Genomic DNA, 57,671 nt, shown 5'->3' with positions numbered 1-57,671 from the left:
CCTTCCACTTTTGCAGAGAAGTCTTTTTTATCATCTTTTGCTCCTTTTCCGGATAACTCTACTTTCATCACCATATCCTTTGATGGAACAATTTCCACACGAGCATTATCAGAATCCACTTCGATTGCTGTTATATTTTTTTGATCGAACGTTCTTTTCTCTTGAATGCTTCCCCCTTTATCGACAAGGCGAAATGTCAATAGGCTGCCCACTGCTCCTATCACAATAAGAAAAGTTGCAATCATTAATATTTTTTTAAAATTAATCATGCTTCAGACCGCCCTTCACAAGTGCTACATTGTATTTTAAATATCGGATAAATCCTTTTATGAAATACTTTGTTACATACAACATGCCTATAGAGATAAAAATGCCTAACCCACAAAGTAAAATGGAGATAAACAGGTTAAAGAATTCAAATGCTCCTGGCTGCAATACTAAATCAATAAGGATTAACAGTGGAGATAAAACAAAAGAAATGCCGACTGCCCATCCTGAAAAAATTAGCCCAATTAATGCAATAAAAGGGCCTAAGACAATAACCAGATTAAAAAATCCCAATCCAATAGCTGCCCAAATTGCTCGAAACATATTCCCAGTTGTTGCTTTTGCATCCACTTTTTTAATATGATAAGATGCCAATAATTCTTTAGAAATTTGGTTTGGCGATCCTAATGCTTCCGCTATATCTTGTTCTGTTTTGCCTTCTTCTACTCCGATGAGAAAATGCTCCTCATAGTCTTGAATAATATCCTGACGCTCCGCTTGTGACAGTGGTTTTAAAGCAGAATCTAAATTTTTAAGAAATTGGTCTTTAGTCATTTTTTACACCTTCTTTAATTAGTTGATTAACACCATTTGAGAATTCATTCCATTCTGCAATCAATTCATGAAGAGAAATTCTTCCTTTATCCGTTAATTTATAATATTTGCGAGAAGGACCTTCTGTTGACTCTTGCAAGTAGGTTGTAAAATATTCTTCTTTCGTTAATCGTCTAAGCAATGGATAAACCGATCCTTCCGAAATTTCAATCTGATCAGAAATTTTTTGGACCAGCTCATAGCCATACCGGTCTTTCTTATCCAAAAGCACCAGCACACACAACTCTAAAACTCCTTTTTTAAATTGGACATTCAATATAACGTCACCCTATTCTTTGTATTATTCAGTACTATTCATTGTATAGTACTGTAATATAAAAGTACTTCATGGATATAGAATATCATCTAGTATTGTTTATTGCAAGGTACTGTTTTAAAAATAGGCACTAACTTTTCAAAAAAGGCTGTTTTTGCAAACTCTGCTGCTTTTAAAGAAGTAGGTTAATTTCCGTTGCAGGATGCTCGCTTTCCGTGGGGTCTCACCTGCCCCGCTAATCCCACAGGAGTCTCGCACCTGCCCTTCCAATCAACCTGTTTTAACAATGGATTTACTCATTAAAACTATCCGAAAAACAACAATCTTTTAGAAAACACCCTAAAAAAAGAAAGAGGCATCTATCAGTTGAAAATTCAACAAATAGACGCCCGCCTCTTAATATGTCTAACCCTATTCTCCTTGCTTTACTACTACTCTCTTAAGGAAAAAAGATAATCCTAATCCGATAACACCTAAAATAATCGCAAATACAAAGGCATTTTTTACCCCTTCTGTAAAAGCAAGCAATTGATTGATTGGATTCTCTGGGTCTGTAACACCGCTCATATACTTCTTAGAGCTAGATGATAAAATAGAAATCGCCACAGCAGTTCCAATTGCCCCTGACACTTGCTGCAAAGTATTCATAATAGCAGTTCCATCAGGATATAGTTCTCTAGGCAGCTGATTTAAACCATTCGTTTGTGCTGGCATCATCACCATAGAAACCCCGATCATCATAAAAATATGCATTCCTACAATAAAAGCAGAAGATGTTTCCATTGTAATGCTAGTAAAACCAAACATCGTTCCAGTAATAATAACAAAACCAATAATAACAAGCCACTTCGGTCCAAATCGATCAAATAAACCGCCCATTACAGGAGAAAGCAACCCATTTATCACTCCACCTGGAAGCAATAACAGCCCTGCTGCAAATGTACTTAATGCTAAAGATGTCTGCAAATATAATGGCAATAAAATCATCGAAGACAAAATTGTCATCATTGCGATAATAATCATCACTAGCCCTAATGTAAACATCGGATATTTAAACACACTCAAATTCAACATTGGTTTTTCCATCTTTATTTGGCGCAAGGAGAATAAAATCAAAGAAACAATTCCAACTGCTATAGAAACTATAACGATTGGATTGCTCCATCCGTCCCCTTCTCCTGCACTACTAAATCCATAAACAATCCCACCAAAACCAAGCGTTGATAATATAATAGAAACTATATCAATTTTAGGTTTTGTTGGCGTTGTTACATTTTGCATAAAGTACATGCCGTAAATAAGGGCTCCAATTAAAAGTGGCAAAGAAATCCAAAATATCCAATGCCAAGAAAGACTTTTTAAAATAAGACCAGATAATGTGGGACCTACAGCAGGTGCAAACATAATAACCAATCCAATAACACCCATTATTTTCCCCCGATTTTGCGGCGGCACAATCATTAAAATTGTGTTAAACATAAGAGGAAGCAGCAATGCTGTTCCAATCGCCTGCACAACACGAGCAATTAAAAGCACACTAAATGTTGGTGCAATAGCTGCAAGAAATGTTCCAATAATAGAGACAATCAAGGAAGTAATAAATAGCTGCCTTGTCGTAAACCATTGCAATATCAATCCAGATATCGGAACCAAAATTCCTAATGTAAGCAAATAACCCGTTGTAAGCCATTGCGCTGTTGTTTCATGAATCCCAAAACTAGTAATCAGATTATTTAATGCCATATTTAAAGCTGTCTCACTGAACAAACCAATAAAACCAGCAATGACAAAGGAGACAATAACAGGAATCGTTCTGATATGTTCTAAATTATTTTCCTTATCCATTGCGGCACTTGTTTCTACCTGCATATTTCATTTCCCCCTTTATTCTTCCTTTTTAAGCAGCAAAGGCAGCTGTTTTGCAATAATGCGGAGCGGTTCTCCACTTTCACTTGTTAATGCTAGAATGCATCCTCCCTCAATCATTGCATTAATGGCAATGCTTAATTCTTCTGCTTTCTCTTTCGCATACCCAAATTGCTGCAATTTATCTACATAAAAAAATTGCCATTCCTTAAAGGCTGATTGGCAGGCACAACGAATATTTTCATTTGTTGATGCTGTTTCGGAAGCGATTAATCCAATCGGCAGCCCTTCCATATGCTCCTTTTTATCAAACTCTACTGCAATCTTCTCTATATGAAACTGAAACGCCTCTACAGCAGAATCCTTTTTATTTAAATCTGCTTGCGCCTCCTCCAATACCTGCTTCTTCATTAACAGAATTGCTTCTAATGCAATTTCTTCTTTCCCATTAGGAAAATGATAATAAAGAGAACCTTTTGGAGCTCCACTTTCTTCAATTATTTGATTAAGACCTGTTCCATGATAGCCTTGACATTGAAATAACTGAGACGCAGTCTTTATAATCAATTCCCGTTTCCCTTCTTTTTTTTGCTTCATTTCTACACCCCTAAAACTATAACAATCGGTCTACATAATATTAAAGGTGTTTTTTCCGAATGTCAATCTTTTCATTTTAGAAAAAACGGAGCAAAAAAATCCCCTTCTTTTCTAATTGGAGAAAAATAAATTTTGTTTTAATTAAGATATTTTCACAAAAAAGACAATAACACTTTTCAAAAGATATGTAAAAAAGTAAGGTTAACCATTATGCTGAATCTTCTTGTTTCTAAAAAGCGAAGGAAATATATAGTGTAAACAGCTTTTAGAGGGGAAATGATCCTATAGGCAAATATTATAGAGAGGCAAAACTTTATCCCGCATTAACGGGCAGTAGGACCCCCACCTCAAAATTATGAAAAGAAAGGAGAAATTTAGATGGGGGACAACTGCCCGTAAAGGCCCGATTGGTTCAACTAAGTACTTCCATATACTTTAATGTTGTTTTGAAGGCTTATTTCATGTATTTGATCTAAACAAAATGGATAGGTTCTATAATGTCAGCACCAAAAGGAACACTTGTTCTTATTTTACATAATAAGTGCCTTTTTGTCTAGCAGCAACCGAAATTTATTTCCCTCCTGCTTATTCAGCTTCCTTCTTTATTAGTAAAAAAACTCTTTCTCCCTCAAACAAAAATTGTTAACAAAAGTACTATCTAGCTGCTGCAGCATTGGAAGTTAATAGAGAATTAATACATACAGGCAGTATATCTAACAGTGTTACAAATGCATAATCTAGATCTAGACGTTCTGTCCACTGGTGCGCATCCAATCCAACTGGCCCCATATTTAAAACGGGAACATTAAATAATTCCAATTCTTTAAGAGGAATAGAGTATCCTTTATCCCATAATGGCATATTGGCAGTTAGAGATTTCATAGATTCCGCTGGATATTGTAAGCCTACATAACTAAGATCAGAAATACCGTTAAAGTAGTTTATTTTTTCAAACGCAATACCATGAAAATCATTTGCATATTTCTCTATTTTTCCTACAACATCTTTTATTAAGGGATGCTTTGATGAACTAATAGCCGGGTAATATGGAGGTGCAAAGAAAATAACGACCATTGGTGCTAATTCCTTGCAAAGAATCGTCAATTTATCAGCTATTTCGATAGTTACCTCTCTATCATCCTTTTTCCCCCTATTATTCAAGACAGAAGATTGAAGGTTGGCTACTTCTTCCATGCCGTAGTTTGTAGCAGCATAATTCATTAATTCCTCATAGGTTAGTACAGATACCTCTAATTCAGGTACATTAAACGGTATATATTGAGAAAACTCGGATGCGTGTTTCTTGTAGGAATCTATTATTTTGTTTGCAACTTTTTCTGCCTTCTCCCTTAATAGGGAAACAATATCATCCATTGTTTTATCTAAAATAAATAAATTGCACAATGTCACGGCGCGATGGGGGATTTGAACAGAATATTCTTCTTTGATGCCATGTTGAATCAAATTTGTTGGCGGCGGTGTAATTTCTCCCTGCACTATATCACAAAGGCTAGTATTCAATTCATATTCATCCGTTAATAAGGAAGCCATATAATTCGCATTTAGCCCTGCAAATGGTTCTCCAACATGTGTTTCTTTTCCATAACAAAGGAAGCCTGGCAATGCTTTTCCAATAGAGCCTGTGTAAATGTATTTTTTTTGATCACCCGGATAACGCATAAACATGGGTTCACCGTTAAGAACCGTTGTATATTCAAGATTATATTTTTCTGCCATTTCTAATAAAACTGGAACTGCAGCTCTCATGCCAACGGAATTCACTTCTTCATCAGGTACTGTCAATAAAAGAATATTTCCATCAAATACTCCTTCACAAGCCTGTTCTATCATTGCCATATGCAAAGTAATTCCACATTTCATATCCATAATGCCTCTTCCAAATAACCAGTTCCCAGTTTCTATATCCTTTTGCACTTGCTTTGGAAGCTCATCTTTTTGCTTATAGAATAATTGTGTTAATTTTTCAGGATTAAAAGCATTCTCTTTCCACTTTCCATAGTCCTGTACATCAACTACATCAAAATGACTAATAAGAATGACTGTTTTTTTCACATCTGGATTTTTTTTCACAAGCCCCGTAACAAAGAATCTGCCATCTTCAGTAGGATTTTTCTTCAGGTGTTCTGGGTATTGTTGAAAATATTCTAAGCTAGATAACTCCCCTACAACAAAATCCGGTAAATAAACTTCTGCCTCTGTTCCTGTAATACTAGGTATTTGAACAAGATTGCATAATAGTTCAGTTAATTGTTCTTTTGTTTTCCATTTAGACATATCTATCCCCCTTATCTTTCCTTATTATGAAACTATTTTCTACTATAGTACAAAAGAAATCTACGTGTATCCCCATTCATCAGGCTTTTTCTCAACAAATTTCTGCCATCTTGATTTCTCATTTTCTCTTCTACTCTCTTATGTGAGGAACAAAACGTGATAAAATCCATATTTAAGCAAGTGCAAATCCAAAAATAAGATTACCTTTTCATAAAGAGCAGGTATATGGCATACCGGACAGTTCATGTATTTATACTATCAAAAAAAATTAAAGCAGTACCATAATAAAAAAAGAGGTTGGGACACAACTAATTAGATAATCTGTAAAGACGAATAATCTCTAATTTAGCTTTAAAATAAAGGCTGGTTTCGCAATCTTGGTTACTTGTGTTTTTAAATATAGTCAAGTGTAAAAACTAATTCGTTCCATTGCGCTACAGACACTCCCTTTCCGCGGGGAGGAAGCTGAGGAGGAAGCTGAGCCTCCTCGGCACACCTGCGGGGTCTCAGCCTTTCCTCTACTTCCCGCAGGAGTGGAGTGTCCTCCGCTCCATTTCACTTCGTTTTTAAAGGTTGTTATCTAAAAAAAAATTTAAAAAATTAATTATTTGGAAAAACTGAGCAGCCTGAATACACGTAGACTCCTGTGGAATTAGCGAGACAGCTTAGACCCTGCAGGCGAAGCCGAAGCGGCTCAGCGCGAGCCCCACGGAAAGCGAAGTGTATTCAGGCTGCGGGTAATAACAACAAACTTTGCTGAACTCGTCCTTTTAAAAACTTAAAAACCGAACAATTATACGTAATTTACGTATAATTGTTCGGTTTTTTCTTCAACTGGAATACTTATGTCCTAGCCTCTTTTTGGGTTTATAAGCTATTAATCTTTATATCGTTATACCCTTAAAAAGAACAACAAACGTTTTTCTTTTCCCAGAGCATCACTCGTATACTATTCCGAATCCAAATGAGCCTTCAACAAGACAACTATTTGCTGCAAAGAAAGCAGCTTCTTTCATGGATAACATAATATTTTTATCTTTTAAATACTGCAGCAAAAATGCCGTGATAAATGAGTCGCCTGCCCCCATTGTGTCCTTGGCCTCCACATATTCAGGACTTTGGTAATAAAATTGAGTACCGTCATATGCTATAGTTCTTTCACTTCCACGTGTTGCTATTAGTATTTGTCCTTTTTTCTTAAAATTAGATTGGATAAACGTATGTGTTTCCTCATCTGACATATGGCTGCAGGAAAAGAAAGCAAAGTCTATATAAGAAATATATTGATCAATGTCCGATTGTGCAAAGTCATCAGAAAAGTCAAAAGACAATGGTCTGCCTAACTCTTTAATTTCTGGCAGCAACTGAGCTGTATGACTATATAATCCCGTATGAATAATGGAAAACTCTCGAATGTACACCTTATCTTCTTCTGTTAACTTCAATGGATTCTCCCGTGTAACTCCACCATCATTACTGCCAAGAAAAACTCTTTCACCATTCTCCAATGTGACACGGGCACATCCATTTTCACCAATAGCATGCCTGCATCTTGAAATATCAATTTGCAGTTCCTGTAAAACACTCTCTACGTATTCTGCTTCTTTATTATTTCCAAATGTACCAATAAAAGCAGACTCCACGCCTCTTTTTTGAGCAAAAACACTAAAATTCAAAGCGTTCCCACCAGGATACATCGTTTTTATATGAACATATTTATCTACTACATTATCACCTATACCCAAAACTTTCATCATGCTTCACCTCTGCTTAATATGCAACCTTTCCCATATACCTGCGAGTTTCTAATGGGTGTTCGCGCACTTCTGCTAACGCTTCACGATATACACATAAAATACTATAGAATAATACTGGATTAAAGAACTCAACCACTTCATCCTGAATTTTGCTAATACCTAATTCTTTTGCATCTACTACTTCTACTTTTTCCGCATATTGATTCAGGAATTTCAGTGCCCGTTCGTCTAGTGTTCGTGTACGTCCCTCATTCATCATTAAGATAAAAGGTGTTTCTTTATCCGTTACTTCAAATGGACCATGGAAGTATTCTCCAGAATGGATAGGAGCAGCATTCAGCCATTGCATTTCCATTAACGAACAAATAGAAAAACCATAAGCATGACCATAAGATGCACCACTTGATAAAACATAAAATAAATCTTCATTCTGATATTTATCAGCAAAGACCTTTGCTCTTCCTTCTACTAGCTTCTCGCCCTTTTTTATAATTCCATTAATTTTTTCCATACCATCTTTAAACGCTTTATAATATTCATATCCTTCTGTCACGTTTAAGATCTCCACAGTAATTCCTAAAATAATAGCCATTGGGTTGTTCTTCACATCACTGTCAGCACCCCATTCATATAAAAAGGCATGATCTGAATATTTTAGCAATGCAGCATCCTGATTGTGGGTTAATCCAATTGTATGAGCTCCACCTTCCTTGGCTACTTTAGCGGCTTCCACTGATTCTGGTGTATTGCCGCCATGTGAGCAAACAATAACAACAGAATCTTTATTTAATCGTTTTGGTGTAGCATGCACAAATTCATTAGCTGTATATAGCCCTGTAACAACCTTCTTTGCTTCACTTTCAAGAAAATATTTAGATGCATACATATCTACCAAAGAACCGCCACATGCCACCAGATATAATTCTGAAATACCTTTTTCCGTTGCTTTATTAATAGCACTAACTACTTTTGATACTTCCATCCCTATCGCTCCTTATTATACATTCTATCGAACAATACGTATTAATACGTATTAAATATGTAAATTTACTATAACTTCTTTGATTCACACCGTCAAGAATATATTTTGTTTTTTAATCACCTTAGGGCTAAATATAAAAGCAATTGTTCAACATGTTATAAAACAGCCAAAAGTATAAATGTTCTCTCTCCATAAGTGCGAATCTATACAGAATTATTGCCGATAGCAGGGGAATAAGTTCTTTGTAATAATCAAAAAAAACATTACTTGGTAAAGGGGCAAATTCTATATCCCAAGTGCTTCGGCGACTCTATCATGATGAAGGTTATCTACCTAATCGTTCTTAACAAAGAATTTTGTCGAATCATTTATACGTTTTATAGAATGAGTTATAGTATACTTAATATGAAATAATTAGCAGTTTACAGCGGCTTTTTCAACAGAACGACACAAACGCAACAATTAACTAAAAATGATTTTAGTCATTAAAGTATGGTAGTTCTATAGGGAGGCGAATCAAAAATGTCAAAGATTAAATCTCTATTTTGTTTATTCAAACGAAGACATAAGTACAGCTATTATAGTGATTATTGTGTTAGATGCGGAAAAAAGAAATCAATCCACTAACTAGCAATTTGTACTAGGTATTCATTCTATCCATCCTTAGAACAACTATATGACAATACTTTCTGTACTTAATCATTTTATCCAAATATCAAACATCTACATTTTAAATCTGACAACAAAAGCAGGAATGACAGATAAAAACTACTCTGTCATTCCTGCTTTTTTCGTAGCTTTTGTTATCCTGCAAAAGCCTCTTGAATAGGAGTTAAACTAAAGAGAATTTTTTTATTACAAACTAGCTGTAACTTATTATTAGTCATTTTCCATATCACTTTATTTACCTTCCATTTATGTTCTTCATTCCTTGGTACAAAAATTTAATCTGCCTCAAGAATATTTACATAGATTTTTCTCTTTTTAGTTTTCGATAGATTACTTTGGTTATCTTACAAACTTCATCATAAGCTAAACCACCCCCACTTCCTAAACCTTGTGTATGTATAACGATTGTTTTTTGATTATTATAAGAAAATTCTCCATATAGACCTTTCAACTTTCCATTAAATCCAAATGGGTTCAAATCAGCTTGAAACTCTCTTTCAAAGAACTCTTTTAATGAATCTGAATCATTATCTTTTTGAAAGTTGCCTGTACAAAATATTACTTTTTTCGGATATTCTTTTAATAAATTAGCCAATATTTCTTCTCGCTTTTTTCTCCATGCAGCAAAACGAGGGTTTTCAAGCTGCACAGTCTTTTCGAAAATATTTGTATAATCAGATTTTTTCAGTTCCGTATAAGGCCAACTCTGTGCTGCTCTTAAAAGTGGCTGATAATGTGATAAAGCTGTTTTCCAGTTGGCAATCTTTGTATAACTATACATATCATCATAAGAAGCGTTTAATTTATTTTTGACATCTTTAGAAATTTCATTTGCTCCTTTAAACCATTTATCAATACTTGCCATACTGTTTATATGGAGAGCCTCTTCCAAAGCAAACAGCATTCGAGCAGGATATTTTACGACGTCCGGAAATCTATTCGTATATTTTTCTTCTTCTCCAAAAAGTTCCCTCTTAATTTCCCCCGATTTTTTTGCAGATGGATGCCAATACCCATTTAACCGCTTCTCCCTATCCAGCCAATATTCTTTCTCTAATCCAAAATAATTGGTTCTTGCATCCAGCTCCTGTTCAAGTTTCTCATTATTCGCTCCTTCATGTTTACTTATCACCAAAAAATCCGCATTGCGAAAATCGCCATATCCTAAAAAAGAATGTAATGGATTTAAATCCAAATCGCTCACTCCTAATCTATTAAAATGCTAACTCACAAATTAACTTCATTATCCTAGAAAATCCAATTTATTCCTATCCAAAGAAATTTTCAGGTAATTCACGTCATCTCCCCTATAACTACCTATGAAGTTGTTTCAATTTCTTCTATTTTGTTGCGCTTTTTTAATAGTTTGCTCCGTTTTTTTTAATAGCTATTTTTTAAAAAAATTCGTCATCTCTCAACCTAAATTAAAAAGCCGCAAACAATGACCGGTCACTGCTTGCAGCTTGCTCCATTTTATCCTAAAAACCGATTTACATGATATCTGCTATAGTCTATAGCTGTTTTTTTATAAAGAATCAAATCAGAAATGATATTCCCAATCAACGGAGATAAGGTCATTCCACTGTGCATACAGGCGACATATAAGTTTGCTTTCCCTTTAACTTCTCCAAGTATTGGAAAATCATCCTCAGGAATGGCTCTTAAACCTGAAAAACTGCGAATAATCATGGCGTCTTTTAAAGCTGGAATAATTTTTACTGCTCTTTTTGCAGTCTCTTCCATTTTATCAAAAGTGGACCGCTTATCAAAACCAGCTTCCTGTTCTGTAAAATCACTTAATACTTCTCCATTCTTTAATTGGCGCATCCCCATAATAACATGCTTAAATAATGGCTGCATTTGCTCTGTTATCAATACTTGACCTCTTACTGGCTTTACTGGAATATGAACCTCAAACAGCTCTCCCACTTCTTTCGACCATGTTCCAGATGCAATAACAACATGTTTCGCAAATAGCTCCTTCCCTTTATTTGTTGTAAGAAGATAGCCATCTTTTTGCCTTTTCGCCTTTATTACCTTGTTATAGAAATAATAATGAACGTCATTTTTTCTTGCTGCATTCATATACCTTTCTACTAAGCGAAAAGGGTGAACACTTCCATCTATCGGACTATACGTAGCACCCACTACTTCTGATGATATTTCTGGTTCAATCTCCAGCACTTCCTCTCGGGTCAGCACCTGAACAGGAATTCCAGCTTGCTGCTGCTCTTCTGCCAGACAAACAGCATCAGCAAGTGCGTCTTCCTCAAAAATTGGCACAATTCCCCCTTGCTGCATATATTCAAAATCGCCAATCTCCTTTTGAAGATTTGGATACAAGTCCGAACTTTGTTTATTAAAAAGAGCATAACTGACAGGCTCTTTGGAATGCACCCATACCCAAGCCTGCGTAGCGCCTGATGTTCCACTTAAAGGAAAATCTCTTTCCATAACGGCTATTTCCTTTTCCCCTTTTTTCGATAAATGATACGCAATGCTGTTCCCGATGACACCCCCACCAATAATCACTGTATTATATGTTTTCACCTGCATCTCCCCCAGTTAACAACGTACTTAATACAACCGGTCTAATCGGCATCCTTGGACGATGTATGCCAATATCTCTATAAGGTTTCCCCGTTTTTTCATGAATGATTTCTACCATTAAATCCGAGCAGATTTTTGCCTGGCAGACTCCTGAACCACATCTTGTTAGCCTTTTAATATCATTGGGAGTATGGGCGCCTTTTACAATAGCAGCCTTCACATCCTTTGCTGTCACATCTTCACATCTGCATACAATAACCGAATCCTTCACTCGTTACCTCCCCCACCGTTAGCTTTAGACTTTTCAGCGATAGATGTCGCCGCAATTTCTGCAGATGCTAATATAGCATCATAAGATGTTAAACCGGCAGATGCTCCTGCAACAAATACATTTTCAATAGAAGTTTCCATCTTTTCGTCATAGCTTGGCACAAATGATTTTAGCTTCGCACTATACTGTATATCACAATCAAAGATGGACAATGTTTCTAGAACAGGATTTCTTCCTCCATCTGTACAAACAAAATCCACCTCTATTTCAAATAGTTGGCCATTGCAAAGTGCAACAGCTAATGAATTCACTTTATTCTCTTTAGACAAAGCCGTTACCTCTTGTACAGTGAAAACAGGTATAGAACCAAATGAAAGATTTTCACTGCTGTCATCCCCAGAAATCAGGATTGCCTCCACTTTAATGCCTGTTTTATCAAATAACTCTACTAATCCAGATGTAAAAGAACTAACTCCATAAATTACTGCACGTTTTCCAGGCCGCACAAAATCTCGATTAATAAACTGCTGTACTGCTTCTAGCGTCATGACGCCTGGCAAAGTCCACCCATTAAATACAACTGGCTTTTCTGATGCACCGGTCGCAATAACGATATTTTCCGCTTTTATTCTCGTAATTTTTTCCTTATGCACAACACTGACATCACGATTCTCATATAATCCAATGACAGTATGATCCAACATCACTTCTACACTATACTGATTAAATTTTTGCAGCCATTTATCCACCAGCTCAAATCCTCTTAATTCCTCTCCATTTGATAAGGAAGAAATGGGCTGTGTTTGATAAGCTACCTTTCCTCCTATATATGGGGACTCTTCTACTAATATAACCTGAATCTGCTGTTTTGCTAGCTCCGTTGCTGTGACTATTCCCGCAATTCCACCGCCTATTACTAATACTTGCGTTTCTTTACACATATTCTTTGCTCCCAATCTTTGGTTTTGCCGCACATCGTTCGATCATCATTCCATTAGCAATTAATGTCTTTGATGCTAGCACTCTTTCTTTTTTATTGACCAATACATAACATGTTTCACTTCGAGGCTCATAAGAATAAACGCCTCTAGGATTGCCTGCTTTGCTATCTGCCAGATGATATATCCCGTTCATCAACAACGCCCCAGCAATTGTTTGATGAGCATATCCCGTTAATTTTTTATTGTCAAAAATGAACTCTACCTCTTTTTTTTGTATAGAGAAAAAAGGATGTTTCACTAAATCCAATACAATCACCTCGAATTAATTTTTTAGTAGAATACTAAATCTTGAAATAGGGACAGTACATTGATTCTGGAAAGTATGAATCTTCTAGGAGCTATGAATGAAGAAGGAAAAATATAAAGGAAATTAGAATAATGATTTACTACTTTTTTTAGATATTCTTATTCTAATAGCTATATATCTGAATTGTCTAATAATTAAACTTGATAATTATTCCATTCTTTTCTACCTTGCATGCTAAAGTAAAAAAACTTCCTTAATAAAAACAGACAAGAACTCTCCCCCTTTATTTGCTAGAAAAATAAATATAGTGGATATAGCTTTCTATAAAAGCATTATAAGGAAGCGCAATCATCCTATAGATAAGCAGCTTTTCCCTGCTTCTACCCAATAACTTTAGCGTATCTATTTTTTTTATTCTATTTATCTAGTAAATTCATTTTTTCATCATTTTTTTCTTATTTTGACGTATAATTTAATAGAAAGAGAATATATTTTATTAAACTATACTTTAAAAGGTGGTTGGATTATTATGAACTATAAATATTTATTGTTTTGTACTTCTTGTGGCTGTCCTACAGAAATACCGACACATGTATTAAATCAGTATATCTCCAATCAAGCCGTTAAAGTAATCTATTGTCATACATGCCAGGGAGCAAATAAAATCCCTGATTATTTGCAGAAAATAGCAAGTGAATTGAAGTAAAACCGAATAATAAGGAGCGTAAATGAAAATCAATCTAAAAATGCCTTTTTTCCACTAAAACAGCCCCATTTTCTTATACAGAAAAGGGGCTGTTGACATGTGGATAGACCTTGGCAGAATTTCTTGAGGTGAAAATTTTCTGCTGATAAATGGTATAGCAGAATGATAGACTTATCTATAGTACCTTTTTATTTCAGTAATATAAAAAAGACCCTTTATAAGGAATCTAATTTTTTTTAAGAAATGCCAAAACTTCTTCTATAGAAATGCCTAAATCCCGAGCCTCTAAAATCAACTCTAGCCATTCTTTGTCTAGTTCTTCTGACAGAGACGTTATCATTGTGTATCCTCCTAAAATAGGTATTATTTTAGGTAGCTCAGCTGTCTTATTCGTTACTATCACTATAGTCAAGTAACTTAGCGTCCCATCTTCAAGAAAATACCTTACATCCAATCCAAAAACACTGGTACTATTTTACTATTAGATATATAAAAAATAAATAAATATCGCTCGTATTATTTCGACAAAACTCTACAATTGCATGCGTAACAGCAACTTCCGCATCTCTAGCGGCAAACCAGGTATAAATGATAAATCCGAATGCAGCCCCTACAATGATTATCACTTCACTATTTTCTGCCTCTCCTTTTATCAACATTTCAATAATGGCAAAAAAAAAGAGACATTTTCCCAAATATCTCTTTTCTAAGAAATTTATAAGATTACTTCTTTTTTTGCTTCAAATGTCTTCACTTCTGGCCGCCCAATCGATTGATAATAAATCCCTGCTTCTTCTGCTTCTGCTAATGCAAAACAGTTGCGCCCATCATAAACGAACGGTGTTTTCATCTTATCTTTGAATACTTTCATATCCATTGTTTTAATTTCTTCCCACTCTGTAAAGATGAAACATAAATCAGCATCTTCTAATGCCTTTTCCGCTGTGCTCTCATAAACCACTTGTGTTGGATAAATCTTCTTAAAGTTCTCCATTCCAACAGGATCATAAGCATAGACTTGTGCACCTTCGTTTACTAATAAGCGGACATTAGGAATAGATGGCGCCTCTCTTAAATCATCGGTTCCTGGTTTAAAAGTTAACCCTAATACAGCAACCTTTAATCCTTGAAAAGAAGCAAAGTCTTTTCTTGCCTTTTTCATTAACTTAAACTTTTGTTTTTCATTTACTTCAATTGCAGCCTTTACTGTCCGCAGCACATACCCCTCTTCTTCCGATAGCCAATGCAATGCTTTTGTATCTTTTGGGAAACAAGATCCGCCATAGCCAATTCCAGGGTTTAAAAATTTATTGCCAATGCGCGCGTCATAGCTCATTCCAGTGGTTACCTCCTCAATATTCGCTCCAACTGTTTCACAAAGATTGGCAATATCATTTATAAAGGAGATTTTTAAAGCTAAAAAGTCATTCGAAGCATACTTCACCATTTCCGCACTGCGGCGATTCATCGAAAGTATTGGCTGCTTAAATGGTGCATATATATCTTGTAAAACTTGTTTAGCATGTTCACTTTCTGCTCCGATGACGATACGAGAAGCAGAAAGCGTATCCCTAACCGCCGTTCCTTGTGCAAGGAATTCTGGATTAGAAGCCACTTCTACATGAACATCATGTTTTAAATAGTTCTTAATAAATATTTCTACTTTATCATTTGTCCCTATTGGCACAGTTGATTTAATTACAATTAAACAATCACGTGTGATAGTTTCTGCAATTTGACGAGCAACCGTATAAACAAAATTTAAGTTGGCTGAACCATCCTCATTTTCTGGTGTTCCCACACCAATAAAAATAACATCCGCATCACAATAGGCATTTTTATAATCTGTCGTAAAGGACAACTTATCTGCGTTTATATTCTTCCTAATCAATTCATTAAGATCAGGCTCATAAATAGGAGACACCCCTTTTTTCAACAAATCGATTTTATCCTCTACAAAATCAACACAAGTAACCTTATGCCCAACTTCTGCCAAACAAACGCCTGTGACTAAACCAACATAACCTGCTCCTGCTACTACGATTCTCGTCAATCTCTCCAGCCCCTTTTCACCTAAAAAGTTATCTATAGAGTAGCATAGGCTTAGTCAATTATTTTATTATTAGGAAAAATTAAACAGAAATTTTACAATCTTAATAATTCTGCGTCCCAATAAATTAACAAGGACAAATAGCATTCTGTTTTATCACAAGAAGAAATATATACGGAAGTTTCTCTTATCATCTTAGGCGAAGTAGAAAGCCCGTTCATGCATGATAAAAACTCCATGTTGAATGAAGGTTCATCAACATGGAGTTTCACACACATTAAGCATATATTTTTATCATAAAGTGAAACTTCAATCAGTGGGGGTCAAAAGCCCGTTCATGCGTGATAAAATTTAATCTAATAAACTTAATGTAAACTTCGTTATTAATTCAGGTAATATTTGGAATGAAAATGGTTTATAAACCCTTTCTGTCCACTTGTGAGCGTCTTTTCCCCAGACTCCTAAGTTTATAGCTGGAATATCCAAGCTCTTTATCGTCTTTACAGGAACAGGATATAATACGTCCATACCAGGAAAGTTGGATTTGATAGTTTCTATATCTTTATCACTATCATCCATTGATAAGTAACTGCTATCGGTCAATGATGGAAAAAACTTTTTAATCTGGAATGTTTCATTATTTTTTTCGCCTATCTCTTGTGCTAATGAATCTAACTGCTTTAGCCATTTTTGATCATGTTCTTTCATATCTTTGGCATAGTTATGCGGTACATAGGGAGCACTAAAGAATAACACAATAACAGGAGTATGATCAGCATCCATTTTTAACAGTTCATCAACCAGCATTCTGCTTACAATCCTTAAATCCTCCCTTTTATTTTTATCAAGAACCTCTTGCAAGCGCTCATTAACCATCTCTCCAGAATCTTTCATCACTTTTGTATATAATTCTTCATACGTGATTACTCTCGGTTTCCAAGGAAGTGATTCGGTTTCTCTATTCAGTACCTCACAATACTTAGTATATTGACGGTTAAGATCAGCAATAACATCTTTGAAGGCATCGAGGGCTATTTCTAATAATTGAGAGATGACTTCACTAGGCGTAATCTTATGAACAAAGTAATTAAAATAGACAAATGATGAAAAAGGAGTTTGAACATTATAGCTTTTCTTCAAATCTTCTAACTTTAACGTAACAGGGGGTAAAGTAGTTTCTCCTTCAGCCTCATCAGCCAGTGACATATTATAATTAATCCTTCTCACTAATTCCGACGCAATTAAATTTGGATCCAATCCTTCAAAAGGCTGGCCTACATGCGTTTCTTTCCCTCTGATATAAAAAGAAGGCAATAACTTGCCTACAGAACCTAAATAAATATATTTCGTCCTATCTCCAGGATATAAAGGGCCTATAAAATCAGCATTGATGGCCGTTATATACTCAAAATGCTGCTCTTTCTTAAGACGCACCAGTTCCTCTAAGGCATCAATGATTCCACCATGTGTGGTTTCTTCAATCGGATTTGCCATAAATAACACATTTCCTGAAAATTCACTTGTATGTTCGGAGAGATATTGAAGAACGGATAAATGAGAGGCCACACCACTCTTCATATCCACACTGCCTCTGCCAAAATACCAATCTCCTGAATCTAAATCCATTTTAACTTCTTCATCTAAATCTAGTTCCTTCATTTTCTCCATCAAACCTTCTGGATCTGTGGCATAATTCTTTAATTCTCCAAAATCATCTATTGCCACTGTATCTAAATGACCATGTAATAACACGGTTTTAGTTGAATAGCCTTTTTCACCTATCACCAGTCCAAAAACGCTTTTTCTTCCTAAAGGATCTCCTGGAATCTCTTTGTACCAAACACGGTCAGGGTGTTTCTCAAAATAAGGGAAAGTCCTTAACAGCCTTTCTACTTCGTCCATAACGGTTACTTCCCCTACTGTTCCATTTATACTAGGAATTTCAACTAATTTTTTTGTCCATTGACTAACAGTTTGATAGAAATCCTCGACCAAAATCATATAATCCCTCCTAAAATGAGAATTTCATCGATTCTTTTAAACATTTTCACTCATACTTGTTGAAACGAATGAATTAGGTTCTCTAACATATACAATTTCGCCATTAAAAACAGTCATTTCCACTTTTACATGTAAGATATCTTCCGATGGACAACGGAGGATAGATTGATCAATTACGACTAAATCGGCTAGTTTCCCAGGTTCAATGCTTCCCTTTGTCTGTTCTTCAAAACTGGCATAAGCCCCATTATAAGTAAATATTTTAATAGCCTCTTCTATCGTTATTCTTTCTTCAGGTCCGATCAATAATCCATTTTTTGTTCTTCGATTGACCAGTTCATAGATCCCAATAATAGGGTTATATTCAGTAACCGGACTATCTGATCCTGCTGCAACCATAATTCCATAATCTAGAAAAGAACGAATAGGGAACATAGACTGCGCTCGTTCACCAATATTATTGACATACTCCTCGCCAAATGGATAAAGGAAGGCCGGATTTGGGATGACTACTATCTCTAAATCTTTTATTCTTTTTAATAATTCCTTTGAAGTAACAGAGGCATGTTCTATGCGGTGCCGATGATTTTTTCGGTTATCAAGGCTTGTGACATGTTCAATACAATCGACCATCATTTCAACAGCTGTATCTCCGATTGCATGGGCAGCAATTTGGCAGCCTGCAAGATGAGGATTTTCCATAATAGAATGGAGTTTTTCTTGGCTTAAATAGACAATCCCTTTATTATTCTTATCGCCAATATAGCCATCTTTCATCGCAGCGGTGCGCCCCGTCAAACTTCCATCTAAGAACAACTTGCTTGGACCGATTCGAAATCTGTCATTCCCAGCTCCTGAAAGAATTCCAGCCTCTAATGTTTGGCCAATAGCATCTGTTGTATTATCAAAAGAAACAACCGTTCCATATATTCTTATTTTAATATCAGGATCTCGCATTGCCTTTTGCATCATTATCATATGCTTTGGGAACTTTGACCCTAGATCATGAACACTTGTGATTCCAGCAGCTATAAATTCTTTCGATGCAATTTGGATTGCTTCTAAATACTCTCTTTCACTATATTGATCAAGGTCTAAAACTTTCATTCTAGCTGATTCTTTTAATACACCATTAACGATTCCATTTTCTTTCTCAATCTCCCCATCTTCTAGTGGTTCTGATTGATTGTGAATCTCTGCTAATTGGAGCGCATAGGAATTTGCCGAAAGGATATGATTACATGATCTCTGAATATAAATAGGATGTTTGGTTGAAATTTCATCCAGTTCCCATCTTGTAGGCATTCTCCCTTCCTTTATTCGATTATCATTAAACCCCCACCCTCTTATCCATTGTCCTTTTGGAATATCCTTGGTCTGTTGTTTAAGCAGAGCTATCATATCTTCCATACTCTCAACAGCTCTTACATCAAAAGCCAATTTGGTAAGCCCAGTTTCAGCCATATGTAAATGTGCATCAATAAAGCCTGGCAATAAACTCTTGCCTTCTAAATCAATTATCTTTGTTTCCCCACCAATATACTTTTTTATTTCTTCATTTTTTCCGACAGCCATAATTTTATGATCAAGTATTGCTACTGCCTCTGTAATAGAGAAATGCTGATCCACGGTTATGACTTCTCCATTAATAAAAACCACATCTGCTTTTTTCACCCTCTTACTCCCCCATTAATTTCTGCTGCCTTATTTTCATAAACAATCTTTCCATCAAAAATCGTCATTTCTACTTTAATATCTTTAATAGATTCTGATGGACAACTTAAGATGGAACGGTCTAAAACAACTAAATCAGCTAGTTTCCCTGCTTCAATACTTCCTTTTATGCCTTCTTCAAAGCTTGCATAAGCATTGTTATAAGTAAAAATTTTAATAGCATCTTCTATTGAAATTTTTTCATCAAAACCAATGAACATTCCTTTTTTCGTTTTTCGGTTGACTAATTCATACATACCTAGGAAAGGATTATAGTGGTGAAAATAAGGGCTATCGGAAGAAGCACAAACCATAATGCCTTTTTCCAACAAGGTTTTGACTGGCATCATTTTATGAACTCTTACTTCCCCAATATTCGCCTTATAGTCTTCACCATGTTCATATAGAAATGCCGGATTCAAGTTGATTACAATACCTAATTCCTTTATTTTTTTCATATCTTCCTCATCTGGTAATGGAGCATGCTCTATTCGATGACGATGATCCTCTCTTCCATCTAAACTTGTCACATAGTCGATACAATGAATCATTTGTTTTAGCGCACCATTGCCAATGGCATGTGCTGTTAGTTGATTTCCCGCTATATGAGCTTTTTCCATAATTGCATTAAGGGTTTTTTGATCTAAATAAGAGATGCCTTTATTATCTTCCTCCTCCATATACCCTTCTGTCATAAAAGCTGTTCGTCCGCCAATCGTTCCATCAAGAAATAATTTACTAGGCCCAATCTTAAACTTTTCATCTCCAAGGCCAGATAGTATCCCTGCACGCAACATCGTGTTAATGGCGTTAGGTGTATTTTCAAACAGCTTCACAACTGTTGCATATATGCGCGTATGAAATTCTGGATCTCTTGCTGCCTTTTGCAGAAGCATCATGTGATTATCTCGTCCACCCAAATCATGGACACTTGTAATCCCTACACTTAAATAATCTTTTGCAGCCTTTTTTAATCCTTCCATATATTCTTCGTCTGAATATTGATCCATATCTGTAACCAAATTGCTAGCCGTTTCTTTTAGAACACCATTTAGTTCTCCATTTTCAATAGTAATGTCTCCCCCATCTGGCGGCACGGTATCTTTTGTAATGCCTGCCATTTTTAGGGCATAACTGTTGGCACTAACAATATGTCCACAAACACGCTGAATATAAATAGGATGTTTTGTAGAAATTTGATCTAAATCTTCTTTAGTCGGTAAACGCAGCTCCTCTACCGTATGATCATTAAAGTTCCAGCCACGCAGCCAACCTCCTTCAGGCATATTTTTCGCTTTTTCTTGAAAATCAGAGACTAGTTCTTTAATACTCTTGTATTTTTTTACATCATGAGCCATTTTTAATAGACCGTGAATGCCAATATGCAAATGAGAATCAATAATTCCTGGGAGCAGACTTTTCCCCTCTAAATCAATGATGTCCGTATCTTCACCTATCCAGCCTTTTAATTCATCGTAAGAGCCTGTTGCCATAATTCTATTGCCTACAATGACCGCGGAATCAGAAATGGTAAACTTTGAATCTACTGTAACAACTTCACCGTTTGTAAAAAATAGATCTGCTTTCATCCTATAACCTCTTTCTATAAATTAATCGTACTTCATTAAAAAACGATATCAGCATTAAAAAATGTTATCGTACTCTTAATATCCTTCATGTAAAATAACTAAATCAGGCTTTAAAACTTTTCCATGCTCACTACGATGACAATGGTCCTCTCATCCATCTAATACTGTTATATATTCAATATGCACCTACTTAAAATTCAGTCTATTCTGATATTTCAGTAGAGATGACAAGCTACAAAATGATGGGCTTCAATCTCCTTTAACTCAGGTACTGCTGATTTACAAATATCTTTTGTGAAAGGGCACTTAGCAGCATATTTACACCCTTTTGCTTCATGATTGACAGATGTAGATTCCCCTTCTAATTCAATTCTTTCTCTTTCAACAAATGGGTCTGGTTTCGGAATGGATGACAATAATAATTTTGTATAGGGATGGAGAGGGTTTTCAAATAATAAGTCAGTTGGAGCTTCTTCGACAATATTCCCTAAATACATCGTACCGATTCGATCTGAAATATGACGAACAACCCCTAAATCATGAGCGATAAAAATTTGCGTTAAATTAAATTCTTCCTTTAAATCTAACAGCAAATTAATAATTTGTGCTTGAACGGAAACATCTAATGCCGATACAGGCTCATCACATACGAGAATCGTAGGATTAATAATTAAAGCACGAGCGATACAAACCCGTTGAGCCTGACCTCCAGATATTTGGTGAGGAAATTTATAATAATGTTCTGTTTGCAAACCGACTTCTTTAAGAATTTTCATTGCCTGATAAGTTCTTTCTTTTGGGGAATACAATTTATGAATCTTTAAAACTTCCTCTAAGGTTTCTCCAATGCTTTTTTTGGGATCTAGTGAAGAAATAGGGTCTTGGAAAATCATCTGTAATTCTTTTCGCAGTGGCCAAAACTGTTTATTTCCCAGTTTAGAAATATCTTGATCCTTATAAGAAATACTTCCATTTGTAATATCTACTAAATTAAGAATAGCTCTAACCGTAGTACTTTTCCCTGAACCGGACTCTCCTACTAATCCATAGGTTTCTCCTTCATTCACATAAAACGAGACATTGCTTACGGCCTTAAAAACCTTATTTCCTTTTGTTTTAAAATGAATGTCTAAATTCTTTATATCCAGGACTTTGTCTTTTGTTTCTTTCACCATGTTCATAGATTATCACCCCTAATAATGAAAATTCTTTTTTACCGTTCATGATTTATTTCTTCATAGAACCAGCAACGAACAGAATGATTACTTTGACTTAACTCCACTAATTCCGGCATTTCTTGATTACATCGATCTTTGGCATGTGGACAGCGATTCGAAAATCTGCATCCTTTTGGTATATCACTTAATGGAGGCACCGTCCCTGTAATGGTAAATAATTTTTCTTTTCGTTCTCCTTCTATAGTAGGAATAGACTTGAGTAAACCTTTTGTGTAAGGATGTTGCGGCGATGTAAAAATCGTCTTTACATCTGCACTCTCTACTACTTGCCCTAAATACATGACCATCACCTTTGTACAAAACTCAGCCACCACTCCCAAGTCATGGGTAATAAAAATAATACTCATTCCATATTCCTTTTGAAGGTCTAGCAACAAATCGAGTATTTGAGCTTGAATGGTTACATCTAATGCGGTTGTCGGTTCATCCGCAATTAATATATCCGGTTTACAAGCTAAGGCAATAGCAATCATGGCCCGTTGCTTCATGCCACCTGATAACTGGTGAGGATAAGCATTTATTTTTTGTTCAGCAGAAGGAATTCCTACTTTTTTTAATAAATCGAGAGCAAGCATTTGTGCCTCTTGCTTAGAAACATCCTGGTGCAGCAAAATAGTCTCTATCATTTGACTGCCTATTGTATATAAGGGGTCTAAGGAAGTCATCGGATTTTGATGAACCATTGAAATAACATTTCCTCGTATTTTTCGATATTGTTTTTCACTGAAACGCAGCAAATTATGTTCCTTATATTGTATTTTTCCTTCCACTCTTGATTTTTTTCGATCAAATAAACCTAAAATTGAGGTAGCCGTCACACTTTTACCACACCCTGACTCTCCTACAACTCCTAAGATCTCTCCTTTTTCCAAGGAAAATGAAACACTATTTATCGCTTGCAAGTATCCATTGGAAGTTTTAAATGCTACTTTTAAATCTCTTACTTCGAGGATCTTATTGTCTACTGAATGTTTGGTTAAAACCTCCACATGATTCATTTATCCTACCTCCGTATCCTATTCATCAATTGGAATGCGGGTCTAAAAAGTCACGAATTCCATCACCAAGCAAATTTAATCCGATAACCGTAATCATAATCGCTAAACCTGGGAATAATGTCATCCACCATGCTACACTAATAACTGCTGAACCCTCTTGCAAGATGGCTCCCCATGTGGGTGTAGGAGGAGGAGTACCAACGCCTAAAAAACTTAAGGAAGCTTCCACAATAATCGAATAAGCAAACACAAAAGTGACTTGTACGAGCAGAGGCGACATACAGTTGGGTAATATATGATTAAAAATAATTCTTCCTGATTTTGCTCCAGAGGCTTTTAAAGATTCAATAAAAGGTTGTTCTTTAACCGCCAAAGCTGCAGATCTGACTGTTCTAGCGATTGTTGGAATGAAGATAAAACTTAAGGCGATAATAATGTTTTTGGTGCTTGGACCAAATGCTGCCACTAATGCAATCGCTAATAAAATTTCCGGAATAGCCATGATTCCATCCATAATGCGCATAAATATATTATCGAGCCACTTGTAATAAGCAGATACTAATCCGATTAAAGCGCCGATTACTCCACTAATTAATGTAACGATTGCCCCTACTAACAGAGAAACCCTAGCTCCATATAATACTCGACTAAATACATCTCTCCCCAGGTTATCGGTTCCAAAATAAAATTCAGCACTTGGCGCCTGCATGCGATTCGTCACATTAGTAGAAGTGGGATCATATTTTACTAGGATTGGAGTGAAAATTATCAGCAATAGAACCAGCAGGAGCATCATACTGCCAATAACGATTAATTTATTCGATAGTAACTTTTTCACTTGTGTTCTTCTATGTTGTCTTTTATGCTTACGTTTTATTTCTTGAAGATACACATCCATGCTTTCTCTATTAACCGTCGAACTTTTTTCCTCATTTACTAGCGTTTGCATTTTTCCACCTTCTTTTTACTGAAAATTTATTTTCACTTTTGAATTCAATTCGTGGATCAATAATGGTATATAGAACATCGATCAAAATATTAATGAGTATATAAACAACACCTACAAACAGAATAGTTCCTTGTATTAATGAATAATCTCTTCTTAATACGGAGTTCACGGTCATTTGTCCGATGCCTGGAATGTTAAAAATGGCCTCTGTTATAACAGCCCCGCCAAATAAAGTGACCACTGACATTCCAATTACCGTTAATATAGGAAGAAACGCATTACGAAATCCATGCTTGATGATAATTGCCAGAGGATTCACTCCTCTTGATTTCGCAGCCTTAATGAAATTAGCATTTAATACATCTAGCATAGAAGCTCTCGTCATTCTCATGATTAAAGCAGATTGAAGCAATCCTAACGTAAAAGCAGGCATTATTAAATACCTTATATGCCCTATAAAACCTTCACTGATGGGTTGATATCCTGCAGCAGGCAGCCATCCTAATTGAGCTCCAAAAATCATCATTAAAAACAGCCCAATTAAAAAAGTTGGTGTAGAAATTCCGATTAAGCCAATTCCCATAATAGCTGTGTCCACTGCAGTTCCTTGTTTCACAGCGGATAGAATACCTAAAGGAAGCGCGATTAGGAGCGCAATGATAATAGATAACACCATTAAGGAAAAAGTTGGTTGAATTCGATTCATAATGGCTTCCGTAACAGGTACATTTTCATAAATGGAAGTTCCTAAATCTCCTCTTAACAAATCAAAAAACCAATGAATAAATTGCTGAATAATAGGTAAATTTAATCCCAATTGTTCTCTTAATCGATTAAGATCTTCTTCAGGAGCATCTGGTCCTAATATGTATAAGGCAGGATCTCCTGGAGTTAAGTGGATAATACTAAATACAATAACAGAAATAATAAATAGCAAAGGAACAGCAGCCAAAATTCTTCGGATAATATAACCTACCATGCAAATCCTCCTATATCTTGAAAGGAAGTGAATCTAAGAATGATAGATTCAAAGATTCACTCATCCTATTCATTACTTTTTATCCACGTTCCAGAAAATCTCTATTCCAAATAAGTTATCAACAGTTAACCCATTTCTGCTTCCGTCTAGATAGTTTAGATCACCAAATTTAATAACCGGAATGTCTTCCCAATATAAAGCTTGAGCTTTTTCCCAAGCAGCAAAAGCTTCTTCTTGTGTGGATGCATATCTTACTTCATCTAAATATCCATCCATTTCAGGGCTTGCATAGCCGGATGAATGTTTATTTGCTGAGTATAGGAATAAGGTTTGTCCAGGTTGCCCAACAAATGGAAACGAGGAAGTGAAAGCATCCCACTTGCTTCTATCTGCACGGTTTGCTAACAAAGTAGGCCAGTCAAATACATCTAATTTCACTTTCACCCCAACTTTTGCTAACTGATCTTGAATAACAATCGCAGTATTGTACATAAATGGATAATCTTGCGTTGTCATAATAGTAATAGTTTCACCATTATAACCCGCTTCCTTAAACAATTTTTTCGCGCGTTCTGTATCCTGTTTGTTGTATAGATCACTTCCTGCATCTGTGTACCATTTTTTCTGTTCCTTCATCATTAAGCCTGGATCAAGGCGATAGAAATCTTTATGTCCGGCAGCTCCAAACATGATTTCATCAAAATTTAATGCAGCTGATAAAGCTTGACGCGCAACTGGATCAGAGAAGAAACCTTCAGTAGTATCAAATATTAATCCAGGATACATGCCAGGCTCAATCGTAGTCGTTGTGATGTCTTTATTATTTTTTAATTCATCATATTTATCAGTTGTTAATGATTTGGCATAATCATATTCTCCCGACAATAGCCCATTCAATCGAGTGGAAGCATCCACCACAATATGATAAAAAATATCGTCATATGCTAATGTTTTTGCTCCGGCTAATCCACTGCCTTCACCAGCTGGATTTTGGTAATCTTCGTATTTTTCTACATGAATATATTGATCTTGAGCCCATTCCACAAACTTATAAGGTCCGGTCCCCACCAATTCTTTCACAACATCGTCTCCTGCCTCATCTAGTATAGATTTTGGTAGAATATAAGCAGCTTGACCAGTTGGATAAGCTAAATCATCTAATAAAGTAGTAGATGGCTTTTCTAATGTAAGAACAACTGTTTTTTCATCTGGCGCTTCCACTGTGACACCCTTCATGGTGGCTCTGCCAAACAGGGAGATTCTTCCCCATCTTTCTAACGAAGCTTTAACATCGGCTGATGTCAATGTATCTCCATTATGGAAGGTTACATCCCTTAGAGGAAACGTATAAGTTTTCCCATCTTCGCTCACTTCAATACTTTTGGCTAATGATGGCTGAACCTCATAATTTTCATCATAGGAGACTAAGGTTTCAAAAATAGCTGTAGCAATTTGTCCAGTGGCTACAGCTGTACTAACGTGAGGATCTAAACTAGGCGGAGTTGCATCTATAGCAACATCTAAAGTCTTATCATCAGCCTTTTCTTTTGTTGAATTGGCTGATTCACTTGAACTTTCCTCGGAACATGCAGAAAGCATAAATATAGACAACAAAGCTAACAAAAAGAGTTTCGAGATCCTTATTTTCATTAATAGACTCCCTTCACCTATCATAATTTATAGAATTTTTTCTTCCATCTTCCTGTTGTTCTTCCATATGCTTCTTTAAGATTTGTATATCCTTGCGTGCATCATCAATATGAGATCTCATCACTTTTTCCCCTAAAATTTCATCTCGCTTTTCAATAGCCTCTATCAGTTGCCAATGCTGCTCTTGAGCAATATTGACACTCATAGGATTGTAAATCGTTAATTGAATAGATTTATTTGATAATTCAGAAAAAGAAGTAGACAGGATATTAAATACATTATTTTTTGTTGCTTTTGCTAACTGCAAATGAAACTTGGCATCTAATTCAACAAATTCATTAACATGAAACTTTTTGGATTCCATTTCTTGAAAAATATTTTTCAGCTCGGAAATATCCTCCTCAGTCGCTTGCCTTGCAACTCTTTTTATGATGGCTAGTTCTAAAACCTCTCTCACTTCCAGAATTTCTTCCATCCCTGTTATCGATGTATCCAACACTCTTTCCAAAGATTCCGAAACAAGTTTTGGCTCAGGCTTTTTGACAAATACTCCTCTTCCTACCTGAATATCGACAAAACCTTTTTCACGCAGTACTTTTATGGCTTCTCTTACCACATTTCTACTTACATGGAACTGCAGGGCTAGCTCTCTTTCTGATAAAAGTTTTGATCCTTCTGTTAACTTGCCATTGACAATTTCACTTTCAATAGCTGATACAATATCGACATAAAGTAATTTTGCCATACACTTCAGTAAACCTCCTACATAACCGGTATTACCAGTTGATATAAACTATCATATTTTTAATCAGTAGTTTACTCAATGAATTTGTCAGAAAGGATTACATAGTTTTTTTTCATTCTTTATTTTAGTCAGATTATTTAACAACATCTTAGATAAAGTGAAACTTCAACCAGCGGGGGCTTTACTGCCCGTTAATGCCGGAGAAAAAGGAGAACCTGATAGGCAAAACGCTGGTTCTCCCAAAAGTCATTAGCCTACAACGATTTTATTTAATACCACTTGAATAGATTCTCTTAAAATCATAAGTAATCGACTTATTTCTTCGGAAGAAATGACTAAAGGCGGAGAAAATACTACGGTGTCACTTTCCCCATACGTAATGTTCCGACAAATTAGACCTCTTTTCATTGCTTCATCCATTATTTTTGGTGCCATTTTTTCTGGGAATCTCGTTTTTTGGTCTCGATCCATAAATAAATCAAAAGCAGCTAATAAACCTTTACCACGAATATCTGCTATATGTTCAAATTCCTCTTCTATTTGTTTAAAACCTGCTAATAGCTCTTCGCCACGCTCTTTTGCATTTTGAACAAGTTGCTCTTTTTCAATGATTTCAAGGTTTTTCAACGCTACTGCACAGCCAACTGGATGTCCACTATACGTGAAACCATGGAATAGAGGTCCGTCAGATTTATCCTTTAAAACGGAAAAAACCTTTTCACTCATCATCACTCCCCCTAATGGGAAATATCCGCTTGTTACGCCTTTAGCAAATGTCATCATATCAGGTACAACCCCATAATGGTCCATACAAAATAAAGAGCCTGTTCTCCCAAAACCAGTAATCACTTCATCTGTAATAAATAAAATTCCGTATTCATCACAAACATTGCGGATACCTGCAAAATAGTCTTCAGGCGGATAAAATAACCCTCCAGCTCCCATAACAGGTTCTGCAATAAATGCAGCAATAGTGCTTGGCCCTTCTGCTTCAATGGTATCTCTTAATGCGTCGACAGATAAAGCCTCTGTATGAACAAAATCAGGTGCCAATGAATTCGTCATCGTATGAAATTGTTTGATTCCAGTTGCACTAGTAGAACCTGTAGCAACCCCATGATAGGCCTGCTTACGTGCAATAATTTTTTTTCTGTTTGGTTCCCCTTTTAATATCCAATAATGGCGGGCCAGTTTAAAGGCAGTATCATTGGATTCCGAGCCCCCTGAAGTGAAAAAGATATGGTTTAAATCTCCTGGCGATATACTAGCTAATTTTTCTGCTAGACGAATGCCAGGCTCATGGCTAAATGTATAAAAAGCATTGCTGAACGACATTGTTTTTATCTGTTCCATTGCGGCTTCCCCTAGCTCTTCTCTGCCATAGCCAATATTGACATTCCAAAGAGAGGACATTCCTTCAATATATTCCTTCCCTTCGATATCTTTTACCATAACTCCCTTAGCTTCTGTAAAAATATAAGCTGGCCCAAATTCTTGTTGTTGTTTAATAGACGAAGTAGGATGGACAAAGTGTTTTTTATCTAATTCAACTAATTCCGAATAATGATTTGCGTTCATGATCATCTCTCCCTATCATTTTTAGATTAATAGTTAAGCATTTAAGAAAAACTTAGTAGCCTTTTTGATAATTAAAGTTGAATGCTAATTGATCTCCCGCCTTAAAGGCACGATAATTCTCATCAAAAATATCGATGCATCGTTGATAAAAGAGCTTTGTTTTTCCAGAGATATGGGGAGTCAAATACAGAGTATCCACTTCCCATAATGGGCTGCTTTTTGGCAGCGGTTCTTCATTAAAAACATCTAAAACAGCACCTTTTATCATTTCTTGCTGCAATGCCTGTATAAGATCTTCTTCTACTATTAAATCGGCACGTCCTACATTGATGAAATAGGCTGATTTTTTCATTAACTGAAATTGTTCCTTTGTGATGCAATGATACGTTTTATCTGTAACAGGAAATAAAGCCACAACAAAATCACCTTTTCCCATTACTTGATTCCTATCATCAAATGTATACATTTCATCAAAGCCTTCAACAGGAGAACCGGTTGTATTTACTCCAATCACCTTCATTTGAAAAAGCTTAGCCTTTTTTGCAATTTCTCTTCCAATCGCACCTGCTCCTAAAATAACGATCGTTTTTCCATATACTTCATCAGGCAAAATACTTCGGTTATAGATTTGTAATCTTTGATTTTCTATAAAACGTTCCATGTCTCGCATAAAATAAAGAATAAAACTCATCACATATTCCGAGATCGAGTTCCCATAAATGCCACGAACATTTGTCAATAAAATGTCCCGATTTTCAAGTTCATTCAGTTGTATATGTTCAACTCCTGTTTGGAAAACTTGAACCCATTTTAAAGAAGGCAATTTATTTAACGTACATTCATCAAGATCAAAACCATACGTGATGAGAATCTCGATTTTTTCCAATGGAATATGTCCGTTTAAAAAATCGACCAAAAAATAAATATCTCCATATCGATCCAATAGAGATGCTTGATAATCGGCTGGCAAATCTGGAAGCGTTACAAGGATCAATTGATCATCCCCTTCTTTTTCAACATGAAATGAACCGGTAGTACCAGTTATTTTATAAAATCAAGTAAAAACATCTAATTAGTTGGAATTATAATAAACTGTTTTTATTTTTGTATAAAATTCAATAGCTGCTTTGCCTTGTTCTCTAGGCCCAAAACTGGAACTTTTTATCCCTCCAAATGGGGCTTGTAATTCAGTCGCAACAGTACCTGAATTAATGTGAACCATACCAGCTTCTATTTCGTCGATAAATCGCTGAGATAAACTCATATCCCTAGTAAAAATCCCTGCACTCAACCCATAATCCGTATCATTGGCAACCTCTAGCGCTTCTTCAAAGCTATTCACTTTCATCAAAGAAACAACCGGTCCAAAAACCTCTTTCCTTGCAATCTCCACCTGTTGAGATTCCAATTCAAAGATAGTCGGAATTACATAATGACCTTTGTTTAGTTCAACAGTTGCAACCGCTGTACCACCTGTTAATAGCTTTGCTTCTTTCTTCCCCTGTTCAATCATGGAGAGCACAGACTTCTGTTGTTTTTCTGAAACGGATGGACCTAAAAAAGTTTCTTCATCCATCGGATCACCAATTATTAGTTCATTGGTTCTCTCCATAAGTTTTTCTCTAAATAATTCATATATCTCAGACTCAACAATCACTCTGCTTGTTGCTGTACATTTTTGCCCCGTCGATAAGAACGCATCATTTATCGTACTTTCAACCGCTAAATCGATATCTGCATCCTTAAGGACTACTAATGGATTTTTTCCTCCTAATTCTAATTGAACCGGTTTTCCCAATAAGGAAGCTTTTTCTCGAATAGCATTTCCCACTGCATTCGATCCAGTAAAAGAGATTGCTTTAATAGAAGGATTTTCAATCATAGCATTTCCTAGTACAGACCCTAATCCAAATACACAATTGACCACACCTGCGGGAATCCCTGCCTCATGCAAACATTCGACAAGATGATACGTTGATTTCGGAACACTTTCAGCAGGCTTAATGACCACCGTATTTCCGTAAACAAGTGCTGGCGCCATTTTCCATGCGGGAATCGCAATCGGAAAATTCCAAGGTGTAATTAATCCAACTGGTCCAATAGGAACTCTTTTGGTAAAAATAATCATTTTAGGATTTCTAGAAGATATCACATCCCCAATCGGCTGATTGGCCTCTGCAGCATAATATTGTAAGGTTGAAATCGCACGATTGATCTCACCTTTTGCTTCAGCTAATGTCTTCCCTTCTTCTTTCGTCAAATCAATCGCTACTTCATCTAGTTTCTGCTGTAGTATAAAGGAAGCTTTTAATAAATAATCTCCCCGTTGCTGATAAGATAATCGACTCCATGAGACAAAAGCATTTTTGGCCGCATTTGCTGCCATTTCCATATCGATTTCAGCACTATCCGGAAAGGCATCCAACTCGGATTGATCATGAGGACTCAAATTAGCGACAAATTCATTTGTAGAAGGAGCCATCCATTCACCGTTTATATAATTATAAAAATTCACTCTATCCCTCCTTTTAATCTAACTATTCTAAAGTTTCAGAAAAATTATTAGGTAATTTCATTAATCCTCTATATATTTTGAAGTCCATGATGTAGCTGCCACTTTATGTGCAATCCTACTATTACAAACATTTATACCTTCTTTAAGTACAGTAAATAACAAGTCCAACATGCGTTTAACCACCTCTTCTTTCCTCCATCATTACATCAGAAGAATAAATACGTGATCATTTTTTTCGATTAAAATTTCTGCATCTGCCAGAAAGAAAAACACCAGCTGATTTTCCTTTCTTTCGCAACATTAATCCTTATGATTTTATCCCCTACTTCCATTTATTTTCTTTTATTTAAGTGGTAGTACCAGTTCTACAATTTAACTATAGTTAAAAAAACAAATTGTATCAACGAACATGTAAGATTTAATAACACACAATTTTCTTTATATTTAAAATATTAAATATATAATGTTTAAACTTAATGAAAAAGCATGAATCCAAGAATCATGCCTACTAAGTAAAACCAGTATAAAAATTTCACTCCTTGTTCAGACTTTCACTTCTTTGCCATCTTTGCACAGCTACTCGTCCCGAAAAGAAGGTAGCCCCTCCTCCCATGTCCGATAATCGATCTGGAGTAAGTGCGTTGATCAATTGTTTTTTCCCTTCTTGATCTGCCCATATGCCTTGAGATACAACCACACCTGGAAGCACACTTTCGCCAATCTCTGCTTTTAGCACACATTCTCCTTGCTTATTCCAAATTCTCACCATTTCTCCAGCTTTAATGCCTAAATATAAAGCATCTTGATGATTCATATATAATTTGGCCTCTTTTTCCATCTTCTGATGTTTTTCTATATTAGAAAATGTCGAATTTAAATAATTATGATTCGGAGCCGGTACATATAGAAACGGCAAACCGCTATCATCTTTTAGCGGGACATAAGTAGGCAGTGCCGGAAAGCCATCCTCTTGCATTTTTTCAGAATAAAGCTCTATTTTCCCGCTAGGTGTTGGAAGATGTCCTGGAAATAATGGCTTTATCTTCGCTTTTAAATAATGATGCTCTACTAATTCTTCAAATGTGAAATGCTCTAAATAAACATTATTAGGATGCTTAAATGAATGTGCTGCCATTTCTGCTTCACTTTCTTGAAACAATTCTTCTTTAAATCCCATTACATTTGCTAATAATCGGAAAACATCGACATTCGATTTCGATTCATTATAAGGTTCAATAATCGACTGCTGAAGTTGAATATACTGATGCCAATAGGAAGTGTAAAAATCCATATTTTCATAGGACGATGTTGCCGGCAATACAATATCAGCAAACTTAGCTGTTTCCGTTAAAAATAAGTCATGTACAACAAGAAACAAGTCCTCACGTTTAAGTCCTTCTCTTACTTTATTGGCATTAGGGGCAACCACTGCCGGATTGCAGGAGTAAACAAAAAGGGATTTTACTGGCTGCGTTACATCATGAAGAGCCTCACCTAACAGGTTCATATTAATGATTCGAGTAGATTTATTTTTTAACAAATCTGCTCGTTGCAAATAGTCTGTATCACTAGCCAAATAGCCTGAATTGCCTTTAATGGCTCCCCCGCCTTTTAGAAGCCATTGTCCCGTTAAAGCAGGAAGACAGGAAATGGTACGAACGAACATTCCACCATTATCATGATGCTGCGGCCCATTCCCGATTCGTATAAAAGATGGACTCGCTTTTCCATACATCCTCGCAAGCTTATATATATCATTAACCGGCACACCCGTTATTTCCGCAACAGACTGGGCATCATATTGTAATACATGCTGCCTCAATTCATCTTTTCCAATTGTATACGTATCTAGAAAATCGTGGTCAATCATATCTTCAGCAAACAAAATATTTATGATGCCTAAGGCTAGGGCACTATCGGTTCCTGGCTTAATAGGAATAAACCAATCTGCAAAACGTCCCGTTTGGTTTTTATGAACATCGATAACAATAATTTTCGCTCCATTTTGCTTCCGAGCTTGTTGAGCTAATGCGACTTGATGCATATTTGTGCTTACCGCATTAATGCCCCAAAAAATAATTAATTTGGAATGAATAGTATCCTCAGGGTCTATCCCTAAACTATCTCCCATCGTATACTTATAGCCAATTGAACCAGCCGATGCGCAAATGGTACGATCAAGCTTTGAAGCACCTAGACGATGAAAAAACCTACGATCCATTCCTTCCGCATTCAATCTGCCCATATTGCCATAAAAGCTGTATGGAAGAATACTTTCCGAACCATATTCTTTTATTTGTTTTTTCCACCTTGAAGCAATCGTATCCACAGCCTCTTCCCAACTAATTCGCGTAAATTTCCCCTCTCCCTTTGCACCTATACGCTTTAAAGGGTACCTCAAGCGATCTCGATGATAAATCCGCTCTGTCATATGCCTTACCTTATTGCAGATATTCCCCTTTGTAACTGGATGATTCGGATCTCCCTCCACCTTTACAATCCTTCCATTTTCCTTATGAAGAAGTAAACCACATTGGTCCGGGCAGTCAAGTGAACAAACAGAAGGAAAAACACCCGTTGTTTGCTTTACAAAATCGGTCATATAGTTGGCCCCTTTCCTAAAATTTTTACAGATATTTGATTAAACTGTAGGCATCCTAGTGAATTGCATTTTCTATTTCTCTATTTATAGAGTTAATAGAGGATCTATTATTGATTTCAAAAACTGGTACGACCAGTTCTACGAATAATATATTCATAAATAAAGTCTATATCAATGAACTTGTAAAGTTTGTTAACATAGTAATTGGATATTTAGCTTTTATATATAATAGCCCCCTCGCTAACACACTGTACATTTGGATTCTTTTAAAATATTTTTCTCTGTTTAGTTGAAAATATTATCTTGCTCATGTTTTCCTCTATTCTTCACATCTTGAAATTCAAGTATATAAAAAATACCTGTAGATGAAACACTCTTTTTCAAGTGTCCTAGCTACAGGTACCAGTTTAGAGCATCTGCCCTCTTGTTTTTAAACATATATTCACAAAAGAACGAAACTTAAAATCAAATCAATTTTTGTATTAAATAGTATTAAGCCCTCTTCGCTTTTAGCAAAAAATTCATCTTTTAAAACCTCAATAATGGCTCTTAGATAATTATATGCTGTTTTTGTTATTCTAATTATCCATGAAATGACAATCCCTAGCATTCCTAATCTCCAAAGTATAAAAGCTACTAAAGCTAGAACACCACCACCTATATGTCTAGTTATAATCGTTCCAATAATAAATATTACAATACCAAGAACTACCCACAACAACTTTGCTCTCTCCCTACTGGACTAATTAATTCCCTGATTCAAACCGAATAAGGAATAATTCACCTTTAATAATTTCATTTGTCAAAAAAATTAATTTCTTAAAAGACTATTTGTTATAAAGTAAAACTTTAATCAAACTTTTAAGGGCAATTTTCTCTCCACCTAGATTTCTCATTTTCTCTCATACTCCCTTAGGTGGGGCCAAAAGCCCGTTAAATAGTGATAAATTCGATCTTCTGAGTTCTCTTTCTTTTTCATTTCTTTTGCATGACTTCCATAAAAATTCCTAAACCTTTAAGAAACCTATTCGTACTTTTGGCACTACATTATGTAATTTTTGTAAATACAGAGTAATATTTTCCTAGAGAGTATATCACTATTTGTCGTTTGTTGGAAGAAAAATAATGCATATAGAGAATTTATAACAAATGCTACATTACCCCATTTTTTTCTCTAGCTTCATTTGTTTTACTTTTACTTTTCTGTTTCTCACATGCCCTATACCATAATCCATAGCGTTGACATTAAAGCACCTGATTGTTGAATAAGATAATATTTTTTACTTACTTATCATCCAAGTTATTTTTTCCCTGATTGCAAATATAATTGTATAGGGTATTTATTCTATACTTTCTCATGTCATAAATGCTCTTCAAACATCAAAGGGGGAAACAATAATGGCGAAGAGTAATGATGTAATGGGTTCTGGCAGCATCAATCTTGCAAAAAATGTTTCTGTTTTAACCAGTATCACAGACAAATCCTTAAAGAATCCTGCCCGACTCGGATTAATTGGAGGTCTTTTATGGCTAGTAGTGATGTTGTTTTATTTTGTAAATGATTCCTTAACAAAACCATTCGAGTCCTACTCTGTTTTTGTCGTCTCAGATATTTTGAATATTGTCGGAGCCTTCCTTCTCTTTCTATTTATTCGATTTCTTTATAAACAAGGGATCCATTTTGGATTAAAGAAGCTTATGCTCTTGATCTTGGCAGGCTTTACATTAAGATTGTTAGGAAAGATGTTAGATGCATTTAATTATGCCCTAATTGATCTTCAAGTTGGAAGTGATGCTCTTATTGCGGGGATTTTTCTTCTCTCAGACCTATTTCATCTGCTAGGTGCAATAGCTATCGCTGTACTTATGTTGATTTTTTTAAAAAAAGAACAGAAAAGTTCATATAAAGTCATTTGTTTTCTAAATGTTTTTTTTGCGTCGCTATATGCCTGCGTCTATATTTTTTTATTTCTCCTAGATGCAGGAATAATCGAATCGTTATATATTCAATTAACAAGATTAGTATCATTATTCACTTCGATTACACTAATATTGTATTTTTCCGTTTTGCTGAAAGATAGCAGAAAAATGCAAAGGAAAGAAGAAAACACCTTAGATATTTAAACTGTAACCGTTAAAGTGAAAAAGGTTCTTTACGCACTCTTGGTGAAGAAACACCGAATAAGCGTAAGAACCTTTTTAGTTTAGCAGTTACAACAAATAGGAAGACCGACTTCAATTACTACTAATGTCCTTCTAAAAAAGAAAAATTCCTCATTTTGTCCTTATAAAGGGTCTGACCCCTTAGTCAAAACTATTATTCCAAATCTACTAATAGAAAAATTGAAATATCTAATAAAAAAACTCCATGCATTTTACATATATTAACAATATCTCACCTATAGGTTATGGTTGCATCTTATATACGATTAGATAATAGTAGCAAAAAGGATTGCTACTAAATGGAGAAGAAAAACTTTTACAAACTATTGGCTGCTAATATTAAACTCACAAGACAACTAAAAGGAATTACCCAAGAAGAACTTGCTGAAAAAGCTGGCTTAAGCACCACACATATTGGCAGAATTGAAAACGGCAAAGCAGAACCAAAAGTTCATAGCTATTATAAAATTTGTGCCGTACTTGGTATCCAAATTCCTTCTTCCTTAGAACAATTCAAAATACAAATGGATAGAGATATAAATGAATAGCATCCATGTTTAACGTCTTCATCTATATGTACTAAACATTTATATATTCTCAAACTTAGTGCCATATTACGTTTGCTCCACTATTCTTTCCACCATACTTCCTCTCATTTATCTTAAATTCCCCAAAAGGAGTGTCCACTATTTATGCCAACCATTTTACCCAATTATGAAATCAATGACCAAACCCTTGCACTTAAACCCTCTTTCCATCACAAATACAGCACCATTGTATTAGAAGGAGATCAAAAACTATTCATTAAACAAACCCCACTGCAACTAATCCAACAAGCAGCACTAAAAGGCGGCTCTGACTATAACGGCAGAAGAAAATCGCTTATCTATTTAACCGGGATAAAAAAGAAAATTCCTATCCCCCTCTATCCACAAAAAAACATCTATGCCTTCCCAACCCATTCTCCCAATCACATAAACTGCCACTGGATTTTCTTCCATCAAGTAGAATCCATCCAAAAACACCCTACTTCTACCTATTCTGCAAAAATCATCTTTAAAAATGGCCAAGAACTCTTGCTAGAAGAATCCCTTTATTTGTTAGAAAAGCAGATGTACCGCACATGGTTATGTGTGAAGGCGTTGGAGGGGGAAGTTGTAAAATCCTAAATAAATTATGTTTCCTTTTTTGTTCCATACTAGACATACCAAAAGAGGCAGCATAAGATTATGCTGCCTCTCGAACTTATTTCACTGTAATTTTTCTCTTTACTTCCCTTTTATTGCCTGCTTTATCTACCACTTTATAATACTACTCTGTGTACACAATTGATTGGGTCAGGCCCACTAATCCTCTAAAAACGGAAATTCTTAAATTCTTTAGGAGTCATATTTGTATGTTTTTTAAAGGAAGCAATAAAATGTGACGGTGAACTAAATCCAATTATGTCGGATATTTTATTTATCGAGAAGTTCGTGTTTTTTAGTAAGGATTTGGCATGTGTTAATCTTTTGAGAATGACATATTCATGTGGTGACAAACCAGTAAATTTCTTAAATTTTCTAGAAAAGTGATAGACACTAAGTGATGCTATTTTAGCTAAATCATTAATATTTAAGGGCTTTTCACTATTTTCATCAATAAATATAATAACGTCTTTTAAGTCTGATGCTGAAGATACTGTATGATTTCCCTCTATTAAAAGACTTAGTATTTTATGGATTTCGTAGGAAGCTTTAAAATCACTTATTTTATTATGCTCTAGCATGGATAAAATGTTTTCTATTGCTTTTATAACCTCCATGTCATTTAACACTGATATAACCGGGCCATATAATTGGATAATCATATCGTAAAATTCTTTACTGGCATTTCCCTTAAAATGAATAAATTCAAAAGAAATAGGTTTCGTTGCATAATATTTGTGAGGAATACGACAATCAAAAAGGAGTAATTCATTGGCATTTATAGTAAAAATTTGTTGGCCAAGCTCTAATCGAAGCTGTCCGTGAGTTACTTTAAGAAGTAAATAATAGTCATGGAAGGTTCTTTCAATGATGTAATCTACATTACAGTCATAACGGCCTGCGAAATGAAGCGTAAATAAATGTTTTCTAGAAAATTCATTAGGTGTATGTGCATAAAATTCGGAGCTAGGCAAAACTCCAAGTTCATTTATTTTCATTCTAACCCCCACAGCAAAATTTTGATATTTATTGAGCAAGTTTATCTGATGATTCTTACACATAAACAGATTATACTATCTACATAATAGCAAATAACTTATAAGGAAGGGATACTAGATGAATAAAAAGGTGAATATTGGAATGGTTGGAGCTGGATGGATGTGTACAGCGCATGTGAATGCCTATACAAATGCCTTTCGTTTATATGGAGAAAAAATAGGTGAACCAGTTTTTAAAATTATTATGGATGTAAATGAACACGCTTCCAAAGAAACGGCTAAGAAATTCGGTTTTGAAAAATGGACGACAGATTGGATGGATATTATTCATTCAGATGAGGTTGATATTGTCGATATTGTCACTCCAAATGTTTTTCATTATGAAATAGCAAAAGCTGCTTTATTAAATGGAAAAAATGTGTATTGTGAAAAACCATTATCTTTAAGTGCAGAAGAATCAAAAGAATTAGCCAGAATTGCCAAGGAAAAAGGTGTATTAAATTATGTAGCCTTTAATAATGTGATGAACCCTGCTACTGAATATATGAAACAATTAGTACAGTCAGGAAAGTTAGGTGAAATCATGCGGTTTGATGGACGCTACGACCAAGACATGCTCCTTGACCCTTCCATTGCGATTACATGGAGACACCTTGTGAAACAGGCTGGCAGCGGAGCGTTAGGTGATTTAGGGTCTCATCTATTAAGTGTTTCGCAATATATTATGGGAGATATTGAATCTGTTCATGCTGTTTCAAAAATCTATATTCCTGAAAGACCAGCAAAAACAGACTCATCGGAAATGGCAAGCGTTGAAACAGAAGATTATATAGCTTTTACAGCACTATATCAATCCGGTGCCATTGGTCAATTATCTACAAGTCGTGTTGGGACTGGAAGAAAAAATTATTTAGCATTTGAGATTCAAGGTACTTTAGGTACAGCTACCTTTAGTTTAGAAAGGCTAAATGAGGTTAATGTTTATTTCCATAACGAGGAAAGTGCGCATAGAGGATTTAGGAATGTATTGTTAGGTCCAGATCATGGAGATTATGGAATATTTCAACCAGCGGCAGGCATTAATATTAGCTTTAATGATATGAAGGTTATTGAAGTGGCTAAGGTACTAGATGCATTTACGAATGATGTGGACTATGTGTGTGATTTTGAATTTGGTGCAAAAATTGATACATGCATTCAAGCTATCTTAAAATCTGCTAAAACGCACAAATGGGAAAAGGTAGAGGAAAGGAATACATCTTTATGTCTATAAGAGTAGGAACTGCACCCGATTCTTGGGGAATATGGTTTCCCGATGATCCAAAACAAGTATCATGGCAGCAATGTTTAAATGAAATGAAAGAAGCAGGTTATAAGACTTTAGAGTTAGGCCCCTGGGGTTATTTCCCTACAGATCCAATTAAGTTGAAGGAAGAGCTCTCTAAACGAGATTTGGAGCTAATTGCAACCACATTAATGACGGATATCGTATTTATTAATGATTTTCAGCTAATTTATAAAACCTTAGATAAAATTCTATCCTTACAATGCCACTTTTCTTCCGCAAAATATTTAGTATTAATCGACGGAATGTATACAGATCTTTTTACTGGCGATCGTATTGCAAGAAAAAAGCTTAATGATGATGAATGGAATCAAATGATTGCTAATATAAAAAAAATAGTAGACTATGTCAAAGCTAGATTGGATATTCAAGTAGTCTTCCATCCACATGCAGAAACACATGTAGAGACGGAAGAAGAGATCGAAAGACTTTTAAAGGATATCGATCTCGATCTTTGTTTGGATACAGGACATCATATGTATTCTGGAGGAGATCCCATTACATTTATTCAAAAGCATAAAGACCGAATTAAATACTTACATTTAAAGGACTGTAATAAAAGCATTCGAGAAAAAATCAAAGAAAACGACTGGGCTTTTGCGCAAGGTGTCCAATCAGGTGTTATGTGCGACCCAGAATCTGGGGATGTTGATTTTGTCCAACTAACAAAAACGCTGGAGCGTATCCAATATGCTGGAGAAGCAGTTGTTGAACAAGATATGTATCCAGCTCCAGCTGATGCTCCTTTTAAAATAGCAAAACAAACATTGGATTATTTTAAAAAAATAGGTCTTGTAGAATAGTAAAATTGGCAGGTTAAAGAGGAGGATACTATGAAACCAATTGTAACTGGTGTGTTAGGATATGGATTTTCAGGAAGTATATTTCATTGTCCATTTATACATGCTCATGAGAATTTCATATTAAAAACGGTTGTGCAGCGTCATGGGGATACGGCAAAACAAGATTATCCCTATATTAATCTTGTGAGAGATTATCAAGAGCTTTTAGATGATAAAGAAATTGAACTAGTAGTAATAACAACACCTAGTCATCTACATTTTGAGCATGCAAAGCAAGCATTAGAAAAGAATAAACATGTTCTTGTTGAAAAACCTTATACAGCAACCTATGAACAAGCTGTTGAATTAAATAGAATAGCAGATGAAAAAGGCTTATTTATTTCCGCTTATCATAATAGACGATATGATGGTGACTTTTTAACTCTATCTGAATTAAAAAAACAAGGTGCTTTTGAAAAAATATATGAAGTTAGCATGGTCTGGGATTTTAATTATCCAGTGCAGCAAGAAAAATGGCGTGAACAAGGCTATGAAGGAGCAAACTTCGTTTTTGATTTAGGAGCTCACTTTATTGATCAAGCCATACAATTATTTGGTGAACCCAAAGATTTCTATTCCATAACAAAAAAAGTCAGAGAAGGTTCCAATGTGAATGACTGGTTTGAAATTCTTTTTGATTACGGGGATTATGTAGCAAGAATTAAACATAGCTCTGCAGCTATAATGGAAGAACCAAGATATACAATCCAGACAGCGAATGGAACTTATCAATTCCTTAAAATGGGTGAACAAGAAACACAGTTAATACAAGGCGTTAGGCCTTTAGACCCTAATTACGGAGATAATGCCCTATATGATTTTCATAAATTAGATGGAACAATGGAAAAAAAACATACCATAAAAGGAAATTATTTAATGTACTATACGCAAATGGCTAAAGCAATTCGTATGGAAGAAAATGCGGAAGTCTCGAAAGAAGATGCAGCAAAAATCATTAAATATTTAGAGAGAATACAAAATAAATAGTAAAGCACTGATTTGATTAAGACAGCCTCTATACTCTTCTCCGTTGTTTGTTGTGCTCCATATTCAACTAGATCATTTACATACAACAAAAGTAGTGTAGGGGTTCTTTTTGATTTCTTCAAATGTTTTTTCTTTTGATAAGCGTTAATACCGCATTAAAGAGTTATTTTCTTTATCGAAACAAAAAATTAAACAAACGATTGATTAAGGAGAAAAGTTAGCTTTTCCTCATTATATTTATAAAAAAAGACCCCTTATAAAGAGGCCAGAAGGAATTTTCTTATTTCTTCCATTGTCATTCCTAAATTCTTAGCTTCTAAAAGCAATTTCAACCATTCTTTGTCTAGTTCTTCTTCATTAAACATACATGTTGTCATATAAAATTATGTACCCTCCTAAAATAACAGTTATTTTAGGCAGTTCAGCTGTCATCGTTGTATCCAACATTAGACCTGTAACTTTGCGTCCCAATCTTTCGAGAGGTTTGCCTTTATCTTAATTCCTGATTTTAATGAACTATAGCAAAATAGTACTATATATTTCATTTATTAAATCATTTTATTTCCTATTATTTCGACAAGAATCTGTATAATTTAGATTTTAAAAGAAGTTGGTTCATTACTAGCTCTAAACTACTGGTTTAGTTATACTAGATGCTTTTGTTTATAGATCCATATGGTAGCGCCTATTCAATCATTAGAAAACTCCCCTTATCATTCAAAAAGAATATTTTTCTAAATCATCTGAATTTTAACCCTATACAGCTTTATTTTTTCCACAGCGTACACAGCAATCAGAATAATAGCTGTACTTATGTTTCCTTTTAAAAAAGCAAAGTATTCTTTTCATGCTCAAAAACTCCTCCTCTATCACCATTAAAAATTCAAATAACTATTTATAAATTAATTAGTATGCAGCAAGAAAGTATTATAGAATTAAAATAACTATTTATGGTAATTACTATACCATAATTTGAAAGTTTGTTCTTTATTAAATACAAAAATGATTATTTCATCACACTTTAACGAACGATACATTAAAATAGACCCATTTTATTTTCTGATTATTATTTATATTTATATCTTTTTACCTATAATCGAATGTTAATCTACTTATTCTTGTTTAGCCTCTTTTATAACTAGTCCTTTATTAGTAAAAAATAAAACGGCAGCAACATGCAGCCGTTTCATTCCCACTTCCTGTTTATTTTTTTTGAAAATTTATCCGGCATTAAGGGGTAGTAAAACCCCCACTGATTGAAGTTTCACTTTATTTTCATAAGGGTGTCATATACTGCAATTATTAAGGAATCTCCTTAAACCTTCTTCCGATACTCACTAGGAGAGCAGCCAAACTGTCTTTTAAATAAAGTGCTAAAGTAAGTTGAGTTATTATATCCTACCAACTCTGAGATTTCATATGTACGATAACTGGACGCTTTTAATAAGTACTTGGCTTTTTCCATGCGCAGCAAGGTTAGATAATCGACAAAAGTATAGCCTGTTTCCTGTTTAAAGATAATACTAAAGTAACTGTTGCTTACGTTAATATGACTAGCAGCATCATCCAAGGATAGAGAAGGCGTTTGAAAGTTTTGAGTCATATATCTTTTTGCTTTATCTATTAAATTAGGAATTTTTCCTCCGCCCCGTTTATTTACATAATCGGCTATCTTATATAAGCTAGTTAATAATTGATGTAAAGCATCCTCAATAGTATGGCTTTTTGATATCTGTTTCAGTTCCTTCATTGGGTCCTCAAATATTTCTCCCATATTCCCGCCAACTTCATTTAAAGTTTGGATAGAAGACATATAAATACTGCTTACAATCAATTGAGAATAAAGATAAGAGTCTCTGCCTGCACTCTTTATATTAGAGAATAACCTTGTTACTTCTACTTTAATATTCTCTTTGTCCGTAAAATCAATCGAATAAATGATTTCTTGATCGATATTTTTAATAATGCTTGCCTGGTTTTCTTTCTTTTCCTTTATTTTTTCATAAAAAATATTTTGATTATTTCCCAGAATAAATTTATAGCCTAACGCCTCTAGCGCTTCTTCATAGGAATCAGGTAAAGATGCTAGACTAGAGTAAACAGTTCCTAATGCAATGGTAAAGGAATAGGCGGCATATTGGACCTGAAAAGAACGAATGGTATTCATTATCATCTTCATACGATTGTTTACGACAAATTCATTCTCGCCTAACAGACAAATAACTAATTCATTTTTATTCATTTCTACAAAATGCTGACTCTGTTCCTTAGCCATCCTTTCTTTCACAAAATGAAAAAGTGGATAAACAGCTTGATTATCCTTATCAGATTCATCTAACTGGATAATCATCACACTATTATAAGCAAATATATTTCCTGTCCATAATTCCTGTATCTTTTCTTTCACTTGCTCATCTGTCAGCTTGCGAAATATAAGCTCTTTAAAAAAATCTGCCTTTAAAACCGTTAAACTTTGAACGGCTCTTTCTTTTAGTGTATTCTCCTCTAATGCCTTCATTTTTTTCTGTTCATCATCCATTTTTATTTTCACAAGCAGCTGCTCTAAGTAATCCAAATCGATTGGTTTCAGAATAAAGTCATTGGCTCCTAACTTGACTGCTTTTTGAGCATACTGAAATTCATCATACCCACTAATAATGATAATGTATGTATCTGCCGATAACCTTTTTACTTTTTCTACAAGCTCTAAGCCATCCATAAAGGGCATTTTAATGTCTGTTAGAATTAATTGTGGCTCTAATTCTTGAAAAATTTGCAGCGCCTCTTCTCCATCTTCCGCCTGACCAATGACCTCCATGCCCAATTTGCCCCAGTCGATCGCTTCATAGATTCCATTTCTTATCATTTCTTCGTCATCAACTAACAGTACTTTCATTATTCATTACTCCAATCACTTTTGGAATTTTTATTTCTACCGTTGTTCCTTCTCCATATACGCTGCGAAAAGTTAGTCCATAACTGCTTCCAAAAAATAATTTGATGCGTTCTTCCACATTTTTGATTCCATAAATATTCAGCTTTTCTCCTGGAGCATCTTTTAGTGTATTGTTTAATTTTTGAAGTACATCTTCCTCCATCCCTAATCCAGTATCTTTGACGATCAGCATAATGTATTCTTCTGTTTCGATTCCCGACAGCCATATATGGCCTTTTTCCCGTTTCAGCTTTACACCATGATAGATGGCATTCTCCACAATGGGCTGCAGGATCACTTTAAAAACCTGATAAGGATATAAGTTTTCAGGAAAATCTATCGTATAGTCAAACTTTTTGGCATATCTCATCTGTTGAATAATTAAATAGTTTTCTACATGCTCTATTTCTTCTTTAATAGAAATAATATCTTTTCCCTTGCTGATTCCTATTCGGAATAGCTTTGTAATCGCCATTACCATTTTGATAGCGTCATCATTTTTTTTTGATCGAACGAGCCATACAATGGAATCAAGGGTGTTGTATAGAAAATGAGGATTAATCTGATATTGAAGCGACTTAAGTTCTGCTTGGCGAAGTGATTCTTGTTCTTTTCGGACACTATCCATTAATCCTTGCAGCTTTCGAATCATCACATTAAAACTTTCACTCAGCTGCCCTATTTCATCTTGATTTTTGGTTGGCATCTTAATAGAGAAATCGCCGGCTTCTACCTTTTTCATTAAGGTTGATACCTCTTTAATTGGCTGCACGGTACGCCGAGAGAAATGCCAGGAAAAAATAATAGCGATGGTACAGACAATAACAAAAATGCCAATAATAATATTCCTAATAATAATGCTTTCTCTTGTTAATTCATTTAGCGGAATCATTCCAACAATTTTCCATCCTGTTACAGAAGAGGTTTCTTCTATATAAATATAATGCTTCGAATATTTCACTAACGCCTCTTGCATCTTCTCTACTTTTTTAGTAGGTTCTAACTCTGCTTTCTGTGCAAGAAGATTTCTATTAAAATGGGTTACCACATAATCTTGATCATCTACAATAAACATATATCCTGTTTTTCCAAGCTTTGCTTCCACTATTTTAGACAATTCTTGTTCCGGTATATCTACCATAACCACTCCAGATATGTTGCCATTTGCTTTATCCTTGATCGGAAGCCCGGCCGCTATTAAATATTCTCCAGCAGTATGGACAATCTGCGACTCTTTGCTTGTCTGAAACCAGGTAATATCGTTTGAAGATGCGATTTTTGTATACCACGCCGCATCACTTGTTGCTTCCTTTTCTGTTCCATAATTGGATTTATATAATCCGCCGTTCCGACCAATTACATATATGCCAAAGAGTTTATCATTATAGCTTTGATAAAAATTCAATCGTGTATTAATATCTAATTCTTTTGCATACCGATCGGCTATCTTATTGCTTAATGGTTTTCTTAAGGCCTCTTGGATGGCTGGTTCATCTGCGGTCATAGAGGCCGTTTTTGTCACTCCCATTAACAGCTCATCCATTTTTTGTGTGGATTGATGGACGATTTCTTTGCTGTATTGAACAGCATTATTTTTTGTTACATTATAGCTGACAAAAAAAGCGACGATGCCTATTAAGATAATAGGTACTATCGAAAGAATAATAAATTGAAGAAGCAGTTTCCTCTGCAAAGATAAATTAGCGTAAAATTTATTTAGTATCATCTTCTCATTCCGACCTATCGTTCATGAATTTGGAATTTCACCCTATAATCTGCTTTCATTATATAGGAATTTAATGGAGAAAATAATCTATTTCCTATTATTTTTTTAAAGGAATTTCTATAAAAATGTGTTATTCTTTAAGAAATGTATAAAGCGTTTTCATATAAAAGGGAGAGCAATGGATGATAAGATTACGCATTGTTTTATTCATGTTTCTAAATGTAATAATTCTTTTCTTATTAACATCATGCAAGGAAACTTCGTCATCGCCAAAACTTTTGCAGCAGGAACAAAACGATCGGCTCAAAGTGGGATTTTCACAAGCAGAAAATAATAATCCATGGAGAATTGCCGAAACGAACAGTATAAAAAAGGAAGCCAGAGAAAAAAATGCGGACCTTATTTATTTCGATGCACAAGGTTCCTCAGAAAAACAATTAAAAGACGTAAAACAAATTCTAGAAAGCAACGTGGATTATCTTATTTTAGCGCCACGCCAATATGATGAACTTGCACCAGCACTACAGATGGCCAAGGAAAAAAATGTTCCGGTTATTTTAATAGATCGTGAAGCAAAAGGAAAACCTGGAGAAGATTATTTAACTTTTATAGCAGCAGATTATATTTGGGAAGGCGAGCAAGCGGCAAAATGGCTCGTACATAAGACAAACGGAAAAGCGAATATAGTAGAAATATCGGCTACTACAAATTCTACTCCTGCCAAACTGCGTGCATTGGGTTTTCGCAATATTATAAATAAGTATCCAAATATGAAAATAATTGAATCGCAATCTGGGGAATCTGCTAGATCTACCGGACAAAAAGTAATGGAAAATATGATTCAAACGGTTGATGAAAACATTACCGCTGTATACTCTCATGCAGATGAAAGTTCTATCGGAGCCATCCAGGCATTAAAAGCAGCAGGAAAAAAGCCAGGGATAGATACCGTTATTGTCTCTATTGATGGAGAAAAAGACGCATTAAAAGCCATCATTTCTGGAGAAATTGGGGCAACAATTGAATGCAGTCCCTTTCTTGGAGAAAAAGCCTTTCAAGTAATAGATCAACATCAAATGGGAGTAAAAATCCCTGTTCGAATTATTCAGCCTGGAAGAATATTTACACTAGAAAATGCACAAAGCTATTTAAATCAAACTTATTAGCCTACATAATAAAAAGAAAAGAGGAACTAATCGCTTTTGCTAGTTCCTCTTTTCCCTTTCACTCATAGAGCAGAAAACTATCTGCTTTTATTTAATAATTGCTCTCCAACTGCTCCACCTGGATGAATAACAGCAAATTGATCTTTTGTATAATTCATTTCATGCATCAGTGAAATGGTAATGGCGTCAAATAAGGAAATAACCGCAAGCGTACTGGCCGTTGCCAACATATTAAAGGGACATGGTTCTCTTTTCACTTGCACTTTTAAGATAATATCTGCTTCCTTCGCAATAATAGAATCAACATTTTCCGTTACAGCGATCATCTTTACATTCTTTGATTTTAAAGCGGGAATTAAGCTTGCAATTTCACTTGTTTTTCCACCCTTTGATAGAAGGATAATAAGATCTTCCTCTTGAACAAGCCCCAGCTGACCATGAACAGCATCTGATGGATTTAAATAATACGCCGGCCTTTCAATGCAGCATAAGCTATGAACTATTTTCTTTGCCGCAACGCCTGAAGTCCCACAGCCAGCTACTACCACTCGCCCTTTACACGCTTTAATTTCCTCGATCACTTGAAAAACTGCCTCTTTTGATACATCAGAAATCAAGTCTTTAATAGTCTCAGACTCAATCAACAAGGTATTCTCAACGTACTCCCACCGTTCTGCTGCCATTATCAGAAACCTCACTTTGTTTGATATTTTTTAAACGCTTCATTACATCATTTAATCCTCTGCCAAAATAATCATGGAGAATTTTATATTCTTCATATAACTTTTGATAGATTTCGTTATTTTCAGGAATTGGCGTATATGCTTCGTCTTTTACATTTGCCATCACTGTCGATGCATCAACAATACTTTCATAGCCGCCTTTTTCTTTTCCTGCTGCTACTGCCCCGTAAATCGCCGCACCTAACGCTGGCGTTTGTTCCGATCCTGCTATATGAATGCTTCTATTTGTTACATCTGAATATATTTGCATCAGCATTTTATTTTTCTGCGACAAACCGCCGCATGCATACAATTCCTCTACCTTAATTCCTGCGTTAACATGTGTATCAATAATCATTTTCGTACCAAAAGCAGTTGCTTCAATTAAGGCCCGATAAATTTCTTCCGGTTTTGTCGATAACGTCAAACCTAATAGGATGCCTGACAAATCTGCATCCATTAATACAGATCTGTTTCCATTCCACCAGTCTAATGCAAGCAGCCCGCTTTCCCCAGGAGTTAATAAAGAGGCTTTCTGTTCTAATAATTCATAGATGGATACGCCCAGTTCCTTTGCTTCTTTTTGATAATGCTCTGGAACACCGTTGTGAACAAACCATTCAAATATATCTCCAACGGCATTTTGACCAGATTCATAGCCATAGTATCCTGGCATTGCTCCATCTTCCACCACTCCACAAATGCCTTCTGCTAACCTTTCTTCTTCAGAAAGGATAAAATGGCATAAGGAGGTTCCCATAATCATAACCATTTTCCCTGGATCTGTAACACCAACTGCCGGCAGCGCAACAGGTGCATCACAAATAAAGACAGAGACTGCTGTTTGTGGCTGTAATCCTATTAAGGCAGCCATTTCTTCCGTCAGCTCTCCTGCTTTATGGCCAATCGGATATAGCTGTCTTGTCAGTTTTTGATCCACTACATTTTTTAAACGAGGATCTAACGCGTTAAAAAAAGATTCAGTTGGATAGCCATCTTCTTTGCTCCATAATGCTTTATATCCGGCAGAACAGCTGCTTCTTGCTTCCTTTCCAGTCAGCTGCATCACAACCCAATCCCCAGCTTCCATAATCAAATCTGCTGCATCATATATATCAGGCGACTCTTCCACAATCTGCATAATCTTTGGAATCATCCATTCTGAAGATATTTTCCCGCCGTAACGATGCAGGAAAACCTCTTCTCTTTGGGCAGCAATTTCATTTAATTTATTTGCCTGTTTCTGTGCAGCATGGTGCTTCCATAGCTTCACCCAAGAATGAGGGTTTTCCTTATATGCTGGAAGTTTGCATAGCGGTGTTCCATCCCCTTTTACTGGAAGAATCGTACAGGAAGTGAAATCTATCCCGATTCCAATCACATCTTCTGCCTGTATATTTGCTTTTTTTAGCACATCAGGAACAGATTGTACCAGCACATCCACATAATCATCTGGATGCTGCAATGCCCAATCATGTCCAAGCTTCACCTTTGTTTCTGGAAGATAGGTTTCTATTACGCCATGTTTATAAGGTGTAACAGATGTAGCTATTTCTTCCCCTGTTCTAACATCCACTAATAGTACTCTTCCAGACTGTGTTCCATAATCGATGCCAATAGAATATTTTCTTTTCTCCATTTCGACCTTCTCCTTCCTTCTGATAAAGTATCAGTCTCTTAACTTCCTAACCTCTTTTTTCTTTTCTTTGGCTGCTAATATAGTTGGTTACCATCACAATGATAAGAACTGCTCCCCAGATAAAGTCTTTAAAGAAATTAGTTATATGCAACATATTAAAACCAGTGGATAAAAATTGAAGAGTAAGAATGGCGACAACAACACCAGCTATTCTGCCAAACCCTCCATTAGGATTAACCCCGCCGAGTACAGCCACAAGCAATGCCTGCAATGTATAACTGCTTCCATAATCCGCATTTGCCGAGTTTGTTCTTGATGCGATCAATAATCCTGCACATGCAGCAAGCGCACCAGAATACATATAAGTTTGAATGGTGATTTTTAGGTTATTAACACCTGAATATTTAGAAGCTACAGGATTTGTCCCCATCATATAAAGCTTCATGCCATAAGAAGTTTTTTTCAGCAAGATTGAGAAAAAGACAATAAACAGGATGAAAATAATAAGTGGGATTGGGATATATAAAAGAGAACCTGCCCCAAGCTCCGTAAATAGCATCGGAAATCCATAAATGGCTTTCCCTTGGGTAATGACAATTCCTAAGCCCATAAATAATTGCATAGAGCCTAATGTGGTAAGAATCGGCGGAATGCCAAACACAGAGATCGCAACACCGTTTAATAGTCCGCATAACGTTCCAACAATAAGCGCAATAACAACCGCTAATAAAATAGTAATCAACTCTGATCCACTGCCTATTACATTAGGAATCACTTTCACCATGGCAACGCCTGACATGATGGCGGATAAATTGGCAATGCCGACAATCGATAAGTCAATTCCACCAGTAAGCATCGTAATCATCATGGCAATGGCTAGAATACCGAACTCTGGAAATTGGAATGCCATGGAAACAAGACTATCAAATGTCGGAAATAGATCTGGCTTTAAAAAACTCATAATGGCAAATACTGCAATCATCATTATCACTAAACGTGTCAGGTTGCCGTCGTTCGCCATCAAACTTTTAATCGAAAAGTTTGACGTGGAATAAGCATCTTTTTTTATCGGAGCTTCCTTCGTTTTAACCGTTTGCATAAGATTCCCTCCTCTTCTTATGAAATGCTCTGTAATTTCTTAGTAGATCTTGTTGCTTGATAGGCTGTTATTCCAGTTCCTACTAAAATAAGCAACCCAACAATAAAACGCTGCCAATAAGAAGGAATGCCAAGTAAAATTAAACTATTATTAATAATCAACACCAAAAATACACCTAAGAATGTGCCTAATACCGTTCCATGGCCACCTGTAATTCTAGTTCCTCCAAGGATAACCGCTGCAATAACTAGCAATTCAGCACCCATAAAGTCCATTGGATTACTGTTTCTCATTAAGGAAGTATGAATAACGCCAGCAACTCCAGATAAAGCTCCTACTAAACTATAAATAAAGAATTGGATCTTCACTATATTAAAGCCTGCTCTTTTAGCAGATACCGGATCTCCGCCTATTGCATAAATAGATCTTCCTAGCATGGTGAACTTAAGGATAGACCAAACAATAGCCGCAACGGCAACCAAAACGAGAATCGATATTGGGAGACTGTATACTACCCCAGTATCAGAGGTAACCTTCAGCAAATCGATTTTGGAGAATTCAACCATGCCTTTTGGAATATCGGTAATTTCCTTATATCCTACAAAAGTTAATAGAAAGCCCATAAACATGCTTGCTGTTCCAAGGGTTACAATTAAGGTTGGCAGTTTAAAACGGGAAATTAAAAACGCATTAATTAGTCCTAATAAAAGTCCAATAACTGCAGCTAGCAAAAAGGCAATCCAGATAGAACCTTGATAGTCAAAATGTGTTAATATTTTTGTTGTCGCAAACATCGAAAATGCCGCAATTGCCGTAAAAGAAACATCAATTCCTCCTGATATAATCACAATCATTGCAATAATCGCAAAAATTCCTGTTACAATGCTGCTTCTGACCAAATCAATCATATTGCCGGCAGAAAAAAAGGCTGGATTCATCATGCCAATAAAAACGGATAAAACAACTAACGTTAGTGCCACATAAAATTCATTGGATTTCATGAATTGTTTCATCTCTTCTCACATCCTTCATAATACTATCTTCCTATCATTTAACTGCTTAATTGCTGGCCAAGCTCTTGTTCCGTAATAGCCGTATTTTGAAATTCATTGACAATTTTTCCTTTTTTCATAACAAGAATGCGGTTACAATTATGAATAACTTCGGAAATATCATCCGAAATGACAATAACGCCTACTCCTCTTCCCGCAAATTCTCTAATGATTCGATGAATTTCTGCTTTTGATCCAATATCGACTCCAACAGTTGGACCATTTAATATTAAAATTTTTGGATTCGTTGCCAGCCATTTTGCCAGAACCACCCTTTGCTGATTTCCACCAGACAGCACTTGCACTGGGAGTTTGTGAGATGGTGTTTTAATCGTTAGGTCTGTGATCCATTTATCCATTTCATGATTCATTTTTTTATTGTCGACTAATTTTGATTTCTTTAAAATACGGTCAATAACACTTACCACAATATTTTTGCCAATAGATTGGGATAAAAACAAACCTTCTGTTAATCGATCTTCTGGAACATATCCAATCTGATGTTTAATCGCATCATGGACGTTTTTGATTTTCACCTGTTTCTCCTCAATAAATATGCTGCCAGAATCAACCGGCAATAAACCGAACAAAGACTTCGCAAGCTCTGTTCTTCCAGAGCCAAGCAATCCTGTAATGCCCATGATTTCTCCAGGATACAGCTCAAAAGATATATCGTTAAAGCCATTTTCTTTGCTTAAACGGTCCACTTTTAATAAGGCTTTATCTTTTTGAATAGATGGTTGGTAGAAGTTATCTTCTATCTCTCTTCCTGTCATATACTCTACTAATTTTCTTCGTTCAATCTCCTGTATATCTCCATCCTTTACATTTTTCCCATTTCGCAAGATTGTTATTTTGTCGCAAATCTCATACACTTCATCTAATTTATGGCTGACAAATAGAATAGAGATGCCTTCTTTTTTCAATTCATTAATAATAGAAAATAAGGATTTCACTTCTTTTTGTGTTAATGCCGTTGTTGGCTCATCCATAATAATCAATTTCGCATTTTGCAAGATTGCTCTTGAAATGGCTACAAGCTGTTTATCTGCAACAGATAAAGTTTCCACCTTTGCTGATAAATCGATGTTGATGCCTACCTTATTAATCGCTTCTTCTGCAACCTTGTAGACATACTTCCAATTGATTACTCGTTTATTTTGAGCAAGCTGTACATTAAGGGCAATGTTTTCTGCAACCGTCAAATTAGGAAAAATAGAAAAGTCTTGATAGATTACTTGAATTCCTTCTTTAATGGCATCCATTGGCGAGAGATTTTTATAGCTATTGCCATTTATCTCTATAGAGCCCTCATCTGGTTGATAAAATCCAGAAATCATTTTAATTAAGGTTGATTTTCCACAGCCATTTTCCCCTGCTAAACATCGGACTTCCCCTTCATTAATCGTGATACTTACCTGCTGCAATGCTTTTACACCGGAAAATGACTTGCTAAGGTTTGTTATCTTAATAAGCGGTTTCTTCAATTGGTGATCCCCCTTTCTTATTCCACAGCCAAATTTAGGAAGAGAGTGATTCTAAGCTTTTGATTTTCGTTCCAGGTGTTCGCTTTCCGCGGACGAGCGCCGAGCCGCTTCGTCGCTTTGCTCCTGTAGGGTCTCGTCTGTCTCGTTTTTCCCGCAGGAGTCTCACACCCTCCACTTCAATCAAGATACTGACAAAATCAACCATTAGCTTTGATAAAGTCTTTTTTGCTTGTAGAATCACTCTCTATCCATCTATTTCTTAAAAATCATAATCATCCATATTTTCTTTTGTTACATCAATCCATGCTTCTCCATAAAATGTTTTTCCGTCTAATTTAAGGTTGTCGTAACCTGGAGCACCTGCATCAAATCCATCTTTTAACTCTTTCTCTTTGCCTTCTAAAATCTTATAAGCTAATTTATTCGCAGCATATCCAGCATCAGCAGGATCCCAGAATGAAATCATATCCAAAGAACCGCTTTCTAAGTATTTTCCAGCTACAGAAACAAGACTAGTTCCAACAATTTTCACTTTTCCTGTTAACCCCATTTCCTCTACCGCAAGCGCAGCACCTGCAGCATCAGGCATTCCACTTCCTTGAATACCTTTTAAATTTGGATTCTTTTTCAACAGCTCTCTCGTATTGTCATATGCTGTTTTTTGATCATCATTTGATTCTAAACGATCTGCAACAAGCTCCATTTTTGGATATTTATCTTTTTGTAGCTTAACCGCAGCATCAATCCATTCATTATGCGTTTTTGTTGTTAAATTGCCTACAAACGTCGCATATTCCCCTTCCCCTTTTGTCAACTCCCCTAATTTATCCATCAAGTGAGCACCATACGCACTATTGTCAAATGCCTCAATATCATAATCAATATTCTTTAAATTAGAAGCTTCATGGCTGATTACCACAATCCCCTTATCTCTCGCTTTCTTCAGCACAGGCTCCAATGCTTCTGGAGAAAATGGAACAACCACAATCGCATCAACATTCTGTGCAATTAAGTCCTCTATCATTTGTACCTGAAGAGCAGCATCTGCCTTTTGCGGTCCAATTTGATAAGCATCTACCCCTGTTTCATCCGCAAAACGTTTTACACCAGCATCCATTCTTTCAAACCATGCACTATTGCTCAATTTAACAACCGTTGCAATTTTATATTTAGCATCCTTTTTGCCACTGCCCCCAGACTCCCCTGAACTTTCCGTTATATTGCCACAGCCAGTAAATAAAGCTAAACATAAAACACCTAAAACCATTACCTTTAAAGACCTCTTCCAGTTCTTCAACTAAAATTCCCCCTATTCTGTTTAACGAGCACTTTCTTAAAAACGCTTTCATTTTAATGTTACTTCTTGTTTCTTACTGATTACATCTTATAATCAACTCGACCAATAGTTAATAAACGATTCTTTAAAAAAGCTTAACTATTATCTACAGTTTTTGTTTATTAACAATGAGATTGATTTTTTTATGGGAATGTAAAAAGCCTGAGTCAGGGTTTTTATCTGACTCAGGCTTTTGTAACCGTCAAGTGAAATTGAACAGTTTTTGCTAATTTGGTTTGGACACTTTTGCTTAGAATAAATTTTGTCTATTTTTCATCCGATAGCTATCTCCGTTCATAGAAACTACCTCTACCCGATGCAATAAACGATCCAAAATTGCTGTTGTTATTCCTTCATCACCCATTAATTCTCCCCATTCTTCTGGGGACTTATTAGATGTTAATATGATAGAGCTTCGCTCATATAAATGATTAATTACTTGAAAAAATAGATTTGCTTCCCGTTGATCCATGGCCATATACATTAAATCATCAATAATAACTAAGTCTGAAGCTTGAAGTCGCTTGATTTGCACTTGTGATTTGTGTGTAAATTCTTGTGTTTTTAATAAATGAAGTAATTCCCCCATCGTCACAAAGTACACTTGAAATCCCTTCTGAATAGCTTCTATGCCTAATCCTACAGATAAATGAGTTTTTCCTACTCCTGGTGGTCCTAATAAAATTAAATTATATTGTTGCTCCAACCAATTCAACTCTTGGAGTTGTGTGAGTTGACGCTCACTTAATGCATTTTGTTCTTTTACTTGAAATTCCATTAAAGTCTTGTGATAAGGAAATTTAGCCCACTTCATCCGTCTTTCTATACTTTTTTCTTCTCTTTTATTCAACTCAAAATGAGTGATTGCTTCAAGAAGTTCTAGATAAGTCCACGATACTTGCTCTGCTTCTCGAAGGAGCCTAGGAAGCTCCTCCGCTGTTTCTACTAAGCGTAATTGCTTGAATTGAGATTGTAGTTCTTTAACAGTTTGGTTCATTCTGTGCCATGGAACGGAAAATTTCTAATTGATCTCGTCGATAACGTGGATATCTATTAAGTACCTCATCTATGTACTCATTTGCGTTTTCCTCATTTTCAAATGCCGCCACTATGCTGCTTTTTAAAACTTCTACTCCCTTGGAACGATCTCTACTATGACTTCTATTTTTGACAAGTATCCCTTTTTCTTTGCTAACCACATGCTTAGCAAGGATTTCATCATTCTTACTATTTCTAATTATTAACGTATCTTGATGTAGTCCAGTTATTTGTATAAATACCTTATTATCTCCATTTACTTTATACGTACCGATAGGTACTGAGTATCTATTAGACTCAAATCTTATAGTATTGTCCTTGTTCACATTTCTTGATATACTTGACCCAATGGTACTTTCTTTTGAAAGTAGGGGAGAGACTGGATGTAGGTGTTGCTTTTCGAGGAGAAACACTTCATCTGGTCTCTTTTTTATTGTGTGATGTACATTATGATTACCTGTACGAACTAGCCATTGATTGGCACGTTCATTCCAATCCTCAATATCTTTAAAGATACGACTATCCGCAAAATTCCCTTTAATATATTTGACGACATTTTCTATCATACCCTTTGATTCTGGATCTGCTTTCCTGCACAAATGTATACGAAATTTCCTCTCTTTGACGTACGCTTGAAATGCTGCTGTTAAAATAATTTCTCCTGCATTTTCACTTACCGTTAATAAATGGTCTTGATCATATACAATTTCTTCTGTTTTTCCTCCATAATGACGAAAGGCATTTTCATGACATCGAATGGCATCCTGTGTAGTAAAAGGTCGATCCTGCCACTCCATATATTTATAACGGGAATGAGCTAAGACAAATGCAATAAAGTAAAGCTTTACTTCTTTTTTCTCTACTGTTTTTTGTTTTGTTCCTCCCCAATCTACCTGTAATTGTTTACCCATTGGCTGCTGAGGAATTGCCTCATAGTGTCTGACCTTTACGGTCTTTGCAATTTGATACTTCTCCCGTACTTCTTGAATATATAACCGAACTGTACTATCTCCAACCTGTAGGTGGGGAAATTTCTCTAATAACCAGTCCTTAATTTGAGCTGCACTTAAATGCGGATATTCTTCTAGCCAAGCTAGAATCCAATCAAGGTATTGGTCTAGTTTCTTTGTTTTCTTCATTCCTTCTCCAAATGATTGCTGTGCTTCGTCAAAAGTCATATCTAAATATTTATAAACGGTTGTTCTGGATATTTTAAACTGCTTTGCTATACGAGAAACTGAAAAGTTTCGTTTTGCCATTTGT

Annotated in this window: 49 protein-coding genes, 1 pseudogene and 1 riboswitch (1 of these 51 running past the window's edge); of the genes and pseudogenes, 8 read left to right on the top strand and 42 right to left on the bottom strand. The window is 35.5% G+C overall.

From position 1 onward, the window contains the following. The 13 genes from CWS01_RS02170 to CWS01_RS02110 all read right to left on the bottom strand — a co-directional run. Window positions 1-269, bottom strand: partial view of a DUF4097 family beta strand repeat-containing protein gene (locus CWS01_RS02170; protein ID WP_101175410.1) — the 5' end (the start) only. The gene continues 535 nt to the left of window position 1, outside the view; only the first 269 of its 804 coding nucleotides appear in the window; its start codon is at window positions 267-269; its stop codon lies beyond the left edge, outside the window. Next, complete coding sequence (locus CWS01_RS02165) at window positions 262-822, bottom strand: HAAS signaling domain-containing protein (protein ID WP_101175409.1); 561 nt, start codon at window positions 820-822, stop codon at window positions 262-264. The genes CWS01_RS02170 and CWS01_RS02165 overlap by 8 nt, the downstream gene beginning before the upstream one ends. Further along, window positions 815-1,138, bottom strand: coding sequence for a PadR family transcriptional regulator (locus CWS01_RS02160; RefSeq protein WP_101175408.1), 324 nt, complete (start codon window positions 1,136-1,138; stop codon window positions 815-817). The genes CWS01_RS02165 and CWS01_RS02160 overlap by 8 nt, the downstream gene beginning before the upstream one ends. Window positions 1,139-1,549: 411 nt before the next feature. Further along, window positions 1,550-3,007, bottom strand: coding sequence for a DHA2 family efflux MFS transporter permease subunit (locus tag CWS01_RS02155; RefSeq protein ID WP_101175407.1), 1,458 nt, complete (start codon window positions 3,005-3,007; stop codon window positions 1,550-1,552). A 15-nt stretch (window positions 3,008-3,022) separates the two neighbouring features. After that, complete coding sequence (locus tag CWS01_RS02150) at window positions 3,023-3,601, bottom strand: TetR/AcrR family transcriptional regulator (RefSeq protein WP_101175406.1); 579 nt, start codon at window positions 3,599-3,601, stop codon at window positions 3,023-3,025. A gap of 654 nt (window positions 3,602-4,255) precedes the next feature. After that, window positions 4,256-5,896 (bottom strand): M20/M25/M40 family metallo-hydrolase, encoded by a 1,641-nt coding sequence (locus CWS01_RS02145; RefSeq protein ID WP_101175405.1) that lies wholly within the window; start codon window positions 5,894-5,896, stop codon window positions 4,256-4,258. A 938-nt stretch (window positions 5,897-6,834) separates the two neighbouring features. After that, the gene (locus CWS01_RS02140; RefSeq protein WP_235851955.1) at window positions 6,835-7,653 is read right to left on the bottom strand and encodes a PfkB family carbohydrate kinase; all 819 of its coding nucleotides are present in this window, start codon (window positions 7,651-7,653) and stop codon (window positions 6,835-6,837) included. Between the two features lie 13 nt (window positions 7,654-7,666). After that, the gene (locus CWS01_RS02135) at window positions 7,667-8,635 is read right to left on the bottom strand and encodes an SIS domain-containing protein (protein ID WP_101175403.1); all 969 of its coding nucleotides are present in this window, start codon (window positions 8,633-8,635) and stop codon (window positions 7,667-7,669) included. 964 nt (window positions 8,636-9,599) lie between these two features. Then, the gene (locus CWS01_RS02130; RefSeq protein WP_101175402.1) at window positions 9,600-10,499 is read right to left on the bottom strand and encodes a hypothetical protein; all 900 of its coding nucleotides are present in this window, start codon (window positions 10,497-10,499) and stop codon (window positions 9,600-9,602) included. A 278-nt stretch (window positions 10,500-10,777) separates the two neighbouring features. Then, window positions 10,778-11,854, bottom strand: a complete 1,077-nt coding sequence (locus tag CWS01_RS02125; RefSeq protein ID WP_235851954.1) for an NAD(P)/FAD-dependent oxidoreductase — start codon at window positions 11,852-11,854, stop codon at window positions 10,778-10,780. Next, window positions 11,841-12,125 (bottom strand): (2Fe-2S)-binding protein, encoded by a 285-nt coding sequence (locus CWS01_RS02120; RefSeq protein WP_101175400.1) that lies wholly within the window; start codon window positions 12,123-12,125, stop codon window positions 11,841-11,843. Before CWS01_RS02120 ends, CWS01_RS02125 begins: the two co-directional genes overlap by 14 nt. Next, window positions 12,122-13,066, bottom strand: coding sequence for an NAD(P)/FAD-dependent oxidoreductase (locus CWS01_RS02115; RefSeq protein ID WP_101175399.1), 945 nt, complete (start codon window positions 13,064-13,066; stop codon window positions 12,122-12,124). The genes CWS01_RS02120 and CWS01_RS02115 overlap by 4 nt, the downstream gene beginning before the upstream one ends. Next, entirely contained in the window at window positions 13,059-13,364 is a 306-nt protein-coding gene (locus tag CWS01_RS02110; protein WP_235851958.1) for a 2Fe-2S iron-sulfur cluster-binding protein, read from the bottom strand. Before CWS01_RS02110 ends, CWS01_RS02115 begins: the two co-directional genes overlap by 8 nt. Window positions 13,365-13,902: 538 nt before the next feature. On the opposite strand from CWS01_RS02110, the gene CWS01_RS22205 reads away from it, so the two are divergent. Then, window positions 13,903-14,079, top strand: coding sequence for a hypothetical protein (locus CWS01_RS22205; RefSeq protein ID WP_157827521.1), 177 nt, complete (start codon window positions 13,903-13,905; stop codon window positions 14,077-14,079). A gap of 226 nt (window positions 14,080-14,305) precedes the next feature. Here the strand turns inward: CWS01_RS22205 and CWS01_RS02105 are convergent, their stop codons facing one another. From CWS01_RS02105 to CWS01_RS02025, 17 genes are all read right to left on the bottom strand, one after another. Next, window positions 14,306-14,419: an anti-repressor SinI family protein gene (locus tag CWS01_RS02105; protein WP_101175397.1), complete on the bottom strand. Its 114-nt coding sequence runs from the start codon at window positions 14,417-14,419 to the stop codon at window positions 14,306-14,308. Between the two features lie 130 nt (window positions 14,420-14,549). Continuing rightward, on the bottom strand, window positions 14,550-14,774 hold the full coding sequence (locus CWS01_RS02100) for a hypothetical protein (RefSeq protein WP_101175396.1): 225 nt from the start codon (window positions 14,772-14,774) through the stop codon (window positions 14,550-14,552). 20 nt (window positions 14,775-14,794) lie between these two features. Continuing rightward, on the bottom strand, window positions 14,795-16,132 hold the full coding sequence (locus CWS01_RS02095) for a UDP-glucose dehydrogenase family protein (RefSeq protein WP_101175395.1): 1,338 nt from the start codon (window positions 16,130-16,132) through the stop codon (window positions 14,795-14,797). Between the two features lie 348 nt (window positions 16,133-16,480). Next, window positions 16,481-18,130: a M20/M25/M40 family metallo-hydrolase gene (locus CWS01_RS02090; RefSeq protein ID WP_101175394.1), complete on the bottom strand. Its 1,650-nt coding sequence runs from the start codon at window positions 18,128-18,130 to the stop codon at window positions 16,481-16,483. Between the two features lie 36 nt (window positions 18,131-18,166). After that, complete coding sequence (locus CWS01_RS02085; RefSeq protein ID WP_101175393.1) at window positions 18,167-19,804, bottom strand: amidohydrolase; 1,638 nt, start codon at window positions 19,802-19,804, stop codon at window positions 18,167-18,169. Continuing rightward, window positions 19,801-21,432 (bottom strand): amidohydrolase, encoded by a 1,632-nt coding sequence (locus CWS01_RS02080; protein ID WP_101175392.1) that lies wholly within the window; start codon window positions 21,430-21,432, stop codon window positions 19,801-19,803. Before CWS01_RS02080 ends, CWS01_RS02085 begins: the two co-directional genes overlap by 4 nt. Window positions 21,433-21,647: 215 nt before the next feature. Beyond that, window positions 21,648-22,613, bottom strand: a complete 966-nt coding sequence (locus CWS01_RS02075) for an ABC transporter ATP-binding protein (protein WP_101175391.1) — start codon at window positions 22,611-22,613, stop codon at window positions 21,648-21,650. A 32-nt stretch (window positions 22,614-22,645) separates the two neighbouring features. Continuing rightward, window positions 22,646-23,668: an ABC transporter ATP-binding protein gene (locus CWS01_RS02070; protein ID WP_101175390.1), complete on the bottom strand. Its 1,023-nt coding sequence runs from the start codon at window positions 23,666-23,668 to the stop codon at window positions 22,646-22,648. Between the two features lie 25 nt (window positions 23,669-23,693). Beyond that, window positions 23,694-24,617, bottom strand: a complete 924-nt coding sequence (locus CWS01_RS02065) for an ABC transporter permease (RefSeq protein WP_101175389.1) — start codon at window positions 24,615-24,617, stop codon at window positions 23,694-23,696. Then, entirely contained in the window at window positions 24,598-25,596 is a 999-nt protein-coding gene (locus tag CWS01_RS02060) for an ABC transporter permease (protein WP_101175388.1), read from the bottom strand. The genes CWS01_RS02065 and CWS01_RS02060 overlap by 20 nt, the downstream gene beginning before the upstream one ends. A gap of 72 nt (window positions 25,597-25,668) precedes the next feature. After that, on the bottom strand, window positions 25,669-27,246 hold the full coding sequence (locus CWS01_RS02055) for an ABC transporter substrate-binding protein (protein ID WP_157827520.1): 1,578 nt from the start codon (window positions 27,244-27,246) through the stop codon (window positions 25,669-25,671). Window positions 27,247-27,259: 13 nt separating this feature from the next. Beyond that, window positions 27,260-27,991: a FadR/GntR family transcriptional regulator gene (locus CWS01_RS02050; RefSeq protein WP_101175386.1), complete on the bottom strand. Its 732-nt coding sequence runs from the start codon at window positions 27,989-27,991 to the stop codon at window positions 27,260-27,262. Window positions 27,992-28,240: 249 nt separating this feature from the next. Further along, window positions 28,241-29,575, bottom strand: a complete 1,335-nt coding sequence (locus tag CWS01_RS02045) for an aminotransferase family protein (protein WP_407938524.1) — start codon at window positions 29,573-29,575, stop codon at window positions 28,241-28,243. Window positions 29,576-29,621: 46 nt separating this feature from the next. Then, on the bottom strand, window positions 29,622-30,563 hold the full coding sequence (locus tag CWS01_RS02040; protein WP_157827519.1) for a D-2-hydroxyacid dehydrogenase: 942 nt from the start codon (window positions 30,561-30,563) through the stop codon (window positions 29,622-29,624). 78 nt (window positions 30,564-30,641) lie between these two features. After that, a complete protein-coding gene (locus tag CWS01_RS02035) occupies window positions 30,642-32,084 on the bottom strand; it encodes an aldehyde dehydrogenase family protein (RefSeq protein ID WP_101175383.1) in 1,443 nt (480 codons plus the stop codon). Between the two features lie 532 nt (window positions 32,085-32,616). Continuing rightward, window positions 32,617-34,686, bottom strand: coding sequence for a molybdopterin-dependent oxidoreductase (locus tag CWS01_RS02030; protein ID WP_101175382.1), 2,070 nt, complete (start codon window positions 34,684-34,686; stop codon window positions 32,617-32,619). 442 nt (window positions 34,687-35,128) lie between these two features. Further along, the gene (locus CWS01_RS02025) at window positions 35,129-35,407 is read right to left on the bottom strand and encodes a hypothetical protein (protein ID WP_101175381.1); all 279 of its coding nucleotides are present in this window, start codon (window positions 35,405-35,407) and stop codon (window positions 35,129-35,131) included. Window positions 35,408-36,084: 677 nt separating this feature from the next. Between CWS01_RS02025 and CWS01_RS02020 the strand changes: the two genes are divergently transcribed. From CWS01_RS02020 to CWS01_RS02010, 3 genes are all read left to right on the top strand, one after another. Continuing rightward, a complete protein-coding gene (locus CWS01_RS02020; protein ID WP_101175380.1) occupies window positions 36,085-36,810 on the top strand; it encodes a hypothetical protein in 726 nt (241 codons plus the stop codon). A 338-nt stretch (window positions 36,811-37,148) separates the two neighbouring features. Then, the gene (locus CWS01_RS02015) at window positions 37,149-37,397 is read left to right on the top strand and encodes a helix-turn-helix domain-containing protein (protein WP_101175379.1); all 249 of its coding nucleotides are present in this window, start codon (window positions 37,149-37,151) and stop codon (window positions 37,395-37,397) included. 144 nt (window positions 37,398-37,541) lie between these two features. Further along, on the top strand, window positions 37,542-38,018 hold the full coding sequence (locus CWS01_RS02010) for a competence protein ComK (RefSeq protein WP_101175378.1): 477 nt from the start codon (window positions 37,542-37,544) through the stop codon (window positions 38,016-38,018). 185 nt (window positions 38,019-38,203) lie between these two features. On the opposite strand, the gene CWS01_RS02005 is transcribed toward CWS01_RS02010, so the two are convergent. Next, complete coding sequence (locus tag CWS01_RS02005) at window positions 38,204-39,034, bottom strand: helix-turn-helix transcriptional regulator (RefSeq protein ID WP_168714351.1); 831 nt, start codon at window positions 39,032-39,034, stop codon at window positions 38,204-38,206. 118 nt (window positions 39,035-39,152) lie between these two features. Between CWS01_RS02005 and CWS01_RS02000 the strand changes: the two genes are divergently transcribed. Genes CWS01_RS02000 through CWS01_RS01990 form a run of 3 tightly spaced genes read left to right on the top strand, consistent with a single transcriptional unit; the run spans window position 39,153 to window position 42,208 of the window. Then, window positions 39,153-40,307: a Gfo/Idh/MocA family protein gene (locus CWS01_RS02000; protein ID WP_101175376.1), complete on the top strand. Its 1,155-nt coding sequence runs from the start codon at window positions 39,153-39,155 to the stop codon at window positions 40,305-40,307. Then, a complete protein-coding gene (locus CWS01_RS01995; protein ID WP_101175375.1) occupies window positions 40,298-41,182 on the top strand; it encodes a sugar phosphate isomerase/epimerase family protein in 885 nt (294 codons plus the stop codon). Before CWS01_RS02000 ends, CWS01_RS01995 begins: the two co-directional genes overlap by 10 nt. Before the next feature lie 30 nt (window positions 41,183-41,212). Beyond that, on the top strand, window positions 41,213-42,208 hold the full coding sequence (locus CWS01_RS01990; protein ID WP_101175374.1) for a Gfo/Idh/MocA family oxidoreductase: 996 nt from the start codon (window positions 41,213-41,215) through the stop codon (window positions 42,206-42,208). Window positions 42,209-42,462: 254 nt separating this feature from the next. On the opposite strand, the gene CWS01_RS01985 is transcribed toward CWS01_RS01990, so the two are convergent. The 3 genes from CWS01_RS01985 to CWS01_RS01975 all read right to left on the bottom strand — a co-directional run bounded on the left by CWS01_RS01985 (window position 42,463) and on the right by CWS01_RS01975 (window position 46,869). After that, window positions 42,463-42,585 carry an anti-repressor SinI family protein gene (locus CWS01_RS01985; protein WP_328588885.1) on the bottom strand — a complete coding sequence of 41 codons (123 nt, stop codon included), beginning with the start codon at window positions 42,583-42,585 and terminating at the stop codon, window positions 42,463-42,465. 35 nt (window positions 42,586-42,620) lie between these two features. Beyond that, window positions 42,621-42,707, bottom strand: a riboswitch (cyclic di-GMP riboswitch). 816 nt (window positions 42,708-43,523) lie between these two features. Continuing rightward, window positions 43,524-45,104, bottom strand: coding sequence for a response regulator (locus CWS01_RS01980; protein WP_101175372.1), 1,581 nt, complete (start codon window positions 45,102-45,104; stop codon window positions 43,524-43,526). Further along, window positions 45,085-46,869 (bottom strand): cache domain-containing sensor histidine kinase, encoded by a 1,785-nt coding sequence (locus CWS01_RS01975; protein ID WP_101175371.1) that lies wholly within the window; start codon window positions 46,867-46,869, stop codon window positions 45,085-45,087. The genes CWS01_RS01980 and CWS01_RS01975 overlap by 20 nt, the downstream gene beginning before the upstream one ends. 182 nt (window positions 46,870-47,051) lie before the next feature. Between CWS01_RS01975 and CWS01_RS01970 the strand changes: the two genes are divergently transcribed. Further along, window positions 47,052-48,035 carry an ABC transporter substrate-binding protein gene (locus CWS01_RS01970; protein ID WP_101175370.1) on the top strand — a complete coding sequence of 328 codons (984 nt, stop codon included), beginning with the start codon at window positions 47,052-47,054 and terminating at the stop codon, window positions 48,033-48,035. 77 nt (window positions 48,036-48,112) lie between these two features. Here the strand turns inward: CWS01_RS01970 and CWS01_RS01965 are convergent, their stop codons facing one another. The 8 genes and pseudogenes from CWS01_RS01965 to istA form a co-directional block, all read right to left on the bottom strand. Beyond that, on the bottom strand, window positions 48,113-48,718 hold the full coding sequence (locus CWS01_RS01965; protein WP_101175369.1) for a KpsF/GutQ family sugar-phosphate isomerase: 606 nt from the start codon (window positions 48,716-48,718) through the stop codon (window positions 48,113-48,115). After that, window positions 48,690-50,396: a ribulokinase gene (locus CWS01_RS01960; RefSeq protein WP_101175368.1), complete on the bottom strand. Its 1,707-nt coding sequence runs from the start codon at window positions 50,394-50,396 to the stop codon at window positions 48,690-48,692. Before CWS01_RS01960 ends, CWS01_RS01965 begins: the two co-directional genes overlap by 29 nt. A 46-nt stretch (window positions 50,397-50,442) precedes the next feature. Further along, window positions 50,443-51,495 (bottom strand): ABC transporter permease, encoded by a 1,053-nt coding sequence (locus CWS01_RS01955; protein ID WP_205161136.1) that lies wholly within the window; start codon window positions 51,493-51,495, stop codon window positions 50,443-50,445. A 17-nt stretch (window positions 51,496-51,512) separates the two neighbouring features. Then, on the bottom strand, window positions 51,513-52,508 hold the full coding sequence (locus tag CWS01_RS01950) for an ABC transporter permease (RefSeq protein ID WP_101175367.1): 996 nt from the start codon (window positions 52,506-52,508) through the stop codon (window positions 51,513-51,515). 38 nt (window positions 52,509-52,546) lie between these two features. After that, window positions 52,547-54,034, bottom strand: coding sequence for a sugar ABC transporter ATP-binding protein (locus CWS01_RS01945; RefSeq protein ID WP_101175366.1), 1,488 nt, complete (start codon window positions 54,032-54,034; stop codon window positions 52,547-52,549). A gap of 259 nt (window positions 54,035-54,293) precedes the next feature. After that, window positions 54,294-55,331, bottom strand: coding sequence for an autoinducer 2 ABC transporter substrate-binding protein (locus CWS01_RS01940; RefSeq protein ID WP_205161135.1), 1,038 nt, complete (start codon window positions 55,329-55,331; stop codon window positions 54,294-54,296). A gap of 289 nt (window positions 55,332-55,620) precedes the next feature. Then, window positions 55,621-56,367 carry an IS21-like element helper ATPase IstB gene (gene istB, locus CWS01_RS01935; RefSeq protein ID WP_101175365.1) on the bottom strand — a complete coding sequence of 249 codons (747 nt, stop codon included), beginning with the start codon at window positions 56,365-56,367 and terminating at the stop codon, window positions 55,621-55,623. Continuing rightward, window positions 56,360-57,671: pseudogene (gene istA / locus CWS01_RS01930) on the bottom strand (IS21 family transposase); the annotation flags it as partial. The gene istB and the pseudogene istA, both read right to left, overlap by 8 nt.

The sequence above is a fragment of the Niallia nealsonii genome (assembly GCF_002835805.1).
In the GTDB taxonomy this organism is placed as follows: Bacteria; Bacillota; Bacilli; order Bacillales; family Cytobacillaceae; genus Niallia; species Niallia nealsonii.
This window is presented reverse-complemented; position numbering and strand designations above follow the sequence as displayed.

Coding starts and splice junctions, on each gene's coding strand:
- CWS01_RS02145 (WP_101175405.1), bottom strand. CDS start 5,896: ATGTCTAAATGGAAAACAAAAGAACAATTAACTGAACTATTATGCAAT.
- CWS01_RS01980 (WP_101175372.1), bottom strand. CDS start 45,104: ATGAAAGTACTGTTAGTTGATGACGAAGAAATGATAAGAAATGGAATC.
- CWS01_RS02010 (WP_101175378.1), top strand. CDS start 37,542: ATGCCAACCATTTTACCCAATTATGAAATCAATGACCAAACCCTTGCA.
- CWS01_RS02105 (WP_101175397.1), bottom strand. CDS start 14,419: ATGATAACGTCTCTGTCAGAAGAACTAGACAAAGAATGGCTAGAGTTG.
- CWS01_RS01990 (WP_101175374.1), top strand. CDS start 41,213: ATGAAACCAATTGTAACTGGTGTGTTAGGATATGGATTTTCAGGAAGT.
- CWS01_RS01965 (WP_101175369.1), bottom strand. CDS start 48,718: ATGGCAGCAGAACGGTGGGAGTACGTTGAGAATACCTTGTTGATTGAG.
- CWS01_RS01975 (WP_101175371.1), bottom strand. CDS start 46,869: ATGATACTAAATAAATTTTACGCTAATTTATCTTTGCAGAGGAAACTG.
- CWS01_RS22205 (WP_157827521.1), top strand. CDS start 13,903: ATGAACTATAAATATTTATTGTTTTGTACTTCTTGTGGCTGTCCTACA.
- CWS01_RS01970 (WP_101175370.1), top strand. CDS start 47,052: ATGATAAGATTACGCATTGTTTTATTCATGTTTCTAAATGTAATAATT.
- CWS01_RS01995 (WP_101175375.1), top strand. CDS start 40,298: ATGTCTATAAGAGTAGGAACTGCACCCGATTCTTGGGGAATATGGTTT.
- CWS01_RS02090 (WP_101175394.1), bottom strand. CDS start 18,130: ATGATTTTGGTCGAGGATTTCTATCAAACTGTTAGTCAATGGACAAAA.
- CWS01_RS01955 (WP_205161136.1), bottom strand. CDS start 51,495: ATGCAAACGGTTAAAACGAAGGAAGCTCCGATAAAAAAAGATGCTTAT.
- CWS01_RS02050 (WP_101175386.1), bottom strand. CDS start 27,991: ATGGCAAAATTACTTTATGTCGATATTGTATCAGCTATTGAAAGTGAA.
- CWS01_RS02135 (WP_101175403.1), bottom strand. CDS start 8,635: ATGGAAGTATCAAAAGTAGTTAGTGCTATTAATAAAGCAACGGAAAAA.
- CWS01_RS02080 (WP_101175392.1), bottom strand. CDS start 21,432: ATGAAAGCAGATCTATTTTTTACAAACGGTGAAGTTGTTACAGTAGAT.
- istB (WP_101175365.1), bottom strand. CDS start 56,367: ATGAACCAAACTGTTAAAGAACTACAATCTCAATTCAAGCAATTACGC.
- CWS01_RS02140 (WP_235851955.1), bottom strand. CDS start 7,653: ATGATGAAAGTTTTGGGTATAGGTGATAATGTAGTAGATAAATATGTT.
- CWS01_RS02045 (WP_407938524.1), bottom strand. CDS start 29,575: ATGATCATGAACGCAAATCATTATTCGGAATTAGTTGAATTAGATAAA.
- CWS01_RS02060 (WP_101175388.1), bottom strand. CDS start 25,596: ATGGTAGGTTATATTATCCGAAGAATTTTGGCTGCTGTTCCTTTGCTA.
- CWS01_RS02115 (WP_101175399.1), bottom strand. CDS start 13,066: ATGTGTAAAGAAACGCAAGTATTAGTAATAGGCGGTGGAATTGCGGGA.
- CWS01_RS02015 (WP_101175379.1), top strand. CDS start 37,149: ATGGAGAAGAAAAACTTTTACAAACTATTGGCTGCTAATATTAAACTC.
- CWS01_RS02005 (WP_168714351.1), bottom strand. CDS start 39,034: ATGAAAATAAATGAACTTGGAGTTTTGCCTAGCTCCGAATTTTATGCA.
- CWS01_RS01985 (WP_328588885.1), bottom strand. CDS start 42,585: ATGACAACATGTATGTTTAATGAAGAAGAACTAGACAAAGAATGGTTG.
- CWS01_RS02070 (WP_101175390.1), bottom strand. CDS start 23,668: ATGAATCATGTGGAGGTTTTAACCAAACATTCAGTAGACAATAAGATC.
- CWS01_RS01950 (WP_101175367.1), bottom strand. CDS start 52,508: ATGAAACAATTCATGAAATCCAATGAATTTTATGTGGCACTAACGTTA.
- CWS01_RS02150 (WP_101175406.1), bottom strand. CDS start 3,601: ATGAAGCAAAAAAAAGAAGGGAAACGGGAATTGATTATAAAGACTGCG.
- CWS01_RS02020 (WP_101175380.1), top strand. CDS start 36,085: ATGGCGAAGAGTAATGATGTAATGGGTTCTGGCAGCATCAATCTTGCA.
- CWS01_RS01960 (WP_101175368.1), bottom strand. CDS start 50,396: ATGGAGAAAAGAAAATATTCTATTGGCATCGATTATGGAACACAGTCT.
- CWS01_RS02065 (WP_101175389.1), bottom strand. CDS start 24,617: ATGCAAACGCTAGTAAATGAGGAAAAAAGTTCGACGGTTAATAGAGAA.
- CWS01_RS02165 (WP_101175409.1), bottom strand. CDS start 822: ATGACTAAAGACCAATTTCTTAAAAATTTAGATTCTGCTTTAAAACCA.
- CWS01_RS02000 (WP_101175376.1), top strand. CDS start 39,153: ATGAATAAAAAGGTGAATATTGGAATGGTTGGAGCTGGATGGATGTGT.
- CWS01_RS02030 (WP_101175382.1), bottom strand. CDS start 34,686: ATGACCGATTTTGTAAAGCAAACAACGGGTGTTTTTCCTTCTGTTTGT.
- CWS01_RS02075 (WP_101175391.1), bottom strand. CDS start 22,613: ATGAACATGGTGAAAGAAACAAAAGACAAAGTCCTGGATATAAAGAAT.
- CWS01_RS02155 (WP_101175407.1), bottom strand. CDS start 3,007: ATGCAGGTAGAAACAAGTGCCGCAATGGATAAGGAAAATAATTTAGAA.
- CWS01_RS02055 (WP_157827520.1), bottom strand. CDS start 27,246: ATGAAAATAAGGATCTCGAAACTCTTTTTGTTAGCTTTGTTGTCTATA.